We start from the raw sequence: 48,199 nt of genomic DNA, 5'->3' as shown, positions 1-48,199 counted from the left end.
CCACCGTGTGGACGGCGCGGATCTTGTCGGCGAGTTCAGCGTCGGCTGCGGCCCGGGCGGCTCGTTTCTCGGCGGCGTTGATCCATGCGTAGTACGACGAGCGGGCGATATCGATGACCTGGCACAACCGCTTCACCGGGTAGGTGTCGGAGTGGTCTGCGACGAACTGGAAGCGGTTCACCAGTTCGTCTCTCCGGCGAAATATTTGGCCGCCGACCGCAGGATGTCTCGTTCGGTTTCGAGCTTGGTTTTCTCCGCGCGTAGGTGTGCGACCTCGGCGCGGAGCCTGGCGGCTTCCTGTTCGGGTGTTTCGCCGGTGCCGGGCCCCGGAGCGGTGGCGGCGGGTCTGCGGATTGTGATACCCGCATTTCTCAGCCATGTGGTCAGGGAGCCGTGGGATACGCCGAGATCGGCGGCGATCCCGGCTACGGTCGCGCCGCCGGTGTCGCGGTACAGCTCGACTGCGTCGCGGCGGAACTCTTCGGAGTAATTTTTCTTTGCCATCGGGTTAGATCTTCTCGCTTTCCCTGGTCTGAGACCAGGATCAAGCGTGTCCAACCCGCGGGGTCAAGGCCCCGGAGGTGGACCCACCAGAAAGCCCACCCGAATACCGGGTGCGAGGACCTTGGACATGGTGCCTAGATATATTGTTCGTCCGCTGGAGTCGAGAGCTGCCATTGCTGGAGAAGGTTGCCCCCGATAGCGCAGCTCAGAATCGTAATCGTCTTCGACAATGATGAAGTTATGACGTGCGGCGTCGTTGATGAAATCCAGACGCCGTCTGGCCGTCAACGTGACATTGGTGGGGTGCTGATGACTGGGGGTCAGGTAGACCACCTTGGCTCCCGAGTAGGACTCCTGTGGGACGGCACCGTAGCTGTCTACGGGAAGATATTGCAGATTTGTGCCCGCGCGCGAGAAGACATGCCGGGCGTCGAGGTATCCAGGGCTTTCTACGACCGCTGTGTCGCCCTCCTGGAGCAGGCTTTCGGCCAGAAGTTGTAGGCCTTGTTGGCTCCCCAGGGTGATCAGTACATTGTCGGGCTCAGTGAAAATTCCGCGCGCCGGCAGGATCTGCTCGCAGATGGTGGCCACCAGCAGAGGGTCGTCTACGAGTACATCGTCGAGGCTGGCGTGGCGGTGCTCGTCCGTGCCCAGCGACGCTTTGAGTGCTCGCATCCATGCTGCAGCGGGGAAGTGTGCGGGGTCGTGCTGGCCGGTGACGAAGGGGTATTCGAAGGCCCACCATCGAGGCTCTCTGTCCAGCTCGGGTAGCACCGGGTCAGTTGAGGATGCCATCTGGGCCCAGTCGATGGCGGCTCGATCGGCGCGCACGCCCGAGCTGGTGAACTCGTCGACGGCTACGGCATTGATCTGGTGGTGGACGAAGTACCCGGACCGCGGCTTCGCGACGATGAACCCGTCCTCGAGCAAACCGTCGTACGCGACCTGGACGGTGGTCCTGGACACGCCGAGCTGCTCGGCGATCTGCCGGCTGGAGGGGATCCGCGCACCTGTGGGCCAGATACCGGACGCGATGAAGTCTTCGACGGTGCGACGAACTCGAAGGTGCAGTGGCGTGCCCAGCGGTGCCTGGACCAAGGCCAGGTCGTTCGGAGTGTGTTGTCGCGTCCTGGCCATATGACGAGCCTAACTAGTGGCAGGCATTTCTGGACTGGTCGAGTACCCGATTACTGGATCTTGTCGTGGCCACTGTTGCCCAGCATTCTTGTGACATAGACCACGAGAAGGACAACACGGAAGGTAACTCATGGTTCCTAAGATGGCGAGCGTCTTCATCGCGCTTATTACGCCCGTTTTGCTTGTGACGGTGGGAGTTCTGCTGCTCGGCGGATCGACGGCAACTGTTTTCGGTGTCCCGTTGATCCTGGCTTTCATGTTCATCATGTTCCCGGTCACGAGCCTGCTCATGTGGATCAGCTGGAGGTTGTTCGACAAAGATGCGGACTACCACCTCGACGACCTCGACGAGGTACGCGCAGAGGTTTCCCCATGACAATCCTCACGTTCGTGATCGTCCTGCTGATTGCCGTCGGCATAGGCCTCTACTCCCGCATCGGTGCCGGCAAGTCGACGGCCGATTTCCTTGTCGGCGGGCGCAGCTTCGGGTCGGTGGTCGTGTTCATCATGCTGGTGGGAGAGGTCTACTCCATCGGCACGATCATTGGCTTCCCCGGCCATGACGCTTCCGGACATTTTCCGTGGGTTCGGTCAGCCGCGAAGTGCCCGTCATCGTTTCCCACATATCAGGGCACTTCGTCGCCGCCAACTCGCGGGCACTGGAGCTAGCTGGGATTGATAAGGACAAACCCGACCCCTCCGACGGTCGGTTCGTGCGAGACGACGACGGCAATCTCACTGGCCTCATGTGGGAGATGGGTGCGGTGCACGCTCTTCTCGGTGCCGTGCCGCAGACCTCTGCCGCCGATGTACGAAGCGCGGCTCTCTACGCCATGGAGGTAGCCGCGGAGCGGGGAATCACCTCCATCCATGACCTGGGCGTAGGGATCATGGCCGGGGACCTGGAACTACAGGCGTGGAGAAAGCTGGCAGCGGAAGGCAATTTGCCGGTTCGGGTAACCGGATACGTCAGGTCAGATCTCGCTTTCCAATATTTGGACGAATCGCCGAACCTTTTCGCTCAGCCGGCTGCGGGCAACTACCGAGTAGCAGGCGCAAAGTTCTGGTCTGACGGCTCCATTCAGGGGCTTTCTGGTGCACTCAAGGAGCCCTACTCTTGCCTGGACACCGAGTGCGGAGAGCTTCTGTATTCCCCCGAGGAGCTGCTAGAGCTTTTGCAACGAGTCGACGACGCCGGCGGCCAGTGCGCAGTCCACGCCAACGGTGATCACGCCATCTCCACCGTGGCGGACGCGTTCACCGCTCTACGCCGACTCTCGCGCCAGCCCGATCCGCGGCACCGCGTGGAACACCTGCAGATGGCGTCGCCCGAAGACATCTCGTCACTGGTCGAATCCGGTTCCGCCGCATCGATATTTGCCAACCATGTCTACTACTGGGGCGACCGGCATCGCGACCGCTTCCTTGGCGCTGAACGTGCCGCGCGGATCGACCCCACCCGCGACGCGTACGACGGTGGGCTCCACTTCGGGATGCACTCCGATTGCCCCATCACGCCGATGGACGCTCTGGCCACCTTCCGTACCGCGGTAACAAGGCTGACCAGCGGCGGTTCAGTGCTGGGCGAGGCACAAAAACTCGACCCACGCACTGCACTGCATGCGCTGACCGCAGACAGCGCCTTTTTGACCCACGACGAGACCCATCTAGGAACACTGGCAACCGGCATGGATGCCGATCTCACGGTGCTGGACCACGACGTCGTGGGTCTGCCAATTGAGCAGACCGGTGATGTGTCAGCTGTGGCGACTGTGGTGGGTGGACAGTTCGTCCTCAACCGCGGGGGGTTTTAGCGTCTCAGCGCTGCCTGGTGCCAGCACCGTCGCCTGCTCGGTAACAGTCGCGGTGCCCCGGATGCGGTCGCGGCTTATCTCGCGCGTTCATCCGAGGCGGCGACGTCGGAGGATCGGACGACGGGCACTCGATTTGAACGATAAACGCTCGGAGAACCCAGATGCGTGAAGCGACGACACTGCCAGAAACGGACGACAATCCCGAGCACAATCTGCTCGCGCATAGTTTCGAGCTGATCGCGGCCGCGCGAAGATCGATTTCCAACTGGTCGCTCGCTGCCTCAGCTTTTAGTCGTCATTACGTCTGGACGGTGCGGCAACAGAACTCGCCAGTTTTCAGACCCGAGATGTCGATGGTGCCCCGAGTCGTGCCGACACACGCCAAGCGGATTCCGCGACGCCGAGCCCGAACGCTTCGAGCATGGACTCGGTTACCCGGAAACGCGGTGCAGACAACATCACGGCGGCGACCATGACCCCGCGATGATCGCGCACGGGTGCCGAGATGCCGACCTCTTCGATGGACGTCCGGCCATCGTTGATGGCGTATCCGCGCCTTCGTGTCGTGTTCAATTCGTCGAGATATTCGTCCCGTGATTCCTGCTTGTCTGGACCGACGAGCAGTCGCCGGTCGAAGAGCCGTTCGATCTCTGCCGGGGGCATCTCGGAGAGGAACACCTGGACGGATGAACTCGCGTAGGTGTCGTACCTGGTTCCCACAGCCGCGGTGTGCTTTACCTGTTTGGGGCTAGAAATTTGTTCGACGACCACGGCCTCGTGGCCATTCCACAGCATGAGTGCACTTGTCTCGCCAGTACGAGCGGACAGCTGCTCCAGCTCGGGAAGCGCAACCCGCCTCACATCCATAGTGGCCAGTAATGGTCCGGCTAGTGCAATGAGTCCGAGTCCGAGTCGGTAGCGGCCGGTGTCCTCGTGACGCTCGACGTAGCCAGCACCTTCCAGGGTGGACAGCATGCGAGAGACGGTGCTTTTGTGTAGGTCCACTTTGCGTGCAATATCGGTGACCCCGAGAACCGGTTCGGCGATCGAAAAGGACTCGAGTAGCCGTAGACCATTAAGCAAAACCGACGACGATGGCTTTGCCTCGGCGTCCCCGTCTTCGTAGCGGGCAGCGCCGTCTACGCTCATTATCGTTGTGCTCCTTCAGCTACCTGCGGGCCTTCGAGTCGACTGTTGCGCTTTAGATCCAACGGGAACAACGTGCTGTTCTCAACACCACGTTGACCGATTCCGTCCACACACACACCATGCCGTGGACCGTGGCGTTGACCATCATCGGTTCCTGTCCGGCCTCGCGACCGTTGCCATGCGAAAGCACTCTTAAACCCTGCCCGTCGACGAACGCCCGGCCGCGAAGTCTGCTACCGACCGCGTGAATTCCGTTGAGCTCGGCTGCGGTGTCCTTCGAGAGCTGCCTCGGTTTGACGGGGTCGAGTCTTCGCGGTAACTCGACTGTCGCTTTCCCACGATCAGAGGTTTTCGACCGATGACGGGCCGTAGAGGTGCGATCGGGGGCTGGTTGGGAGGGTTGAGTACGACTGGACTCACACCACGGCTCGCACAGTTCAAAGTGACGGACCGGGCAGCTTACGTAGTCCGAACGGGATTGATGAGGTCAGGCGTCGGGGAGGGGTTGGCGTGAAGTTTCTCGAGCCATCAGCATCGACCCCATCGCCACGAGCGCGGCGGCGACCAGATACCACGCCGGGGCGAGTTTGCTGCCAGTAACCTCGATCAGCAGTGTGGCGACGAAGGGGGCGGTCCCGCCGAACAGCGCGTTCGCCGTGTTGAAGCTGAAGGCAAAACCGCTGTAGCGCACCTGCGTCGGGAAGATCTCGGAGAGGAACGTCGGTAGGGTGCCATCGTTCATGGTCAGAAACGCGCACAGAACGATCTGAATGAGGACCATCCCCACGAGGCCGACTGCACCGAGAGCACTGAACAATGGGACCGTGAACACGGCAAAGAAAATAGAGGCGGCGATAAGAACCCGCTTTCGTCCATACCGATCCGACAGTGCACCCATCCCGAAGATGAACAATATGTAGCAAGTCAATGCAATCGACGAAGCGACGAACGAGGCAGTGCGGCCCACGTTCAATACTTCGGACAGATACGTGGGCATGTAGCTCAGGATCAAATAGAAGCCAACCGCGTTCAGGCATGTGACGCCGAATGCGATCAACATAGCGCGGCGATGATGGGAGAATAGGATCGACAGAGGAGCGTTGGTCTTCATTCCCCGCTCCATCTCTTGAAACTTTGGGGTGTCTTCGAGTTTCAGCCGAATGTAACGACCGATAAGACCCATTGGTGCCGCGAACAGGAATGGTAGACGCCAGCCCCAACTGTTGAGCTGCTCAGTCGACAGCAGGCCTGTCAGAGCCGCGGCAACCAAGGATCCGAACAGGAGTCCGGCGGCTGTCGATGCTGGTACCACGCTGGTGAACAGTCCGCGCTTGCGGTCTGGAGCATATTCAGCGAGGAATGCCGAGGCACCCGCGTACTCACCGGCGGCGGAGAAACCCTGCACTATCCGTACCAGCAGTAACAGAACCGGCGCGAAGTAACCGATCTGGTCGAATCCGGGAATCAGACCGATACAGAACGTCGACGCCGACATGATGAGGATGGATAGCGACAACGCCGCACGGCGTCCGATTTTGTCACCGAAGTGGCCCCATACGAGTCCGCCGATCGGCCGGATGATGAACGAGATTGCGAACACCGCGAATGTGGCCAGAAGAGCCGTCGCAGGCTCTGATTCTGGAAAGAAAACGGTCGCGATGACGGTCGCGAGATAGCCGTATACGGCGTAGTCGAACCATTCGACGAAGTTGCCGACGAAGCTTGCTGTTACGACCCGGCGGAGGACTCGGGGTGTGGGTTTGGCCGCTCCTTCCGGAACCGATGTTCTTGGAGGGTCGGACGGTGAATTGAGGTTTGTGGCCATGCTCACTCCTACTCGGTGCGTCGATGAGTTTCGACGTAGATGACAGGGCGCGCACGTTGCATCTGATGCAACTGCTGCCCACTTTGAAGCACTTAGGTTCGATGTGGAGTCGACTGGTTCGGTCAGAATCGATGGAGGCGTGCACGCGGGGCACAAATCGCCACGGCTGAGTCAATACGCTCCGCGCGTACGGCGCCACCCCCAGGCGGCGTTTGGGTTGTTATTTTCCCAAACGCAACATCGTTGCAACAGTTGAGACAGACTGCCCGGTGTTTCTACTCAGCCGTGGTGCTGAAAGACGACCGAGTTCAAGATGGCGGGTCAAGGGCAGTGCAAGCAGGACATGAAGGTGCTCGCCGCCCCCTTGCTTACGATGGAATCTATTTCGGGCCATGGCGCGGCTCACTTGGTCGTACTGCGCCCGGGTGCCGCCGGAGATGTAGCCGCTCACGCTCGGCCAGACCGCCCCAGATTCCATAATTTTCCCGCGTGCGTATCGCCTGCGTCCGGCAAAGAAGCAGCACAGGGCATTCTCGGCAAATCCGCTTGGCAAGAAGCTCACGTTGTGCGCGCTCGGTCGCGGCCTCGTTCTCGGGCGGGAAGAAGATATCTGTGTCGTAGGTGTTGCATCGTGCGAATCGCTGCCACGTGTTGGGGAAATTCTGATCGGCACGACCTGTTTGCGATCTTGTCAGTGCGAGAGATGTCGATGACATTCAAATCTCCTGCATGAGGCCCTACAGTCGGAAGATGGTCGATGCGGGGAGCGAGCGCATTGCCGGAGGACATGACTGCGCCTTCCAGACCCATGCGTTTTGGTCAGGTTGGTTGGGCCCCCGTTAGCAGTCCAGCACCTATGCGATAGCTAGTTGGTTTTCTTGAGTCCAGTTTTCCCAGTAGCGGTTTGGCGTCATGCCATCGAGGGATCCGTGGGGCCGTTCATGATTGTAGATAGCTTTCCATTCCTCGGCCAGATAGGTCGCTTCGGCCATCGTGTCCATGATTTCTCCCGAGAGTTGTTCCCTTCTGAACTGGGCGTTGAACGATTCGACGAAACCGTTCTGCCACGGTGAACCCGGGTCGATGAAGGCGGTGCCCACGCCGACGGTGTTGCACCAGTTGATCAGTGCGGCGGCGGTGAATTCGGGACCGTTGTCGCAGCGGACGTAGGTCGGGGCGGTGCCGGTTTCGGCGATGATGTTCTCCAATGCTGCGACCACGTCGGAGGCTGTGAACGACCGGCGCGCGATGATGGCCAGCGCGGTGCGGGTGTATTCGTCGATGACATTGAAGAAGCGGATGTGCCGCCCGCAGGAAGTCACGTCGGATTGGAAGTCGAAACTGACCACGTGCATCGGGTATTCGGCCGTCAGCCGGTTCTGCTCCCCGGCGCCGGGACCGGCCCGGCGTTTCTTCCGCGCCTTGGGTTTACAGACGAGGCCTTCCTCGCGCCAGAGCCGGCGTACGCGCTTGTTGTTGAGCGCCATTCCAGCCCACTCCTGGGCGAGCAGGCACCAGCGGGCTTTCCGCCATCCCCATGTCGGGTGCTTGATCGCGATGGCGCGTAGGGCGCCGCGAAGCCGTGTTTCCTCGAAGCTCGTATCGGGTTTCTTCTTCCGGAAGGCAGACCGGTTTTGGCCGAGGATCTTGCAGGCGAAACGCTCGGAGGCCCCGAACTTCTCCACCGCCATGCGCACGGCACGGCGGCGGGGTTCGGGGCTCAGAATTTTCCCTTGGCCACCTCGTTGAGGATGTCGATGGCCAGTTCCTTCTCCGCCAGCAGCCGTTTGAGTCGCGCGTTCTCCTTCTCCAGCTCCTTGGTCCGTTTGGACGCCTCGGCGTTCTTCTCGGACCCGTACTGGTTCAGCCACCGGTACCAGGTCGCTTCGGTGACCTGGAGTTCCTTGACGACCTCGATCATCGGGTGGCCGTCGTTGAGCATTTTCTGGCCCTGCCGGACCTTCGCGATGACCTGTTCAGGGGTGTGTCTGCGTGCCATGATTCGTGAATTTCCTCCTGTGTCCATTATCGGACACGAAAGTCACACAGACACTGGACTTCTACACAGGGACCCAACCAAGGTGGTTGCGGCAGAGAACTCGGCCGACCCAGGTCTCTACCGAGTTGTGAGGATTCTCTTCTGCGATACGAGTCGCTTGGACCTGACGGTCTACGCCGCGCCCCCGTGCGCCGAGTCCCTCGAAAGTGCGCCCCAGGCCTATTCGCCCTCGGCTATTCATTGTCGCCTCGTCGCAGGTCGCGGGAAGCGACCTGCGACGGGGCACGCGCGCCGGTTCAGGCAGTAATGATGTTGTGTTCAGGCCCGAATCCGAATTTGGTGATGTTTTCCGCACCGTCATCGTGCACGACGAGTATGTCGTGCTCGCGGTAGCCTCCAGCGCCTGGCTGACCGTCGAGAACTGTGATCATTGGCTCCATCGAGACGACCATGCCGGGCTCGAGAACGGTGTCGATGTCTTCACGCAGTTCGAGTCCTGCCTCGCGTCCGTAGTAGTGCGACAGGACGCCGAATGAGTGGCCGTAACCGAAGGTCCGGTTGGGCAGCAGGCCGTGGTCGATGTAGATCTCGTTGAGTTCAGAAGCGATGTCCTTGCACACGGCACCAGGTTTGATCAGCTCGAGTCCTCTGCGGTGGACGGCGACGTTGACGTTCCATAGTTCGAGCGAACGGGGGTCTGGCTCGCCCAGAAACATCGTTCGTTCGAGGGCGGTGTAGTACCCCGATGTCATTGGGAAGCAGTTGAGCGAGAGGATATCTCCGCGCTGCAGTTTGCGGGTGGTAGCCCAGTTGTGTGCGCCGTCGGTGTTGATTCCGGACTGGAACCAGACCCACGTGTCGCGAATTTCCGAGTCGGGAAAGGTGCGAGCAATCTCGCGGGTCATTGCCTCGGTACCGATCAAGGCGACCTCGTACTCGGCGATGCCTTCGCGGATTTCAGCCTTGATCGCCTCGCCGCCGAGATCGCCGATCCGTGCCCCGTGCTTAATGACCTCTATCTCTTCGTCGGATTTGATCATGCGCTGTTTCATTGCGTCGTGGGATACATCGACAAGGGTGGCCTCGTCGAAAGTGTCCTTGAGCCGGGTATGCGCGTCGAGGCTGAGGGTGTCGAACTCGACGCCGATACGGCGGGCGGTGATGCCGCGCTGCTTCAACGCCTCTTTGACGCCATGTTGGTAGTTGTCCCGACGCCAGTCGGTGTAGACGATGTTCTCGCCGTAGGACCGACGCCAGGGCATCCCGGCGTCGATGTTCGCGGTGATGGTGATCTGATCGTCTGGGGTCACCACCAGGGCATATGAGCGACCGAAGTAAGTGAACAAAAAGTCGGAGTAATACTTGATTCCTTGGTAGGAGGTCAGTACGACAGCGTCCAGTTCTTTAGTCGCCATAATTGTACGTAGACCGGACAGTCGTCGCTCGAATTCGCTGTCGGAGAACGTCAGCGGTACTTTTGAGCCGTTGTGCAAAACCTTCAGGCGCTCGAGCTCGGCGACAGACGTTACGTTGGTCATGGTCATGTTGTCTCCTCTTCATCGGATTGTGTTTAGTGCAGAACAGTTGGCGGTTTGTCCCGATCGTGACTGGGTGGAAAAAGTCATGTCCGTCGCCTTACTCATGGAGGGGCGAACTCTGCCGACACAGCCTTGGAGAGATTCTGTGCGGTCCGCTCGGAGAGGAGCTTCCCGGTAGCAGCAGTTGCCGCCATCGCCGATGACAGGCATCCGGAGTCGGGCGTGAGTTCGGGCCGGACGGGAAGGATGTCGTAGGGCGGAATCGTGGCTGGGGGAGAGTCCACGATTCGCTCGGAGTGGACGAGTTCCGGGTACAGGTGCAGCATGAGAGACGTTTCGAGGACACCTCCGTGTTCGACGTTCCAGCCGGGAAAGCCGTCGGTGTAGATCTCCTCGATGGTGGCTTCGTCGACGAAATCCCAATAAGACAGAAGCATCACTGATACGTCGCTACCGCGTGCAGATAGCTCGCCGGTGGCCAATTCGATTCCCTCGTAAAGGAACTGGTAGTTCTCGAAGTGACCGTTTAGGAACACGAGACGTTTCGCACCGTGTCGCGCGAATTCGAGTACGAGCGATCGTGCGATAGCAATTACCGTAGCCCCATCGAGGCTGGTTGTTCCGCCGAGGTGGTTTCCGCCACCCGAGCGTTGCTGGGACTTGTAGCCGTACACGATGGGTGCCGCGACGATGCCGCCTATGGCGGACGCGACGTGCGCGCTCATTGCTTTGGCGAGAAGGACGTCCGTATTGAGGGGTAGGTGTGGTCCGTGCTGCTCGATCGAGCCGACCGGGACGATGATCGGGGCTCCGCCGACGACAGCCTCGCGGTAGCTGAATGCATCGAGGTCCTCCATGAAATACGTTCGCGGCATTTCTACTCCTGGTGTGGCGAAACCCATAGGCGGGGCGCGCCGAGATCCTGGTTCGGGCGGTGGCGTGATCGGTTTCGAAAGACTGTCATCGATCGACGTTCGCCTGCGGTGACTCGTAGACCTGTTGCCCAGCAGCGACATCCGCGTCCGCCACAGAAGATAGTTCGGTGTATTCGTCGGCGATCAGTGCATCGCACTCGGTACGCAGATAGCCCTCCTCGGTGAGGTCTCCGCGGATTCCCAAAGGTACGCCGGCCTTGATACGGGAGCGAAAGCGTGGCCAGCCGAGCACGAAATAGATACTTGCCGAGGTCACGGTCCCGGCGAGCCACGAGAAGTCGATGCCTCCCAATGCTCTGGCAATTGGGCCTTGCAGAACAGGCAGTGATCCGTACATACACATCCAGGTCATCACCATGCCAATTGCAAAGGCGATCAGGGCTGAGGGGTTGACCGAACGCAGTTTGGTGTCTCCAGGGGACAGGAAGAGGTATCGGAAGCTGCGGTGCCGGCGTTCGAAGATGAAGTAATGGACAGCCATGATGCCGCCCCAGGTCGCTACCCATGCGGCAATAGCGACGATCCAGTTGTGGAGTAGGTGCGCGAAGTCCGACGCGAAGATCAGTCCGATGACGGCACCCATCGAGAGGAAGCCGACCATGACCGATAAGACTTTGCGTGGGATACGAATGTCGAGGGCTTGGGTCGCGACGCCGAACGTGTAGAGGTTGATGATGTTGGTAGCAATCGGGCCATGGATCACGAGAAGGATCACGGGGATCGCCAGGACGCCGAAGCTTTGGACCACGAGCTCGCCGGGATCTGCGGTGCCGTGCATCGTCGCCAAACTCGCACCCAGCACTCCGAGCCACACGACAGGTATGAATTGGCCTAGTACCGAGACCAGGTAGAGCTTCAGCTTGGGTATGCGCAACGAGACAAATCGCGAATAGTCCGGTGCGTAGGTATACCAGCCTATTCCCCATCCGATACCGATGGCAGTCATTATCGATGACATTGCCGAGATTCGCTCTCCGCCGGTGAGAACCGCACCGGGAGCCCCTTCGTATCCCCAATCGATGGGCAGTTGCGTCCAGGCGACGATGCTCATCACGACCAGAACGATGAGGGTGGGCGGCATCGTGATTCGTTCGAAGCGAGCGATCGCGTGGTAGCCGCGGTAGCAGATTGCTACCTGGGTAGCCATGATGAGGGCTGCGGTCAGGATCTTCGGGCCATAGTTTTGCTGACTCGGATCGATCCAGCCGACCTTGGCGAAGAGGGCCATGATGAGGTCCAAAATGACCCAGGTGTTGACCGCGGACCAGCCGATGGCGATAACGGCTTGGATGGCGGCGGGGAGGTAGGCGCCGCGGCGGCCGAACGCGCCGCGGGCCAGAAGCATTCCCGTCGCGCCGGTCCTCTGACCGAGGAGGACGAAGAATCCGAACCCGACCATACCGATCAGATTTCCTACGATCAGGACGGTCACGGTGTCGGCGAAGCTCAGTCCGAGTTGGATGCCGAGAGCGCCGAGTATCCAATTGATGGGGGCGACGTTGGCACCGGCCCAGATCCAGAATTGGCCCGATACTTTTGTGGTCCGTGCCGATTCTGGAACTGGTTGGAGCATGTCCTCGACGACGTGCGTGACGTCCTCTGTGTGTTTGTGACTCTGAAGGCTCATCTGTGTGTGCTTTCGGGAGGGGGGTCGCCGTGGCTACGACAAGCGAACTGATGCCAGCGTAGTTGTGCTCTACACCACACTCCATGTTCGATCTGTCACCTGAACGGAGGCGATCGGGTTCCATTGTGACGTGTAGCGGCCTGATTCTGCGCAGCTGCACTCCCCGCCCATTGCGACGATCCGGGATGGCGCGTCGGGTTACTCATCTACGCCCGCTTGTTCGAGGGCGTAGATGTTCCTGTGGTCGCGGACCATCGCCCCGGTGCCATCGGCCGCGAGTTGATGCCGGAGGTGGTGGCGATGTAGATGACATCAACGCTCAGAACGTGCGTGAGTGTCACTACGGCAGAATTGAGTTCGGTTGGCACCAAGCAGCGGTTGCCGCGTAGGAGATCAACGCTTGGCGGGAGACGACCCGCTCGGTGGTCCGTCCTTCGTGGGCCGCAGCCGGGTAACGCCGCGCAGACTGCAGAACCGATCCAGGCTCGCTTGGGCTTGATCGACGGTCAGATCGTCGGCGAGTGTGCGCCACTACCATTGTGCTGCGGTGTGATTGGACTTCTCCACCGCGCCTTTGCGGTTGCCGCGGCGGGGAGGGCAGATCGCGACGGAGACGCCGTAGTGTTTGGCGACGCCGGCGAAGCTGGCCGTGACCCGGCCGGACTCGGAGTGGCAGACCGTCGCCATCCGATCGAACAGCCATACTCGACTGGCGCGATCGAGCCACCTAGATACAGGCAGGTGGCCAGGTAAATTACTGCAAGGCTCGGCGATCCAGTGGTATCTCCACCGAGCTGCGCGAAGAAATGAACTGATATGTAGTCACCTTGGCGGGCCGTCACATTTGAAGTGCGAACCCCAACCGGTTTCAGTCCCGACGCCGACCAGCTTCCGGTCTTCATCGAGGTAGTCAAGACAGAGTCGGCCACATGCCCGTTGCCGGAGCAGTCAATGACAGCGGGTTACCGGTCTGATATCACCGCGGCATTGATGCATGTGTAGCACGCGCGTGCCGTGGCGTCGAAAAAACAGTAGGTCACACCGGCGATCACCAGTCCAGAGAGATGACCTGACTAGCGTGTCTGCCACTCGTTCTTCCGACCAGTTCATCGAGAGAAACTGCTGATCGCAGGATCAGTCCTGCTGGGGATCGTTCGTGGCCTCTGGTACGACTGCGCCTCCGTCGTCCTTCCACCGGTGGATCTGCTTGTCTGGGACAGCTCGATCGTTGTCGGAGTCTTCGGAGGTGGGGTTCTTGTCGCTTCCGTTCATCGAACTACTATACGGCGCGGCCCTCCACGAGCTCCGACCATCGCTCCCACGAGGCGTCGACTGCGGCCTGCGCCTCGTGCGCGTGCGGTGCCAATGCGCGGGCAAGAGCACCCGCGCCCGCTAAGAGTGTTTCGTGTTCGCCGCAGGCCTTCGCCGGTCGCGCGCCGACGAGCAGCACCGACGCCAACGTTCGATTGCGCCCTATGATCCCGGGCAGATCGCGGTGCGCCGTGTTGCGCAGATCGAGATCCTCGACCAGCAGGGGCATGGTGTTCGAATAGACCTGCATCGTCGCGCGCAGTGGCCCACCTCCGTCTTCGTAGGCTCGCCCCAGCACAATCGTCTCCGACAACAGTGCTCGTGCGCCGTCTGCCAGTTCGATTCGCGTGTGTCGTCGAATATCGGCTCCGGCGGTGATAACGAACGGTGCTGCGCGCCAAATTAATTGCGCGCCGACGCCGACCCGTACCGACGCCGACCAGCTCGCAGAGCCGCCCTGCGCGTCGTACGCCACGGTGCCCGACGGCTCTACGAGTTCCAGCCGTACACCGGAACCGACGTCGATCTCGACACGGAGATCATCCCCTGCCAGTAGGGTCGCGTATCTCCCGACGAGCGCTAAGCGTGCGAAGGGGCCTTCAACATTCAACGGCCGTGGGCTGAGAAACGTCCCGGCGCGCAGTTCGATGAAGCGTGCCCGACCCCGCACCATCTCGACCCGGACCGTGGTGGCGAGCGACTCGGTCACCGATGGCTGTGCGTCGTGCTGCCATCGTGAGTGTGCACCTTGCCGTCGCCATGACTGTGTGGGGCCATCGGACCGGGATCGCGAGGAACATGACGGCCGGCCCGGTGGTCGTCGAGAATCTGGCGCACCCATTGCGCCAACGCGTCGATCGAGGCGGGATCGTGACGGCTCATCGCCAATACAGGAAGACCGGCCCGGGCGTGCCTCGCATCCGCGACCATCAGATTCACGTCCACTTCCACGTGGGGAGCAAGGTCGATCTTGTTCACAAGCAACAGATCTGCCCGTTCGATACCAGGCCCCCCCTTGCGGGCCACGTCTCCACCACCCGCGACATCGAGACAGAAGATCTGCGCGTCTACCAGAGCGGGGCTGAACGTCGCGGTCAGATTGTCACCACCGCTCTCGACGATCACCAGGTCGAGCGGCGAGAAATCGGCCTCGAGATCCTCTACCGCAAGCAGATTGGGGGTGATGTCGTCGCGGATTGCCGTGTGCGGGCAGGCCCCGGTCTCCACTGCACGGATACGTTCGACAGGAAGTACTCCAGCCGAACGCAACAGGCGAGCGTCTTCATCGGTGTAGATGTCGTTGGTGATGACAGCTATTCGCAGTTCGTCGGCCAGAGCCCGACAGATCGTCGCGATCAGAGTGCTCTTACCGGTACCGACGGGGCCAGCGACGCCTAAGCGCAGGGAACGCCGCGCCGTTACGTCGCTGACATGTGCGGGATGCTCAGGCAACGAAAATTCTCCTTGTCTCACCTGCATGGTTCAACGACCATTGCTCGGCTTCTGGTGTGGCGAAAGCGGGCATATCCTCAACGGATTCGACGGCAAGCACGTTCTCGACGAGTGATTCGATGAGGGGTCCCATCGCGAGAACCCACTCGACAGTGTCAACCGGATCGATGGGCGCAAGTTTGAGCGTTGCCGAAGCGACCGTCTGGACGTCGTCGTAGAAGCAAGACCGTGCCACCGCAGCCTCGTCGACTCCTATGATCGAGGCCACTGTTCCCAAGGCGACGGGTCGCATAGGAGCGCGATCTATGGACATAAGAGCCGCCACTGCCGCGTTATCTGGCCACAGTCGGCGTGCCATTCGAAGCAGACCCCGTCCGAGCATTCCTGAGACAGCACGTAGCGGCTCGCTCGGCGTTCGGGCAAGCAACGCAACGTGAACGTCTTCGAGACAATTGAGATCGAATTGGACAACGCGATGAGCCAAGACGGCTGCGGACGCTTCCACCACTGCCACCGTCCTGACCCGTGCCTCAATGTAATCCGGGATCCGACCGGGCGGCATACCCGCCATCAGGCCCGCCTCCAGCCCACCGGAGTAGATGTGCCCGCCCGTGGGTAGGCGAGCGTCACCGAGCAGAAGTGCCCCGATATGTCCTACCATCAGACCGCCTTAAAACATCGTGTAGCGCTGCGCGAGCGGCACCACGTCCACTGGCACGGGTCGAACCAGTTCGTCATCGATGGTGATGGCGAATGTTTCAGGATCGACGTGAATCTTCGGCAGTGCGGTGTTGTTGGGCATATCGGACTTTCCGATATCTCGAGTCGGACGTACGGCCGCGAGCCTGCGAGTCAATCCGAGCCGTGCGGCTAGCCCATCCTCGAGCGCGGCAGGAGAAACGAATGTCGTAGCCAGGTGCGCGGCCGATGCCGGCTGCGCGGGCAGAGTCAGGCGGGTCAACACCGGCTGCGGGTTCGGTACCGCGCCGTTCGGGTCTCCCAGCGGCGCGGCGACGATAGCACCGGATTTGATGACCGCCCATGGCCGAATCCCAAAGAACGCCGGATCCCACAAGACGAGGTCGGCCATCTTCCCACTCTCAATCGATCCGACTTCGTGGTCGATTCCGTGCGCGACGGCCGGACATATCGTGTACTTGGCCACATAACGACGGGCCCGTTCGTTGTCAGCTGGCTCCGATGAACCGAGCGAACCGAGCCGATGCTTCATCACATGAGCCACCTGCCAAGTACGACAGATCAATTCGCCGATGCGACCCATCGCCTGAGCATCGGACGAGGTGATCGACATCGCACCCATATCCTGCAGGATGTCCTCCGCGGCCATCGTCGATGCCCGGATACGAGATTCTGCGAACGCCAGATCCTCCGGCACCCGCGGGTTGAGGTGGTGCACAACCAGCAACATGTCGAGGTGCTCGTCGACCGTATTGACGGTGTAGGGCAGCGTCGGGTTCGTCGATGCTGGAATCACGTTGGAATGGCTAGCCACGACAATCATGTCGGGTGCGTGACCACCGCCGGCACCTTCCGAGTGAAACGCGTGGATGCTGCGTCCACCGATAGCGTCGAGGGTGCGCTGCACGAAACCGGTCTCATTGAGACTGTCGGCATGCAACGCGACCTGCAGGCCGAATTCGTCTGCGGCGCGCAGAGCGGCGTCGATGGCGGCGGGTGTTGCGCCCCAATCCTCGTGGACCTTGTATCCGCCGGCACCTGCCAACGCGTCCTCGCGCAGTGCACCATCGGAAACAGTGCTGCCTTTACCGAAAAGTATGACGTTGAGAGGGATGTGATCGAGCGCGCGGTGCATCATCGTGAGCGCCCACGCGCCGCCCGTGACCGTGGTGGCCTTCGAGCCTTCAGTTGGCCCTGTACCCCCTCCGATCACGGTCGTGGTCCCAGTCGCCAGCGCTTCGCGCATCTCGATCTCACTGAGGAAATGAACGTGTGTGTCGATGGCACCCGCAGTGAGGATTTTGCCTTCACCCGAGATCACATCGGTGGCGGGACCGATCTGCATCGCCGGTCGGATGCCGTCCATTATATCGGAGTTGCCTGCCTTGCCGACTCCGACAATTCGACCGTCACGTATACCGACGTCAGCACGCACGATGCCCCAGTGATCGAGCACAACCACGTTGGTGATGACCACGTCGAGTGCGCCGTCAGCACGCAATGTCGTTCCCTGACCCATGGATTCACGGATGGTCTTTCCACCACCGAACGTGGCCTCATCGCCGCCGACGGTTCGGTCTTCCGTGACCTCGATCCACAGATCGGTATCAGCCAACCGTATCTGGTCCCCGGTCGTCGGCCCGTACAACTGAACGTATTCGCGGTGATCGATCCAGCTCATGACGTCCCTTCAGGTAGGTCGTCCTGGCCGGCTTGTTGGTCACTCAGACGCATATGTGAGGACCTTGCCCGGTGCGGATCCCGCACCACGATGTCGGGCGTACCGAAGGGGGCTTTACGCGGTGGGTCAGTTCCGGCGGTATCTTCCCGTATTGATAAATCACGTAGTTGAAGCCCAGGAACGTACTTTCGGCCGCCCAAAGCAACGAGATCGACAGTGCGGCTGACTCCAGGCTCGAGCCGCACAGACGTCCCCGCCGGTATATCGAGCCGGAAGCCCTGCGCTTCATCTCGGTCGAACCGCAAGCCGGGGTTGGCGTCGGGTAGATGCAGATGTGATCCGATCTGAATCGGGCGGTCGCCGGCATTGAGTACAACAAGCGAACATCGTTCACGACCGGCATTGAGCTCCAAAGGCTCAGGACGAGTGCGAATCTCACCAGGAATCATTGGATCGGGTCCGTAATCGTCACCAGTTTGCGGCCATCGGGAAACGTAGCCTCGACCTGTATCGCACCGATCATCTCCGGGACGCCCTCCATGACTTCTTCCCGATCGAGGACGTTCCCTCTCTGTCAGGATTTAGTGAGACACTCGGAGGCAACCGAGATCACTCACTGAGGGCATGAAACGAGCACCACCGATGAGCAGCCCGAACCCCGAAACACCGTCAGATTCGCCGGCGGATCCTGCCCCGAAACCGACCCGCAGAACCTTCACCACTGAATACCGCAACCGCATCCTCGACGAATACAACAACGCCCCACACGGAGAGAAATCTGCAGTCCTGCGCCGCGAAGGTTTGTACCAATCTCAACTCCGAGAATGGGCCCAAGCCAGAACCGCAGCGGCCGGGAAGTCTCGACCGAAAGCGGTCGCCCATCCCGACACCGACGCCGCGACACGTAAGGAAATGGCCCGACTGACACGCGAGAACGCTCGTCTGGCAAAGCAATTGACGCAGACGGAGGCCGCGCTCGAGATCATGGGAAAACTTCACGTGCTCTTGGAATCCATCTCCGAGAGCACGGACACACCGCCCTTACCGAAGACGCACTGAACAGCACATTCGCCGACCTGCGAGCCGCCGAAATCCCCACCAGGCGATCCTGCATCCTGATCGGGCGATCCCGCGCCACCCACTACCGTCACCAGCAACCACCCGTTCAAGGTCCCCGGAAACCAAGACCCATCCCGGACAACGGCCAAGCGCTCACCGCATCCGAGCGAGCGAAAGTTTTGACCGTCATCAACAGCGACAAGAACGCTGACCTGGCCATATGTCAGATCTGGGCGCGGGAACTCGACGAGGGAAACTACTGGTGTTCACTGTCGAGCATGTATCGGATCGCCGCCGCGGCCGGACAAAACCGTGAACGCCGACGAACAGCGACACATCCACCGAAGGCGATCCCCGAACTCCTCGCCGACGGACCTTCACAGGTCTGGACCTGGGACATCACCAAACTTCGCGGGCCCACCAAGGGCGTGTGGTTTCACCTGTACGTACTGATCGACATCTACTCTCGCTACAACCCGTCGTGGATCGTGGCTGCACACGAAAGTGCTGAATTGGCAGCTGAATTCATTGCGGAAGCAATCGAGCGCAACGGCATCGCCCCGCACACCGTCCACGCGGACCGCGGCACTTCGATGACCTCAGGATTGGTGTCGGAACTGCTCACCAACCTCGGCATCACCCGGTCGCATTCACGACCGCGAGTATCGAACGACAACCCGTACTCCGAGTCGCAATTCAAGACTCTGAAATACCTGCATGATTTCCCGACTTCGTTTGCATCACTGGATGATGCACGAGTGTTCTTGGAAGGATTCTTCAACGAGTACAACCATATTCACCGTCATTCGGGAATTGCCTGGCATACGCCGGCGTCGGTGCACTTCGGGACCGCTGACGCGGTCGACGAGGCCCGGCAGATCACTCTGAACGAGGCTTACGTCGCGAACCCTGCCCGGTTTTCGCGCCGGCCAAGTCCGCCCGAGATGCCGACCGTATTCTTCATCAACGAACCGGTCTCGGAATCGCAGATAAACTGAACGTCACTGTCTCACTTGACTTGACACATAGCGGTTACGGCCCCCCGTCATCAAGTCCGCCACCCGTGCGCCTTCACGTGCACGCTCAATCACCCAGCAGGACAGCAGGGCGGTCGCCTCAGGATAGTTGAGCAGGACGCCACGCTCACGCCTGTCACGAGCAAGCATCCCGGCAACACTGAGTAACAGCTTTTCAGTATCCGATGGAACCAGTTGCATTAGCCGCCTTCGCATTCTCCCCAGCAGACTCCTGACTGTAACCTACAAGGAGGAACCAGGGGACTTTCAGACATTAAACGTTAGCGAGGAACGCTTAGCAGTTTTCAGACCTAAACGGTCAGCGTGCATCCTGGTGAGCAACTGGCCGAGGTCGATACCGAGCTGGCCACTTCGGGCGTTGGTTATTCGCGCACGGCGCGCCGACGCCATTTCCACCACCGCCGTCCTTCCTGGCGCACCGCACGTACTGATACTGGCGACCTACGACACCGGCTCCGACGCCGACGTTCTCGCCGCCATCGAAGCCGGAGCAGTGGGCTACCTGCTCAACGACGCACCAACGAGGCTCAACGATATTCCCCAGGTGATCGGCGTACGGGCGCGGACTGAGGTCGCAGCAGATCAGGAAGACACTCGACTCGGGCCTGGCTCCCGCGGCGATCATCATCAAGGTCACCGGTGCGAGTGGGGTGTTCGGCAGGGTTCTCACCTAGTCGGGCATCGACGATGCTTTGGCCTGATCACTGTCCAACGCCGGGTTGCCGCTGATCGTCTCGCGCCCCGTCGTCGCGGCCGCGCTGCGGGCGTCGCAGGGTTCTTCGACGGTCGCCATCGTCACCACTCTGGGCCTGCTGGGTGCCGCGGTCACAGCGGGCGACTACACGGTGATTCAGGTGTCACTTTTGGCGCTCGCCAACGGATTCGGCGCACTCGGCTACTTACACGTCAACGACTCCGACTTCTGGGTGGTGACGCGATTCCTCGGCCTGCCGGTCGGCGACCGACTGCGCGCCTGGACCGCGCGGACGACGGCACTTGGTGTTGCCGGGTTTCTCACCAGCTACCTGCTGTGGGGAATCGTATCGACCGCAGGACTGTGACGTCCGGTCCGGTTGGGAGCATGTAGCCAAGTTGAACGGATGTTCCGCTCCACCTTTGCCTTTCACGCTGGTACAACTTGCGCACGCCGGTGATGTGACGCCTTATCAGCGACGGTGGCGCTAAACGATCGTAGAGCCGCTTGTCGTTGTCGATCAGCATTCGACGTGGTTGACTGCGACGTTGATCGCAAGTCCGCCAGTAGAGGTTTCCTTGTATTTGTCGCTCATGTCAGCGCCAGTTGTCTTCATGGTCTCGATGACCTCGTCCAGGCTGACGCGGTGTACTCCGTTGCCTCGCAACGCCATCCGTGCGGCGTTGATCGCTTTGCCGGCCGATATGGCGTTTCGCTCGATGCAGGGGATCTGCACGAGACCGGCAATGGGGTCGCAAGTGAGACCGAGGCTGTGTTCCATTGCAATCTCGGCTGCATTCTCCACCTGCTCTGGAGTGCCTCCGAGTATCTCGGCCAGACCGGCCGCAGCCATGGCGGCGGCCGAGCCGACCTCCCCTTGGCACCCGACTTCGGCCCCGGAGATAGATGCGCGCTCCTTGCACAGCGATCCGACTGCCGCAGCCGTCAACAGGAAGCGGAAGGCCGTCTCGTTCGGGTCGGTCGCACCGGCTTGGGTGTAGTGCACCGAATAGTGGAGTACTGCCGGAATGATGCCGGCTGCACCGTTGGTCGGCGCGGTCACGATCTTCCCGCCGCCTGCGTTCTCCTCGTTGACCGACAGGGCGACCAAGTTGACCCAATCCTCGGCAAAGATCGGGTTGCGGTCGGGGTCCTCCGCCGCGAGATGCTGATACCAATCATGTGCTCGTCGTCGAACGTTCAAAACTCCGGGCAGATTTCCCGTGCGAGTGATACCGCGTTTTTCGCACTCGACCATGACGTCACGGATATGGAGGAGCCTGTCACGAACTTCGTCGGCGGTCCGTGTGTTTTCCTCGAATGCCAGCATGATGTCGCTGATCGATGCCTTTCGCGCCTTGGTGAGTTCGAGAAGCTCCGCGGCGGAGCCGAAACTGAACGCCGCTGATTCCATGGCCGATCTTTCCCCCGCTGTGCGGCTCTCTTTCTCGGTGACGATGAATCCTCCACCGATGGAGAAATAAGTCTCGGTGTAAATAGCCTCTTTTGTTGCGGACAACGCAGTCAGCGTCATCGCATTCGGGTGGAACGGAAGCGTCGTCAGCGGACGCAGAATCATGTCGGCTTCGGTAAGGGGTATCTCGTGGCCACCGGCGAGCCTGATCGAACCGGAGCCCCGTATCTCGGCCAACCGCTTCTCCATGTCGTCGATGTCGACGGTCTCGGGCTCCATGCCTTCGAGTCCGAGCAGGATTGCGGACATAGTGCCGTGGCCGGAACCGGTCGCTGCGAGAGACGCATACAGGTCCACTCGGATATCGGCGGTGACATCGGCAATCTGTGCTCCGTGCAGGTCGGAGAGGAATCGGTTGGCCGCCCGCATCGGCCCCACCGTGTGTGAACTGGACGGTCCGATACCGACAGAAAACAGGTCGAACACACTGATGGTCATGTCGAGCTGACTCCTCGGTAAGAGATGGGGCGAAGTTTCGATGTGTCGGTGGAAGAATCTGCCATGACGGCGAAGAGCCACCCGGAGCCGACGGGGTCGGTCACCGCTAACTCGGGCCGATCGGAGAGTTCGGGATTGTGGACGGTGACGACACCTGAAATCGGTGCGTAAACAGCTACTCCCGGTGCTCCGACGAATCCGCAGATGGTGTCTGCGGTAACCGTCGAGCGAACGGCGGGCAGAACAAAAGTCGGCACCCCGGATATGGCCGACACCGAGGACACGATCAAACCGACACGAACGGGATGATCAGGAAGGTCCCCGCCTGCGGTGAGGGCCACCCAGCTGTTTTTTCGGCCAAGACTACGAATTGGTGAGATCTGTGTGATGGTCATGATTTTGCCTCGAATCATTCGGCATGAAACTCCGCGGTTAGTTCATGGGATGTCAAAACTTTCGGCGGCGGCGGTGCGATCCCATTTCCCTTTTCTTCGACCGATTGCGTAGAGCACGGCTAGCCCTTCCACCGTGGCACGCACATCGTGGACTCGGACTATCGAGGCTCCTTTCTGCACCGCAACGGCGGCTGCGACAACCGAGCCGAACTCCCGTTGGTGTACGCCGTTGCCGGTGGCGAAACCGATCATCGATTTACGGGACAGCCCAACCAGTACCGGCGATCCGAGGTCTGCGATCAATTCGAGCCGATCGAGCAACGCGAAATTCTGATCGACTGTCTTGCCGAAGCCGAAACCGGGATCGAGCAGGATGTGTTCCGAATCGATCCCTGCGTCGATGCATTCACGACGTCGGTGCTCGAGGGAGTCACGTACTGCAGCCACGACGTCCACAGCATCGACGCCGGCGTGCAACGCGGAGGCATCACCGCTCGTGTGCATGAGACACACCGGAACAGAGAGCTCTGCGGCAGCCTCGAGCGCGCCTGGCATCCGGAGGCCACGTACGTCGTTGATGATCGTCGCCCCCGCTTCGACCGCGGCACGCATGACCTCGGGCCGCGAGGTGTCCACCGACAACGGCACGTTCACTCGATTTGCCAACTCGGTGACGACGGGGAGGACGCGTTTCAGTTCTTCACCGACCGAGACGGCACGCGCACCGGGCCGAGTCGACTCGCCCCCGATGTCCAGGATGTCTGCTCCGTCACGGACGAGTTGGAGTGCATGCTCCACTGCATCGGGTACGCGACGAAAGTAGCCTCCATCGGAGAACGAATCGGGCGTGATGTTGACGATTCCACAGATCGAGGGACGTCCGGTTACAAAGCTCGGGAGTCGACTTCGGCCCACGGTCCGGGGGAAAAGCGATGACGCGGTTCTCATCACGTTCTCGACGAGATCAGAAACTCCGCGGATGCATCGAGCAGCCACTCAGCGACGTAGCGAGCGAACGAGGCACGTGCGAGCACCCGGTAGTCGGTCCCGTCGTCGTTCAGCGCGATGATGACCACTGCGGCGAGACCGAGCATTGTCTGCTGCGCCGCGCCCGAGCGGTACACGGACGGGTGCAAATCGAGGGAGCATCCTTTGGACAGAACCCGGCGAGCACGCTCGCCGGACAGTCGAATCGACGTGCGCTGTGCGGACACATCGGTCGCTGCACCGCCGTGTTCTCGCACTGCCCGCTGCAGGTCTGCCTCCAATTCCACACCGGACGCCGCGCGCGTGGTGATCAGCCATTCGCCCGGACCCAGCCAGATTGCTGTCGCAGCCGATGTGACGATGGCGGTTCCCGGCGCCGAGGGCAGGTCCGCCCCGACGATTGCTGCGACAGCGGTCGCGCCGTCCCCGGCCGGGTCGACCCATAGGTCGGCCATCGCGGTGAATGCCTCCTCGGCCATGTGAGCCGAATTCGGTTGCGATGCGAAGCGTTCTGCGAATCCATGCAGTGGGCTGATGGGAACGAGGGTGTCAGCCATCTCGGCGTGCTCCTTCGGGGTCGACAAGTACGGAAGCGGTGATCTGGGCTGCGATCAGGTCGCTGCCGATGGGGACATGCACGGTGTCGCCGATGCGGGCGCGCCCGCCTTTGATCAACGCCAGCGCGAACGGCCTGCCGAGTTCGGCGCTGAGGTAGCTCGAGGTCACATGACCGAGCATCGGGACAGGCGGGGGAGGGAGGATGCCGTCGTCGATCGTTTCGATGATCTGCGAGCCCTCAGGTAGAACCGTCGACTCGTCCAGCGGCAGCAATCCGACGAACTGCTTACGCAAGGGATTGGCGTTCTCCGATCGGGCAAACGAGCGTTTGCCGATGAAGTCCTTCTTCTTTTTCGACACCGCCCAACTCATACCCAGATCTTGCGGGGTGACCGTACCGTCTGTGTCCTGTCCGATGATGGGGTAGCCCTTTTCAGCGCGCAGGACGTGCATTGTCTCGGTGCCGTACGGGGTGATGCCGTGCTCTTCACCCGCCTCGATGAGCCGGGACCAGACAGCGGGTGCGTGCCAGCCGTCGACGTTGACCTCGTATGCCAGTTCGCCGGAGAAGCTGATTCTGGCGACGCGAACGTGCACGCCCCCGAGGTAGGCGTTGCGCCAGGCCATGAACGGGAACGAGTCCTGCGCGATGTCGATATCGGGAAATACTGCGCCGATGACGGCGCGGGATTTGGGACCGACGACGGGGAACGTCGCCCACTGTTCGGTCACCGAGGTGAGCCGCACGACGAGATCGGGCCATTCGGTCTGGAGCCACTCCTCCATCCAGTCGAGGATCTTGGCGGCACCGCCGGTAGTGGTGAAGACCTGGAAGCGTTCCTCGTCAAGGCGCATGACAGTGCCGTCGTCGATGACCATCCCGTCGACCCCGCACATGACGCCGTAGCGGACCATACCGACCTTGAGCGTGCTCATCATGTTCGTGTACAGCCGATCGAGCAGCAAGCCGGCATCGGGACCGGAGACGTCGATCTTGCCGAGGGTGGATCCGTCGAGGATGCCGACACTGCGTCTCACGGCAGCACACTCACGCAACACTGCAGCGTCCATGTCCTCGCCCGCGAGCGGGTAATACCGTGGTCTCTTCCACTGTCCGACGTCCTCGAAGACCGCGCCACGCGCGACGTGCCAGTCGTGCAGCGCCGTCTCACGTTTTGGATCGAACAACATGCCGCGCGAACGCCCAGCGAGCGCGGCGAACGCCACCGGGGTGTACGGCGGTCGAAATGTGGTGGTTCCCAATGTTTCGATCGATCGACCCAACAGCTCGGCAGTGATACCGGAGGCGATCACTCCGGAGGTCTTGCCCTGATCGTGCGCGGTTCCGATGGTGGTGTAGCGCTTGATGTGTTCCATCGCCGTCATACCCGCACCGACCGCCCGTGCAATGTCGGCGACGGTGGCGTCTCGTTGTACGTCGACGAACTGCGTGTGCTCGCCGCGGATGTCGGCGACGCGCCATAGTACGATCGGGTCCTCGTATGCACGGTCGGTGCTCGTTGCCTCAACGGCGGGCAGCGGATCTCCGCCGACGAAGCCCAGTGCGGCAAGCGCTTTGGCCGCCACGTCCTGGCCTGCGTCGATGCACGCGCCCAGGGAGAAGACGCCATCTGCCGATCCGGCAACACGAATTCCCTCGACGTCCTCACCCGGAACGAATGCACCGAGACGCTCGTCGTACCGGAGCTTTCCGCGCGCCTGGCTGAAGAGGTGGACCGCAGGATTCCAACCGCCACTGATCAGCAGCACGTCACACGCCAATGGAACTGACCCACCGAGATTTCCATCGGCTGTCGATGCGACGAGTGCATCGGTGACGCGATCGGTACCGCGAGTTCCGGTGACAACGGATTCGACGAGCACCTCGATACCGCGGCTGCGGCACTGAGAGACCCACTGTTCCGGTGCGCTCGACCGCGCGTCGACGACGGTGACGCCGACTCCCGCGTCGGCGAGATCCACCGCGGCTGCGTACGCGCTGTCGTTGGTGGTGAACACGACCGCCTGCTCGCCGACCTTGACCCCGTAACGGTGCAGGAAGGTGCGGGCGGCTCCAGCGAGCATGATGCCCGGCCGGTCGTTGTCGGTGAACACGATCGGACGTTCGTGTGCCCCGGTAGCGACGACGATTTGCTTCGCGCGAATTCGCCAGATCCGTTGACGTGCCACGTGCGCCGGCGCGTCGAATCCGAGATGGTCGGTTCGGCGCTCGAGGGCGAGCACGAAACCGTCGTCGTACGATCCGAAGGCTGTCGTCCGCTGAAGATGCAAGACATCGGGGTAGGTGTCGAGTTCTGCGACAACAGATGCCACCCAGTCCGTTGCAGGCGCGCCGTCGATTCGATCGGTGGTTCCGAGAAGTGTTCCGCCCGACTCGAATTGCTCGTCGATCAGTACCACCCGTGATCCCGCGCGCGCGGCGGTGAGTGCGGCAGCGAGACCGGCCGGCCCTGCGCCGACAACGAGGACGTCGGTGTGTTGGTGCACTGCGTCGTACAGGGCGGAATCGGCTACCTCTGCGAGGCGGCCCTGGCCGGGTATACCGCGCGCGACGAGGCCTTCGTACAGTTCGATGGTCGACGCGAGCAGCATCGGCTCGGGGAACGGTTCCTCTATCTGGACGAGGCCGCCGGTGTCTTCGGCCCAGGCTGCGGTGATCCCGCGCGGCCGGCCGATTTTGATACTCGTGGTCACCTGGTGAATCCCGTTCGCCAGTAACGCCGATGCGAGGGTGTCACCGTGGTACCCGGTCAACTCTTGCCCTGCAAACGTGAAAGACAGTGACTTGTCACGATCGATGCGCCCGCCCTGAGCGATCCGCTGTGATTCGCTGCGATCCGAATTCGTCATTTTATTGCCGGCCTCTGCTCGTCCAAGCGGTAGATGCTGTGAAATTTGTACGTGGCTGTGTCGCGAACGGCGTTGAACCACCGTCGGCAGCCTGCGTTGTGGCTCCATCGCTCGGCGAACAGGCCTTTGGTGTTACTGCGGAAGAAGACGTACTCGGCCCACTGCTCGTCGGTGAGCGCGTCCGGGTCGGCTGGATATTCGACGTGAGCTTCACCGCCGTAATGGAATTCGGTTTCTTCGCGTGGCCCGCACCAGGGGCATTCGATGAGTTGCATGTCGTATCTCCTTTTCAGTGCGCGACGGCTGCGGCGCCGTGTTCGTCGACGAGTGCACCGGTGACGAAGCGGTCGAGACTGAACGGTGCGATGTACGGGTGTGGTTCGTCGTGCGCGATGGTGTCCGCCAGGCACCAGCCCAGACCGGGGGTGGCCTTGAATCCTCCGGTGCCCCAACCGCAATTGAGATACACGTTGTCGTATGGAGTTCGGCCTACGATCGGCGAGGCGTCGGGGCAGACATCGACGATTCCGCCCCAGGTACGCAACAGGTGGGCACGGGCGAATACCGGGAACAGTTCGACTGCTGCTGCCATTTGGCGTTCGATGATGTGGAACGCGCCGCGTTGGCCGTACCCGTTGTAGGAGTCGACACCTGCGCCCATCACGAGTTCGCCCTTGTGAGCTTGCGAGACGTACACATGGATCGCATTCGACATCACCACGGTCGGGTGGACGGGCTCGAGCAACTCGGACACGAGCGCCTGGAGGGGATGCGACTGGACGGGGGTCTTGAATCCGAGCATATCGGTCAGCGTCGTCGTGTGCCCGGCCCCGCACAGTGCGACTTGCCCGGCACCGATGTTGCCGCGGGTGGTGTTGACGCCGGTGACCTTGTTTCCGTCGGTGATGAACCCGGTCACTTCGCAGTTCTGAATGATGTCGATGCCTGCTTCGCTTGCGCGGCGAGCGAAACCCCAAGCGACATAGTCATGTTTGGCGATTCCGGCGCGAGGCTGATAAGTCGCACCGAGGACCGGGTAGCGAATGTCGTCGGAGATGTTGACCAGCGGACAGAGTTTCTTGACCTCGTCGGGGTCGACCCACTGGGCATCTATACCGTTGAGCTTGTTGGCCTCGACGCGTCGCACGCTGTCGCGAACGTCCTGCAGGCTGTGCGCGAGATTGAGCACTCCGCGCTGGCTGAACAGGATCGGATAATCCAGGTCCTCTTCCAAGCCCTCCCACAACTTCAACGAGTGCTCGTAGATGTTCGCGCTCTCGTCCCACAGATAGTTCGACCGGATCAGGGTCGTGTTGCGCGCCATGTTTCCGCCGGCCAGCCACCCTTTTTCGAGTACCGCGACATTGGTGATGCCATGATTCTTGGCCAGATAATGAGCGGTGGCGAGGCCGTGCCCGCCGCCACCGACGATGACGACGTCGTAATTCTTCTTGGGCTCCGGGTTGCGCCAGAGAAAGTCCGGATGCTCGGGGAGGTGTGCGCCGGGAGGCTGCGTGACTGTGCTACTCATGAGAAGTCCTCGGAAAGAAGGGGGTAGAGCGGGAAGCGGTCGGCGAGTACGACGACCCGAGCGCGAAGTTCGTCGAGTGCGGCGTCGTCGGTGGACGGACGCAGTGCCCAGCTGATGATGTCCGCGACCTCGGTGAAGGCCTCGGTATCGAAGCCGCGTGTTGCCAGTGCTGGTGTGCCGATACGCACGCCGGAGCTCACCATCGGCGGTCTCGGATCGAACGGAACCGCATTGCGGTTGACGGTGATGCCGACCCGGTGCAGTCGGTCCTCGGCCTGCTGCCCGTCCAATGCGGACTCTCGCAGGTCGACCAGCACCAAATGGACGTCTGTTCCGCCGCTCACGACGTTGATTCCTGCGGCCCGGGAGTCGTCCTGCAGCAACCGGTCCGCCAGAATCTTCGCACCCGCCAACGTGCGCTCCTGGCGCTCACGGAACTGCGGTAGCGCAGCGAGCTTGAACGACACGGCCTTGCCCGCGATTACGTGCTCGAGTGGTCCGCCCTGCTGACCTGGAAAGACCGCCGAATTGAACTTCTTGGCAAGCGCGGCGTCGTTGGTGAGAATGACTCCGCCGCGCGGACCTCCGAGCGTCTTGTGGGTAGTGGAGGTGACGACGTGCGCATGCGGAACTGGGGAGGGGTGCAGTTTCGCAGCGACCAGTCCAGCGAAGTGAGCCATGTCGACCATGAGATAGGCACCGACTTCGTCGGCGATGCGCCGAAACTCCGCGAAGTCGAGCTGGCGCGGATAAGCAGACCAGCCGGCGACGATCAGCTTCGGCTGCGATTCTCGAGCGATGCGTGCAACCTCGGCCATATCGATTCGGTGGTCGTCCTCGCGCACGTGATACGCCGCGACCTTGTACAGCTTGCCGGAGAAGTTCAGCTTCATACCGTGAGTGAGGTGACCCCCGTGCGCAAGGTCGAGTCCCAGGATCGTGTCACCGGGCGTGAGCAAGGCTGCCATCGCCGCTGCATTCGCCTGCGCGCCGGAATGCGGCTGCACGTTTGCAAATGCTGCACCGAACAAGCTTTTGAGTCGGTCGATAGCCAATTGCTCGATGACGTCCACGTGCTCGCAACCGCCGTAGTACCGACGACCCGGATAGCCTTCGGCGTACTTGTTCGTCAGTACCGAGCCCTGGGCCTCCATGACGGCGGTGGGGGCAAAGTTCTCACTCGCGATCATCTCCAGCGTGCTCTGCTGGCGAAGGAGCTCTGCACCGATTGCGTGGTGCACCTCGGGGTCGAGCGCGGCGAGCGAATGGCTCAACATGTCATTCGCTGCTGCCACTTCGGTGCTGCCTGCAGTGTCGATGGTCATGGCTGCCTTTCTGTGGTTCAGCGTTACGTGGCTGATATAGACGTTGACGAACTATCCTGGGATCGAGATCTGACTTGTGAACTTCGGTCACACCGTGATGGGGCGCGCGACGTTCCGGGCTCACCGGCGGCGAGATTCGGCCTTGCACGTACCTGCCAGCGGGTCCTCGTTCAGACCGGTGGAACATCGGCTTTTTTGGTCAGGCACGAGCAGATACCCCAATCATGCGACTGAAGGTATGGGGCAGACCACTTACACTTTGTCGATAACCTCAGATATCGAACGAACGGAATGTCATGCCAATGTCGATTTCCGACGTTTTGACGCACCCAAGCCTCGCTGCTGGACAACCGCTTGTTCGCGTCGGCAACGACCTGTTGTCCAAACCTGTGCGCTGGGTGCATTCGAGTGAAGTGCTGGACATAGCCCACCTTCTCCGCGGCGGCGAGTTGCTACTGACCGGTGGGTTTGCGCTCGCCGCTGTCGATCCGAACGGGCTTCGGCGATACGTGCGAGAGCTCTCTGCTCGCCGTTTGGCTGGGGTCGCCATCGAGACCGGCCCGAATTTGCCGCAGATCCCTCCGGCACTCCTCGAGGAGGCGGAATCCGCTGGCCTGCCGGTAATCGAGCTCCGAGGGGTCGTGCCGTTCGTGGATGTCGCCGAAGCGGTCAACGGCCTGCTGATCAACGAATCGGTGCAGCGGCTACGTCGAGGTGACGCCATCGCTCACGCACTGTCCGAGGAGCTGGCCAAGGGCGGGGCAGCGCCCGAGTTGCTCGACGTTTTGGCGTTGTACTCGCCAGGTGACCTGGTGCTACTCGATGCAACCGGTGACGTGATCACAGCTCACGGAGACGAGATCGCCGTGCCGTACCTCGAGACGGGGGCGTGCAGCGTGCCGGTGAGTGTTCAAGGCGTCGGGGTGGCCACACTCGTCTTTCTACCTCGGGATCGCACCGATCACGTCACTGTCGACGCGGTCATAGAGCGAGCCCCTGCTGCACTCGCGATATCTCTGTTGCGGTCCTTCCCTCCTTCAGCAGCGGTCCGCGCGGCGCAGGCATTGATACGTATCATCTCTCAACCGAATCCAGCCCCGGAGCGACTGGCCGCAGCGGCACGTGCGGCGGGACTAACCAGTCCCGCGTCGTATGTCGGAGTCGTAGGACGTGTGGTCGCAGGTGCCGGCCCTCTCGCAGCTGTCGACGCCGCGTTGCACCGGTATTCCGCAGCAACGGTATCGGCCATCGTCGGCGACGAACTACAGTCGATTGTCGTCCTCCGAACACAAGATAGATCAGTGTCCCGTAGCGCGTTGATAGAGTCGTTGCGTGCCACTCCCGGTACCGAGTCGGTGCGATTGTCGGTGGGTCCGGTAGTGAGAATGTTCGTCGGATTACCGGAGACGCTGTCCGAGGCGTGGTTCGCGCTGGAACTTGCCCTCGATCTGGGTATCGCCGACACCGTTGTGGACGCTGCGGAACTTGCCATTGAGCGCCTCGGCCGACGGATCGGCGATCCCGCTCTCTTGGCCTCGTTCGTTCATGAGGTTCTCGATCCGCTCCTCGCAGACACACCGGACCGTGCTCACCGCATGATCGAGACGTTGGACGTCTATCTGCAGTGCGGTTGCAACAAGACGGAGTCTGCGGCACGACTGCACGTGCAGCGCCAGACATTGCACCAACGGCTAGTTCACATCTTCGAACAGCTCGGTGGGGATCCCACTGGATCGCCGCGCCTTGCAGTAATTCACCTGGCCACTCGCCTTTATTTAGGTGGCTCGATCGGCACACGCACGATCTGATCGACCTAGGGCATCGAGTCCGTTTCCTTGATTGGGCCAGTCTCGAGTTCATTCCTGCCTCGTTCGTCAACCCGAAATGACCTGGCCTCAGCGTGGACCGGGAGGTGTTGTTAACGTGTCGTTTCCTATGCAATTCAAGGAGTGATGGCGTGTCCACGCGTAGCCGAGTAGCAGCGATTTACGAACAAGTTCGAATGCGTAATGCTGGTGAACCCGAATTCCATCAGGCGGCTTCAGAGGTTTTCGAGTCCCTCCAAGTCGTTCTCGAGCGTCACCCCCACTACGCAGACGCTGGACTCATCGAGCGACTGTGCGAACCGGAACGGCAGATAATCTTCCGCGTTCCATGGACCGACGACTCAGGGGTCGTACACGTCAATCGCGGCTTTCGAGTGCAGTACAACAGCGCGCTGGGCCCATACAAAGGCGGTCTGCGTTTTCACCCCACCGTCAACCTGGGCATCGTCAAATTTCTTGGGTTCGAGCAGATCTTCAAGAACGCCTTGACTGGGCTACCGATCGGCGGGGGCAAGGGTGGTTCGGACTTCGACCCCAAGGGTCGCTCCGATGCGGAGGTGATGCGATTCTGTCAGTCGTTCATGACTGAATTACACCGTCATGTAGGCGAATACACCGATGTTCCCGCCGGTGACATCGGTGTGGGAGGCCGCGAGATCGGCTTCTTGTTCGGTCAGTACAAGCGCTTGACCAACTCGTACGAATCAGGAGTACTCACCGGCAAGGGCACAGCATGGGGAGGTTCCCAAGTTCGCCGCGAAGCTACCGGTTACGGTGTCGCATACTTCGTCGCCGAAATGCTCGAGGTGCTCGGGACATCCCTTCCGGGCAGGACGGTAGTGGTATCCGGATCCGGCAACGTCGCTATTTATGCGATCGAGAAAGTACATCAACTCGGCGGAACGGTGACCGCGTGTTCTGACTCCTCCGGCTACGTCGTGGACCCTGCTGGTATCGACGTGGCTGTGCTGAAGGAGATCAAGGAAGTACGCCGAGCACGCATCAGCGACTACGCCGATGCAGTCCGGGGCGCATCGTTCGTCGCTGCCGGATCGATCTGGGATGTCACGTGCGAAGTGGCGATCCCGTCAGCGACGCAGAACGAACTGGACTCCGACGCAGCAGCTGTACTCGTCGCCAATGGAGTGCAGGTTGTCGCCGAGGGCGCCAGCATGCCCACCACGCCGTCTGCCGTCAAGGTCCTTCGAGACGCGGGCGTAGCTTTTGCGCCGGGGAAGGCCGCCAACGCTGGCGGTGTGGCGACGTCCGCGCTCGAGATGCAGCAGAACGCCTCTCGGGACTCGTGGAGCTTCGATTACACCGACGAGCGCTTGGCTGCGATCATGCGCGGCATTCACCGTCGAACGGTGACCACAGCTGAGGAGTACGGCAGGCCAGGCGATTACGTCCACGGCGCGAACATCGCAGGATTTATTAAGGTCGCTGATGCTATGGCTGCACTGGGAGTGATCTGACGTCGGTCGGTGCACGGGCGATCGTTCTTACCGACACGAGCGGCAACAACCGATCGATCCGATCAGTGCACTTTCGGTCAACCGCCACTGCGTCGCGGATCGGCGCTGAACAACAGCCTCTGTACATTTCTCGATGCCAATCGCTGTGAGCGTCTTTCTCACTCTGGCATACGACACGCAAACGCTCGGGGTGGCAGGACCCCATTTGGTGAGCCACTCGCTATCAGAGAATCAATGCGTGTGAATACAGCTGGCAGCGTACTCATTTGGAGTTCGATACGCCAGCGATGAATGACGGTGCCGGTTGTTGTAGTCCTCCTTCCAGTCCTCGATGACCACCCGAGCTTCGAGGAGGCTGTGGAATTCGTTCATGTTCAGGCATTCGTCACGGACACGGTTGTTGAAGGACTCGATGTAGCCGTTTTTCCACGGCTGACCAGGTGGAACGTAGCCGATACCGACCTGATCCTCGCAGAACGTCCTCAGCGCCTCGGAGATGAACTCGGGCCCGTTGTCGCACCGCAGGACCTGCGGTGGGCCGCCCCAGAGCGCGAACGCCTTCTTCAACGCTGCGACGAGGTCCTCTGCCGGGATGGATCGCTCGACAATGTTCAGTACGGACTGGCGGGTGTGTTCGTCGACCATCGACGCGATCTTGAACTTCCGGCCCTCGGTGGTCGAGTCGAACTGAAAGTCGATCGCCCACACAACCTTCGGTGCATCTGCCTCGGTGATCGGAGTAGTCGAGGCGCCGGCCCGTTTACGTATCTTGCGGACGTTCACCCGCAGTCCTTCCTCGCGCCAGAGTCGCTGAACCTTCTTCTTGTTAATCACCCAGCCCGCGGCACGCAAGTCCGCCCATGCCCGCCGGAACCCTTTTCGCTGGTTGACTTTGGCCCAGTCCCGCAACCACTTCCGCAGATCGGCATCCGGATCATCCGAGGTGTTCCTTGCTACTTTCTTGCGTTGGGTCGATCGTGGTTGCCCGACGATTCTGCAGGCGAAACGCTGCGAGAGCCCCATTGTTTCCTGGAGCATCGTCACGGCGTTTCGTTTGGCGGTCGGGCTCAGAATTTTCCCTTCGCGATCTCCTTGAGGGCAGCCTTTTCGAGCTCGGCTTCGGCGAGGAGCTTCTTGAGCAGGGCGTTTTCGTTCTTGAGTTCCTTGAACTCTTTGGCGTCGTCGGCTTTCATACCGCCGTACTGCTTGCGCCAGTTGTAGAGCGTCGGCACCGAGACGTCGAGTTGTCGGGCGATTTCCTCGACGTCGGCGCCTGTGGCGGCGAGTTCGTCGCCGTGGCGCAGTTTGCGGATGATCTGTTCGGGTGTGTGCCGTTTGCGTCCAGCCATGAGATGAAGCCTTTCATGCCCTTGATCAGGGCGGAAGGATTCTCATAACTTGCGGGTCACTTCACGGGGGTCATGCCACACATCCGAGCTCGACTTCATCAAGAACTGCTGCTGAAAGGCCAGCTGGGGTGTGAGGAGTCCGCTGCCTTCATTTCGGGTCGAGTACACGAATGACTGGATCTCGCTCCACTTCGGGTGACGGTAAAACACTCGCGTGAAAGTGCTGCCGTTGACCATTATGTTCATCTTCGTTGCCGGGGAGCGGTGAGTCATCGCGTTACGTGTGTCCCGCAGCCATGGAAGCCACCCATGCATCAGGCCACTCCCTCTGGTGCCACGAACGAGTAGTCGCCTTGAGCTGCAACAGTTTTGATGATCTTCGAGACATGCTCGGCGAAGCGGGTGGCCGATTCGTGGGCAATGGGGGTGTCGGGGTGAGACACGGCGATCCAGGTTCCGGTGTGCATCCGGTTGATCCACATCGACGCGATTTGAGTCTCTTTGCCGCCGACGATTCCCGTTGCCTTCGTCTCGGCGTAACTGTATGGATCCGGCATGCGTCGGCCGTCGATGTACGAGACGATCGGCGGCGGGGTGAGCGTCTTCGACAGTCCGCCGGGTGCGGAATCCGACTCGGCCAAGCTCGACAGAACCAGATCGATGACCTGCTGCACAGAGACATCGAGGAGTGCCTTGCCGTCGTGGTACCCCTGCTGCCCGAGCTTTGCCAACTCGGTGAAGCGTCGCTTGTCGTCGACGTCGATGCCGACCGGGATCAGGTTGATGTACCAGCCCTGCGCAAACGAGTCGGCCTCGGTTCGTGTGCTGACCGGCGAGAGGGCGATGTACTTGTCGCGTCCGGCGAGTTCGAATTCCGCAATCGCGAGCGCGGTGAACATTCCGCCGATGAAGTTGGCGCCGTTGGCTTTACAAACCGCACCGAACTTCTCGCACTCGATGTCGTCGGCCAGGTCGAAGCGTGAACCGATAGCCGGTTTGGGCGCGTCTTCGGCCCCGAGCGGGAGCGGAAATCCGGGGAACGAGCCGCCGCTGCGCATGAGGTAACCGAGCCACTGGTGCACTTCGGGTGACTGCATCGTCAGTTCGGTTGTTCGCTCGCGTTCGACGCGACCGAACTGTGCGTAACTTCCGGCCGGCCCGAGCTCGGGATGCGATCCGGTCGTTTCCGCGGCGTAGAGCTGACGCAATTCTGCGTACATCAGCACCATCGAGTTCATGTCCGAATGGGCGTGGTCGACTGCATGGAACAGGGTGAAGCTCGGATCGGCTTCGAGGTCGGCATGGTGGTGCTCGACGGCACCGAACACGAAGGCCGGCCACTGCAGCGCGCTGGTTTCGGTGGCGAACTTGGTCGCGACGAGCGCGCGGATCGCCTCGGATTCGGAGACGTCGTCGCCGACGCGGTACTCGAGTTCGATGCTTTCGACCGGCACCACGTGTCGACGGACCTCGAACGAGGTGTCCGCAGCGTCGGTGGTTGCTTCGTCGAACGAGAACCAGCTGTGCAGCGTGTCGTGGCGACGGATGTAGCGCTGAAGTGCTCGCGTCATGGCGTCGCGGTCCAGTGTTCCTGCGAAATCGAAGGCGATACCGATCCACGGAGACTGCGGATCGCCCTTCTCTGCGGTGACGCGGGCGCGTCGCAGGTGGCGATCCTGCATCGTGGTCGGGGGTAGTTCTCGGTCGATCTCGGCTTCGGCGGCTCGTTGAGCGGAAGCATGCGTGACGCCCCATTCGATTACCCGCCCAGGAAGCGGGTGCCAATGGGTGATCAAGTTCAGATCCATCGAGTAGAACTCCTGCGTGTGTCGTCGAGAAGCCTGCTCTGAAAATGGGCAGACGACGAACTATCCCATCTGGGGGACTGAATTGTCCGAAATACTACAATCTAAACAAGAACAGGTTCTAGAAGCGTTGTGTTCGATTAGGATCATTCGGTGCTTCCGGACCCTTTAGGTGACGCTGTCGGCGCCGACCACAAGGGCGGGCGGCGAGCTGGTTCTCTGACGCCCTGGCTCGGGTTGGCGACGAGTCTGGCGGCGGCATTCATGCAATTGCTCGACGCGACCATCGTCAACGTCGCGCTTCCGAGTATCGCCGTCGATCTTCAAGCAGGCGTATCGGCGCAGTTGCTCATGGTCAGCGTGTACATCCTGGCTTTCGCGTGTTCGTTGATCACTGCAGCGCGGCTGGGGGACCTGTTCGGCCGTAGAGTTGTTTTTCTGACCGCCCTGTCCGTATTCGTGGTTGCCTCGTTGCTGTGCGGGCTCGCGCAGAGCGCGACGATGTTGATCGTCTTCCGGGGTCTGCAAGGATTGGCGGCCGGTTCGATGTCCGCCCAGACGTTCGCCATCATCTCGGGTCTGTTTCCGAAGGCCAGGCATCCGCGAGTCTTCGGGATCTACGGTGCGACCATCGGGCTCGCAACGGTCAGTGGGCCTCTGATCGGCGGGCTGCTGATCGAGTGGAATCTGTTCGACTGGGGCTGGCGCCTGATCTTCTTCGTCAACATCCCGATCGGCATCGCCGCCTTGATTCTCGGATATTTCCATCTCGTCGATGCTCGCGCTGAGCATGTGCGCTCACTGGACCTCATCGGCGCCGCACTGTCATCACTGGCGCTGTTCCTGCTGATCCTTCCCCTGGCCGAGGGAAGGGCGCGCGGATGGCCCACAGGTCTTGTCGTAATGCTCGCGATGTCGGTGCCGGTGGCATTGGCGTTTGTGCTCTACGAATCGCGTTTGGCGAAACGAGGCGGCGATCCGGTCCTTCGTCTCGAGCTTTTCCGCGACCGAGCCTTCACAATCGGCGCGGTTCTTGCGTTCGTTTTCTTCGGCACCCTGACTTCCTTGATCTTCACCATCAGTCTCACCCTTCAGTTCGGCTTCGGGTTCTCCGCATTGCGAGCGGGCGTCATGACGCTGCCGTGGGCCGTCGGAATGGGCGTGGCGGCGGTTCTCTCATCGGCGGTGTACCGGATGCTCGGAAACCGTGTTCTGATCCTGGGGATGGTCGTCTTTGCCGGCTCGCTGATCGCGCTGTCGATCATCCTCGAACGCGAAGGAACCGATCCACGCTGGCTCGCGCTCGCCGGTCCGCTGCTTCTCGGTGGCGCAGGTCTCGGACTGTTCGTGGCACCACTGCAAACCGCGATCCTTGCGACGGTCGAACCCGCGCACGCGGGTTCGGTGTCGGGACTGCTTCCTACCGTTCAGCAGGTTGGCAGCTCCATCGGACTGGCCTTGGATGCTCTCCTGAGAGTCAAGCTGCTTTTCGATGGTGTCGGGTGTTCGGGGTGATGGTCTGCGGTCCAGGGTTGAGGAGGTAGTAGACCTCGCGAGCCAGGTAGCGTTTCAGGCACCGAATGGTTTCCAGTTTCGAGTGGCCTTCGCTGGTTTTCTTCTCTACGTAGGCCTGGGTTTTCGGGTCGAGTCGAATGCGGCCGATGACGGCCAGATGCAAGGCTCGGTTGGCTTGGCGGTCACCGCCGCGATTGAGGCGGTGGCGTTGGGTCATGCCAGAAGATGCGGGTAGCGGCGCGACACCGCATAGCATCGCGAACGCGGCTTCGGATTTCATTCGATCGGAATTGTCGCCGGCGGTGACAAGCATTTGTCCGGCGACTTCGATACCGATTCCGACGCGCTCGAGTAGTTGAGGTGCGAGGGCTTTCACGATCGGGTTGATCAGTTCGTCGAGATCGGCGATCTCGTCGGTCAATTCGAGATAGCGGCGAGCCAGGGATTTCAGCGAAACCCGGTAGGCGGTCACAGGATCGGTAGCGTTCGAGACATCCGGCCGCCACGCGGCGAGGAGGCGTATCAGCTGCATCCGCGTCAGATCGCGGACCTGCTCGCGCAGCTCGTCGGGAGCGGAGATGATCGTCATCCGCCATAGTTGCAGCGCACTGCGCCGCTCTCGTACCGAATGGGCTCGGGTCACCCTCAACACACGAAGTGACTCGACGGCACCGTCTTTCGATTTCGGGGTGGTGGTGCGCCGGTTGGTTTTGGCTGCACGCGCTGCGTTAATGGCATCGAGGTCGTCGTTTTTGCCCTTACGGCGGCGGTCCGAGCGATCGGGGCGGTCCACCTCGAGTACCGTCACGCCGGCTTTCGCGAGGTGGCGGGTCAGCCCAGCTCCGTAGGAGCCAGTGCCCTCAATACCGATCCGGATCAGATTGCCGTACTCGCCGATCCAGGTCAGCATGGTTCGATACCCGTTTCGGGTGGTCGGAAAACTGCGAGTTCCGAGGACGTTGTCGTCGGTATCGATCACCGCGGCGACGTGCAGTTCTTTGTGGGTATCGACTCCGGCGAACACTTCCCGGTCTTGATCGAGATCGGCTTTGTCAGGCATCCTTGTCATGTCGCTTTCCTCTCCGTTGACCGATGAGCAAGGCGGCGCCGCGCATCGACCGAACCGGCGGACAAGACAGTGATGAGCACCTGGTGGTGCAGGCTCTCCTCAGGTCACCCCGACGGTGAGGCGTAGCGCCTCACCCGGGGGTCCCAGGGACCGACAAATCCAAGGAAAGACATACGATCGTCGATCGGAGTGCGGGTCAGGAACACTGGGAACTCCCGGCACCAGCATTCTCTCGTCTCCATGCGTTAACGGTCAGGAAATCCGAAAACACCGGCACAAACAGTCTCACTGTCCGAATGGTGTGGGATCAGTCGCGGCAAGTAAACGTCGCTGTACCTGACCGCCGGGAGTGTCTGCTTCGATGATCAAGGGATAGTCGAACAGGTTCTTTGGTTTCTGTGGCGACTTTCTCGCAGCGGTACGCAAATCTTCGATCGATTTCCAGTCGGACTGGACCACATTCTTGTTGCCGTATCCGCCCACAATGATGATTGCTGCAGCGAGGCGGTCAAGTACCTGCCCGAGATGAAAGAAGCATTGCTCAGCCGATGCAGTTAGTCGCTGCGCCCGACGCTCCACAGCTTCGCCACGTGGCATGGCTGCGAGATACTGCTCTGTCGAAGGGGTCTGCTGCACGGATAGGTGACATCTGATCTGTGGTGCCGAGAGGTGCCGCTGGAAGGATGTGCACCATGCCGAAGCCCTATCCCCGAGAGTTCCGTGAGGACGTTGTTCGGGTTGCCCGCAGTCGCGAGCCCGGAATGCTGTTGAAGCAGATCGCCGCCGACTTCGGGATCAGTGAATCCTGCCTGACGGGTTGGCTGAAAGTGGCCGATATCGAGGACGGAATCAAATCAGGAACTACCGGTGAGGACGTGGTCGAGAACCGGGAACTGCGCAAGCGAATCCGGTTGCTCGAGCAGGAGAACGAAGTCTTGCGCCGTGCTGCCGCCTATCTTTCCCAGGCGAACCTGCCGGGAAAATGATGTACCCGCTCGTTCGTGAGCTGGCCGAGGACGGCATTCCCGTCACGGTGACGTGCCGGGTACTCGAGATCGCTCGCCAGCCCTACTACCGGTGGCTGGCTGACCCGGTGACCGATGCCGACCTCGCGGAGGCCTACCGGGCGAACGCTCTGTTCAGGGCCCATAAGGACGACCCGGAGTTCGGCTACCGGTTCCTGTTCTACGAGGCTCGCGACGTCGGCCAGGTGATGGCCGAGCGCACAGCGTGGCGGATCTGCTCGAACAACGGCTGGGGGAGGGGGTTCGGCAAGAAACGCGGAAAAGCCAAGCGCCCGGGGCCTGCGGTCCACGACGACCACGTCCAACGCAACTTCACCGCCGATGCTGCGAATCAGCTGTGGTTGGGCGACATCACAGAGCATTGGACGAGCGAAGGCAAGCTCTACATGTGCGCGTTCAAAGACGTATTCTCCAACCGGATCGTTGGCTACTCCATCAGCGATCGGATGAAGTCCCGGCTCGCGGTCGATGCGCTCGACAACGCCGTCGCCCGCCGAGATTTCGTCGCAGGCTGCGTGGTCCACACCGACAGAGGATCGCAATTTCAATCAAAAAAATTCGTCCGCGCTCTGAGCCGCCATCACATGGTCGGCTCGATGGGCCGCGTCGCTGCGGCCGGCGACAATGCCGCCATGGAGAGCTTCTTCTCTCTACTGCAAAAGAACGTCCTGGACCGCCGCCCCTGGCGCACCCGTGACGATCTCAGGATCGCGATCGTCACCTGGATCGAAAAGACCTACCACCGCCGACGCCGCCAAGTCGGACTCGGCCGATTGACCCCCATAGAATACGAGACCATCATGACCACACCAGCCACTCAGGCTGCGTGACTCAACCTGTCACCTGATCGTGCAGCAGACCCAAGGCCGCTGCGTAGAACTCTGGTTCAGAGCCCGCCAGGCGTGCTTCACTGCATGGTTCTCGGCGTGGGCTTGTTCCTTGTGATCGACGGCTGCGAGCGAAGCCGAGGTCAGCGCCTCTGCGGCACCGCCCACTGTCTGGATTAAGTAGTCGGCCAGTAGTACGCGTGTCTTCCAGTCCAGGTATCCCGACCAATACTCGAATCCACCGCTGTCGATATCGAGGCTGGCAGTCAGGCTTGCTCGGAAGGCATTCAATGCGCTGATCGCTGGGCGCACTCGTCTCATGTACTCGTCAGCTGGCATAGGTGTAATCCTATGGACGCTTGAGAAGCCCATCTCCACACATATCCGGTTGACCCGGCCACCTGCGGTGTCCCCCGAAATGAACTCCGCTGCGCTCCGCTCTGAAAAACCGTTGATTTGTTTCCTTACCGTTTTTGCGGGCGGCATTGGCCGAACATTTGTAGGTTCGGAGCTGCCTGGGAACGCCGGGTATGGCTTCTTTGTTTCTGCCGTGCACATGGCTGAAGGAGAATGGCCGCCCGGTGTTCTCGACGACTCGACCGCTCATCGAGAGACGCGAACCATATCGCTGTGTAAGGACACGACGGAGGGGTCGTCCACCAGGTTTTCACCCGACTCGAGAACCGACCGAAGGGGAGCGCGTGAAGCAACTCTGGGCAGGTATAGACGCAGGTAAAGCCCACCACCACTGCGTGGTGATTGACAGTGACGGAACGCAATTGCTCTCTCGCCGGGTCGCCAACGACGAGCAGATCTGACGACGCTCGTCGACAACGTCGTCGATCTCGCCGGTGGTGGTGTGGTGATGTGGGCGGTGGATCTCAAACAGCGGCGGTGCTGGACTGCTGATCGCGCTGCTCGCAGACCGAGATCAGACGTTGTTGTATCTGCCCGGCCGGATCGTTTATCACGCCGCTGCAGCTATCGCGGTGACAGCAAGACCGATGCGAAAGATGCGGCGATCATTGCTGATCAGGCGCGGATGCGCCGTGATCTGCATCCGATGCGGGTGGACGGTGAGATCAGTGTGGAGTTGAAGATCTTGACCTCTCGACGCACGGATTTGATGCGTGATCGGACCCGGGCGATCAATCGACTGCGGGCATTGCTCACCGGGTATTTCCCGACGCTCGAAAGATCACTCGATGTAAGTAACTCCGTAGGGGTTGATCTTGTTGTCCCGCTATCAAACGCCCGGCGGACTTCAGAAACTTGGTCGGACGAAGTTGGAAGCGTGGCTGCGGAAGAAGAAGGTATACAACGCCTCTCGGCTTGCTGATACTGCGATCGAGGCTGCACGCGGGCAGTTGGTGCGGGTGGCTGGTCAAGATGTCGCCGCATCGACGGTAGGCAGGCTGGCGCACCAGGTTCTTAGCCTGAACGTTGAACTGCGGGAGTTGGATTCCGCGATTGAGGAGCGGTTTCGTCGCCACCGCCACGCGGAGGTGATCGAATCTATGCCATGTTTCGGACCGCTACTTGGTGCCGAACTCCTTGCCGCGACTGGAGGTGATGTGTCTGCGTTCGGATCTGCCGACAGATTGGCGGGCATCTCCGGTCTGGCGCCGGCGCCGCGTGATTCTGGGCGGGTCAGTGGAAATCTCCGCCGGCCGCGCCGATATGACCGCAGGTTGTTACGTGTTTTCTACCTGTCGGCGCAGCTCAGTATTCGGCACAACGATCAATCGCAGCTCTTCTACAATCGTAAACGTGTGGAAGGGAAACACCATACGCAAGCAGTGCTCGCCCTTGCGAGACGGCGACTAAACGTGTTGTGGGCGATGTTGCGGGACGGCTGTCCCTATCGAATGCCGGACTTCGAGCGCGACGGCGCAGTGGCCTTTCACGGGTAACATCGGAACCCGATATCGGTATTCGGTCCTCGACGCTCAGTGAGGTGATTGGTGAAGGAATTCCAGCGGGCCGCTGTGCGACTGCATATTCTTCATCACGCTGCGCAGGAACCGATTTACGGGGCGTGGATGTCGGAGGAGCTTGCCCACCATGGTTACAAGGTCAGCCCAGGCACCCTTTATCCGACGTTGCACCGTCTCGAAGTCGACGGGCTCCTCGAATCGGAATCTGTTGTCTCCGAAGGACGTAATCGTCGGGTGTATCGCGCAACGGAAGCCGGAGAGGTAGCTTTGGCCGAGGATCGGGCATCCTTGGCGGAATTGGCCCGTGAGGTGCTCGGCCCGTCGTGGTCGGAGAACTGATCTCACCGAACAGGTTTCGTGGTCCTCTGGCGCGCCGCGTAGATGAGTGCGCCGATTGCGAGTACACCGACGCCAGCGGCGACTGATGCAGCCGGCAAGAATGCTGCCAGCAATACACATCCGAGAGCACCGAGAGTCGGCACCACCCGAGTGCGAGTGCGCGGCGACAACGTCCACGCGGACGCATTCGCAATCAAGTAGTACGCCAGCACCGCGAACGAGGAGAACCCGATCACCTCACGCACATCGGCGGTAACCGCCGCGACCGCAACGACGAGGCCGACGACCAACTCGGCGCGATGGGGCACTCCGAACCGCGGATGAACCTGGGCCAGAGCACGTGGAAGATACCCGTCTCGTGCCATGGCGAACGATGTCCGTGACACCCCCAGCACCAGTGAGAGCAGTGAGCCGAGTGCTGCGACGACAGCGCCGATCCGCACGATCACCTCGAACTGGCCGAATCCCGCCGCCCGCACTGCCTGCGCCAGCGGATCGGTCGCCGCGGCGAGTCCTTCGGTGCCTAGTGCGCTCAGAACCGCGATCGCCACCACCGCATACACGACCAGCGTGATGGCCAAGGCGATCGGAATGGCACGTGGGATAGTGCGTTTCGGATCGTGAACTTCCTCGCCGAGTGTGGCGATACGTGCGTAGCCGGCGAACGCGAAGAACAGTAGACCGGCGGCCTGCACCACCCCGGTGAAGGACATCGCCCCATCTGTGGCGAACGGCGACTGGGCGACGGAGGTTCCGGTCAGGCACAACACCACCACGAGAGCGAGGATCGCCAGAACTACCGTCACGATGATCCGAGCGAGCATCGCCGACTTCTGCACACCGACGTAGTTCACACCGGTGATCACCATGACCGCGAAGACAGCGACGAGATGTTCGTGCCCCGGCCACGCATATGTACCTACCGTTAACGCCATGGCGGCACACGACGCGGTCTTACCGACGACGAATCCCCACGCCGCGAGATATCCCCAGAACGGCCCCAGCCGTTCACGCCCGTACACGTACGTGCCACCGGATTCCGGATACAGCGCGGCCAGACGAGCCGAGGACGTCGCGTTGCAGTACGCGATCACCGCGGCCACCGCCAACGCGATCAACAAACCACCATGTGCTGCCGCAGCTGCCGGTCCGAGGGCTGCGAAGATTCCGGCGCCGACCATGGCGCCCAACCCGATCACCACCGAATCAGTGACACCGAGCCTGCGTTGCAAGTGTGGTGAATCCGGTGCACCTGCAGGCGATGGTGATTCTGTGCCGGGCGATGACGTCACGACAGACTCCCTCTCGAATCTCGATATCGTGATCCGATATCGGACTCTGATAGTAGAGGCGATAAGGGTGAATCGCAGAGGGGAACGAGATGTCGGTCAGGTGAACAATCGATCCATCGAGGATGCCGCACCGTCAGATCCCCGCCGCACTGATCGGTTCTATCGCTGGTGGTTGGTTCGGCCGCTGGTTCTTCGGGCTAGTTGTTGTGGGTATGGACGTTGTTGACGCGGGACTGAAGTAGACGGGCTGGTCCTCGGCGTAAGAATGGGAGTTGCGACACAACCGTTCTCGACCAAAAAGGACCAGCCCTGTGACACACCGTAATGCCCCACTCACTGTCGAAGGAAGACGACGACTCGTCGAGCGGTGCCAGAGCCGTCCGATCGCCCACGTCGCCGCAGAAATGGGTATCTCACGCCAATGCGCATCCAAGTGGGTCAACCGGCACCGCAAGTACGGTGACCTGGGACTGCAGGACCGATCCAGCACACCAATACACCAACCGGCCGCCACCGCGGCAGGGATCGTGACCGAGATCGAATCCATGCGACGAACCCGAAAATGGTCGGCCTCACGCATCACCTTCGAACTGGGAACCGACGGCATCGTCATTGCTCGTCGAACAGTCACGAAAATTCTGCGGAACCTAGGATTGCACCGTCGCCGGTTCATCGACCCGAACGGCGAAACCAACCGAAAACCCCAGGTCATCATTGCGAAACGACCTGGTCAGATGGTCCACGTCGATGTGAAGAAAGTCGGGAAGATCCCCGACGGCGGCGGCTGGCGTGCCCACGGCCGCGGCTCCGAGCAGGCCAAACGATCCGAGCGCCGGAAAAAGAAGAACAAACAGGCCCGCCTCGGCTACACCTATCTGCATTCCGCGATCGACGGCAACACCCGCCTGGCGTACACCGAAGCCCGCGACAACGAAACCGCTGCAACAGCCATCGATTTCATGAACAACGCCCGCGTCTTCTTCGCCGCACACGGAATCGCTCGCATCGAGCGCGTGATCACCGACAACGGATCATGCTATCGCGCAGCAGATTTCACATCTTCACTGCGAGAGGCACGGCACTACCGGATCAAGCCGTACACCCCGAAACACAACGGGAAGGTCGAGCGCTACAACCGCATCCTCGCCGAAGAACTGCTGTACTCCCGCGAGTACACCAGCGAAGCCCAGCGTCGCACCGCCGTCGAAATCTGGAATGTTCACTATAATTATCACCGACCGCATTCAACACGCGGAGGACGACCGCCTGCCGCTTACCGCCGGCACCGCGTAACTAACGTCCGTGCCTCATACAGCTAGTGGGAGTTCCTCGACGTTTTCATCGCTAGAACGTGGACCAGTTCGATTCGATCGGGTTCCATGTTCCGGTGTCGAGGTGGCGGCCGAGTAGTGGGTTGAGGCATTGGCCGACGATGCGTAGTGCGCCGTCGATTTCGCGTGCGTGTTCGGGGAGTCCGGGTACGGTTTTGGCGATTTTGGCGTAGCCGGCAGTCCAGGATGGTGCAGGCTCAGCGAGGGTGGTTGGCAGTGTCAGTGTGCGCCGTGCGGATTCACGTTGCAGGGCGGTGCGGGTGAGGGCGGCGTCGAGGGCCCACGCGGTCACGATCAACGCGAGGTCGACCAGGTCGTGGTAGCGCGTCGAGGGTTGTTGCAGGTCTCCGTACCGTTCGTACATTGCGCACACCTTGTCGGAAACCTGTTGCGGCAGTGGGTATAAAGCGAATTTCGGCATGGGCGCCAGCTCGTCCATCTCGACCACCGGGCGAGGAAGCTGGTAGTCCACGTCGCCGACCGGGACCAGTTCGGTGGACAGGTCGATCGGGAAGTCTGCGAGTTGAACGGCGCCGAGGTAGACCTTCACTTTCACGCTGGCTCCGGATACGCCGCCGGTCATTAGTCGCGGTGGGTCGAACACGAACCGGAACGGGTCGAGATCGCTGTCCGTTTCGGCGATCGCGACGAGTTCGTGCAGCGCGTCAGCGACGGCGGCGGAGGTGTGCAGCAGGTCGATGTCCTGGCTGTAGCGGGCATCGGGTCGGCGCACCAGCAGTGAGGCGCCCCCTTTGAGTAGCCAGCGCTCGCCGGGTTCGGAGAACACGCGGGCGAGGAAGCGTTGGAGGAAGAACTCGCGTCGCAACTGTTCGGTGCTGCGGCCTCGGGAAGTGGTTTCGTTGCGGATCCGGTCCTTGAGAGAGCGGTTGAATGCCGCCGGGTTGTTGCTGCGGGGCGGTCTGTCGGTGCTCATGTGGTCCTTCTGATCAGCTGGACATGGTGGCTGCGGCAGTGGTGTTCCCACCGGGGATGAGGCGGCGACTCAATGCCAGCGTCGACTCCGGTATGCCGGCCTCGGTCAGTAGCCGGTCGAGTAGACCTGCGCCGTCACCGGGTGTGGTCCCGTACTTGTGCGCGTGCTGCCCCAACACGGCGATCAGGTCCTCGGTGTCGACGAGGTTGGTGGTGACGGCGTCGCGTACGACGGAGGCGAGGTGTCCGCCGTCGAGGTGGTCGGCGGCGAGGTCGTCGATGGTGGCGAGGGCGGTGCTGACGGGGAGGCCGTCGAGGAGAGTCCACCGGCTCCGGCCTGGCCGGGCGGTGCGGTATCGGACATCGGCGAGGCGGGATTGTTTGCGGCCGGTGGTGGCGAACTCCATGACGTCGGCGTCGAGGTCGCCGAGGTCGTGGAGTCTGGCGGCGGAGCGATGGGAGACGACGCCGGGGTGTTCGGCGTCGAGCCGTTCGCCTGCGGTGACTGCTGGTTCGATCATCAGCCATGCCGCGCGGAGCTGTTCGTGGGGGACACTCGGTGCGCCGCTGATTCGGTAGACCCCGTGGCGGAGTCGTTCGATGGTGCCGTGGTCGGCGAGGCGGGCGATGCGTTGGGTGGAGAATCCGAGGGTCCGGGTTTGTGCGGTGGTGAACAGGCCCCATTGGCTGGCGGCGAGGTCTGCCAGGTCGAGGGTCTTGTTGTCACTGCGCATACTGCAATAGTAACCCACAGGAGGTGATTATTGCAGTATGCGCAGGAGTTTACTGCGATGAGGCTCAGTGGCTGATTGAGCGGGTTCGTTCGGTCGGGGTGTCTTTCAGTCAGTTCACGTCGATGTCCGAGTCGGCAAATGAGTGGTGTATGCGACGAGCTCGGGTGCCGCCTCCCGGCGGCGGAGGTGGCATTCGGTTGCAGTGGGAGGGTGAGGGAAATCGTTGGGGGTGATTGTTGTCGGGTTGGTACGGGTTCTCGAATTGCTCTGAGAGCTGGATGCGATGGGTCGGGCGTCTGCGCCGGCTCGGGTTGCGCGCTCGTAGATCAGGGGTGCGGCGGGCGTGTGGAAGCCGATTTTGGGGTGTTTTTGAATATTGTTGTGTTTCAGTAACTTTGGGTGATTACTTGGTGGGTAATCGGTTTCGATGATTACGCATGAAGTTGTGTTAGTAAAGCTTCAATTATGTTGTGGTGGATACGATTTGAATGTTTCGTGATTCTACTTTGTTTTGCGGTTTGGGGTGTGGTCCTGTAGGATGGGAAGCATGATGACGATGAGCTGGCAGACGCGAGACGAGGTAGTTTCGAGCGACCTGCGCGCCTCCCCAGCCTCGTTTGATACTTGGGTACCGACCTCTCAGTTCCGATCAAATACTTTGGCGACAAAGAAAATTCAGGAATTTAGAGGAGCGAAGCGAGT

42 protein-coding genes and 9 pseudogenes are annotated in these 48,199 nt (G+C 61.1%); 15 read left to right on the top strand and 36 right to left on the bottom strand.

The genetic code is table 11. The annotated features are described in order from the left end of the window. Together YH3_RS37070 and YH3_RS34330 are read right to left on the bottom strand one after the other, a co-directional pair. Nucleotides 1–504, bottom strand: a pseudogene (locus YH3_RS37070) (transposase); the annotation flags it as partial. A gap of 63 nt (nt 505–567) precedes the next feature. Next, nucleotides 568–1,641, bottom strand: a complete 1,074-nt coding sequence (locus tag YH3_RS34330) for a PLP-dependent aminotransferase family protein (protein ID WP_064445138.1) — start codon at nt 1,639–1,641, stop codon at nt 568–570. Nucleotides 1,642–1,771: 130 nt separating this feature from the next. Between YH3_RS34330 and YH3_RS34325 the strand changes: the two genes are divergently transcribed. Genes YH3_RS34325 through YH3_RS34315 form a run of 3 tightly spaced genes read left to right on the top strand, consistent with a single transcriptional unit; the run spans nt 1,772 to nt 3,455 of the window. Further along, complete coding sequence (locus tag YH3_RS34325; protein WP_064445137.1) at nt 1,772–2,017, top strand: DUF3311 domain-containing protein; 246 nt, start codon at nt 1,772–1,774, stop codon at nt 2,015–2,017. Then, nucleotides 2,014–2,310, top strand: coding sequence for a hypothetical protein (locus tag YH3_RS36370; protein WP_064445136.1), 297 nt, complete (start codon nt 2,014–2,016; stop codon nt 2,308–2,310). Before YH3_RS34325 ends, YH3_RS36370 begins: the two co-directional genes overlap by 4 nt. Further along, a complete protein-coding gene (locus tag YH3_RS34315; protein ID WP_082920806.1) occupies nt 2,223–3,455 on the top strand; it encodes an amidohydrolase in 1,233 nt (410 codons plus the stop codon). The genes YH3_RS36370 and YH3_RS34315 overlap by 88 nt, the downstream gene beginning before the upstream one ends. Nucleotides 3,456–3,791: 336 nt before the next feature. Here YH3_RS34315 and YH3_RS34310 read toward each other — a convergent pair whose 3' ends face one another. From YH3_RS34310 to YH3_RS36435, 16 genes and pseudogenes are all read right to left on the bottom strand, one after another. After that, complete coding sequence (locus tag YH3_RS34310) at nt 3,792–4,604, bottom strand: IclR family transcriptional regulator (RefSeq protein WP_064445134.1); 813 nt, start codon at nt 4,602–4,604, stop codon at nt 3,792–3,794. Nucleotides 4,605–5,091: 487 nt separating this feature from the next. Further along, the gene (locus tag YH3_RS34305) at nt 5,092–6,429 is read right to left on the bottom strand and encodes an MFS transporter (RefSeq protein WP_064445133.1); all 1,338 of its coding nucleotides are present in this window, start codon (nt 6,427–6,429) and stop codon (nt 5,092–5,094) included. A gap of 380 nt (nt 6,430–6,809) precedes the next feature. Next, nucleotides 6,810–7,145, bottom strand: coding sequence for a WhiB family transcriptional regulator (locus YH3_RS35395; RefSeq protein ID WP_082920805.1), 336 nt, complete (start codon nt 7,143–7,145; stop codon nt 6,810–6,812). Between the two features lie 138 nt (nt 7,146–7,283). Beyond that, nucleotides 7,284–8,428, bottom strand: a protein-coding gene (locus YH3_RS34300) for an IS3 family transposase (RefSeq protein WP_141695880.1) whose coding sequence is annotated in 2 segments (ribosomal slippage) — nt 7,284–8,155 and nt 8,155–8,428 — 1,146 coding nt in all. Because the reading frame shifts where the segments join, the coding sequence is not laid out codon by codon here. A 296-nt stretch (nt 8,429–8,724) separates the two neighbouring features. Next, entirely contained in the window at nt 8,725–9,972 is a 1,248-nt protein-coding gene (locus tag YH3_RS34290; RefSeq protein WP_064445132.1) for a M24 family metallopeptidase, read from the bottom strand. Between the two features lie 95 nt (nt 9,973–10,067). Continuing rightward, entirely contained in the window at nt 10,068–10,841 is a 774-nt protein-coding gene (locus YH3_RS34285; RefSeq protein ID WP_064445131.1) for a creatininase, read from the bottom strand. Between the two features lie 85 nt (nt 10,842–10,926). Beyond that, nucleotides 10,927–12,528: a cytosine permease gene (locus YH3_RS34280; RefSeq protein WP_064445130.1), complete on the bottom strand. Its 1,602-nt coding sequence runs from the start codon at nt 12,526–12,528 to the stop codon at nt 10,927–10,929. A gap of 206 nt (nt 12,529–12,734) precedes the next feature. After that, a complete protein-coding gene (locus YH3_RS37480; protein ID WP_371595654.1) occupies nt 12,735–12,869 on the bottom strand; it encodes a hypothetical protein in 135 nt (44 codons plus the stop codon). A gap of 190 nt (nt 12,870–13,059) precedes the next feature. Further along, on the bottom strand, nt 13,060–13,215 hold the full coding sequence (locus tag YH3_RS37475) for a hypothetical protein (protein WP_371595653.1): 156 nt from the start codon (nt 13,213–13,215) through the stop codon (nt 13,060–13,062). A 447-nt stretch (nt 13,216–13,662) separates the two neighbouring features. Next, on the bottom strand, nt 13,663–13,800 hold the full coding sequence (locus YH3_RS36365) for a hypothetical protein (RefSeq protein ID WP_193777234.1): 138 nt from the start codon (nt 13,798–13,800) through the stop codon (nt 13,663–13,665). A 7-nt stretch (nt 13,801–13,807) separates the two neighbouring features. Next, nucleotides 13,808–14,548 carry an urease accessory protein UreD gene (locus tag YH3_RS34275; protein ID WP_064445129.1) on the bottom strand — a complete coding sequence of 247 codons (741 nt, stop codon included), beginning with the start codon at nt 14,546–14,548 and terminating at the stop codon, nt 13,808–13,810. Then, a complete protein-coding gene (gene ureG / locus YH3_RS34270; protein WP_238592791.1) occupies nt 14,545–15,291 on the bottom strand; it encodes an urease accessory protein UreG in 747 nt (248 codons plus the stop codon). The genes YH3_RS34275 and ureG overlap by 4 nt, the downstream gene beginning before the upstream one ends. Next, nucleotides 15,284–15,952 carry an urease accessory protein UreF gene (locus YH3_RS34265; RefSeq protein WP_064445127.1) on the bottom strand — a complete coding sequence of 223 codons (669 nt, stop codon included), beginning with the start codon at nt 15,950–15,952 and terminating at the stop codon, nt 15,284–15,286. The genes ureG and YH3_RS34265 overlap by 8 nt, the downstream gene beginning before the upstream one ends. Before the next feature lie 9 nt (nt 15,953–15,961). Beyond that, complete coding sequence (locus YH3_RS34260; protein ID WP_064445126.1) at nt 15,962–17,671, bottom strand: urease subunit alpha; 1,710 nt, start codon at nt 17,669–17,671, stop codon at nt 15,962–15,964. Between the two features lie 161 nt (nt 17,672–17,832). Then, nucleotides 17,833–18,120: pseudogene (locus YH3_RS37065) on the bottom strand (urease subunit beta); the annotation flags it as partial. After that, nucleotides 18,117–18,233 (bottom strand): annotated as a pseudogene (locus tag YH3_RS36435) (urease subunit gamma); the annotation flags it as partial. The pseudogenes YH3_RS37065 and YH3_RS36435, both read right to left, overlap by 4 nt. 80 nt (nt 18,234–18,313) lie before the next feature. Here YH3_RS36435 and YH3_RS34250 point away from each other — a divergent pair. Together YH3_RS34250 and YH3_RS34245 are read left to right on the top strand one after the other, a co-directional pair. Continuing rightward, nucleotides 18,314–18,730: a transposase gene (locus YH3_RS34250; RefSeq protein WP_030537394.1), complete on the top strand. Its 417-nt coding sequence runs from the start codon at nt 18,314–18,316 to the stop codon at nt 18,728–18,730. Nucleotides 18,731–18,909: 179 nt separating this feature from the next. Then, nucleotides 18,910–19,728, top strand: a complete 819-nt coding sequence (locus tag YH3_RS34245) for a DDE-type integrase/transposase/recombinase (protein ID WP_081377669.1) — start codon at nt 18,910–18,912, stop codon at nt 19,726–19,728. A gap of 12 nt (nt 19,729–19,740) precedes the next feature. Here the strand turns inward: YH3_RS34245 and YH3_RS35375 are convergent. Continuing rightward, nucleotides 19,741–19,947 (bottom strand): annotated as a pseudogene (locus YH3_RS35375) (urease subunit gamma); the annotation flags it as partial. Nucleotides 19,948–20,173: 226 nt separating this feature from the next. On the opposite strand from YH3_RS35375, the pseudogene YH3_RS37060 reads away from it, so the two are divergent. Beyond that, nucleotides 20,174–20,287: pseudogene (locus YH3_RS37060) on the top strand (DNA-binding response regulator); the annotation flags it as partial. Nucleotides 20,288–20,333: 46 nt separating this feature from the next. Continuing rightward, nucleotides 20,334–20,828: pseudogene (locus YH3_RS34240) on the top strand (hypothetical protein). Nucleotides 20,829–20,981: 153 nt separating this feature from the next. On the opposite strand, the gene YH3_RS34235 reads toward YH3_RS34240, so the two are convergent. Genes YH3_RS34235 through glyA form a run of 8 tightly spaced genes read right to left on the bottom strand, consistent with a single transcriptional unit; the run spans nt 20,982 to nt 30,040 of the window. Continuing rightward, nucleotides 20,982–22,373 (bottom strand): L-serine ammonia-lyase, encoded by a 1,392-nt coding sequence (locus YH3_RS34235; RefSeq protein ID WP_064445124.1) that lies wholly within the window; start codon nt 22,371–22,373, stop codon nt 20,982–20,984. Next, nucleotides 22,370–22,768: a hypothetical protein gene (locus tag YH3_RS34230; protein ID WP_064445141.1), complete on the bottom strand. Its 399-nt coding sequence runs from the start codon at nt 22,766–22,768 to the stop codon at nt 22,370–22,372. The genes YH3_RS34235 and YH3_RS34230 overlap by 4 nt, the downstream gene beginning before the upstream one ends. Before the next feature lie 42 nt (nt 22,769–22,810). Beyond that, on the bottom strand, nt 22,811–23,683 hold the full coding sequence (gene folP / locus YH3_RS34225) for a dihydropteroate synthase (RefSeq protein WP_238592794.1): 873 nt from the start codon (nt 23,681–23,683) through the stop codon (nt 22,811–22,813). A 32-nt stretch (nt 23,684–23,715) separates the two neighbouring features. Next, nucleotides 23,716–24,312 carry a sarcosine oxidase subunit gamma gene (locus YH3_RS34220; protein ID WP_064445123.1) on the bottom strand — a complete coding sequence of 199 codons (597 nt, stop codon included), beginning with the start codon at nt 24,310–24,312 and terminating at the stop codon, nt 23,716–23,718. After that, on the bottom strand, nt 24,305–27,184 hold the full coding sequence (locus YH3_RS34215; protein ID WP_064445122.1) for a 2Fe-2S iron-sulfur cluster-binding protein: 2,880 nt from the start codon (nt 27,182–27,184) through the stop codon (nt 24,305–24,307). The genes YH3_RS34220 and YH3_RS34215 overlap by 8 nt, the downstream gene beginning before the upstream one ends. Then, nucleotides 27,181–27,459, bottom strand: coding sequence for a sarcosine oxidase subunit delta (locus tag YH3_RS34210; RefSeq protein ID WP_064445121.1), 279 nt, complete (start codon nt 27,457–27,459; stop codon nt 27,181–27,183). The genes YH3_RS34215 and YH3_RS34210 overlap by 4 nt, the downstream gene beginning before the upstream one ends. A 14-nt stretch (nt 27,460–27,473) precedes the next feature. Beyond that, the gene (locus YH3_RS34205; RefSeq protein WP_064445120.1) at nt 27,474–28,715 is read right to left on the bottom strand and encodes a sarcosine oxidase subunit beta family protein; all 1,242 of its coding nucleotides are present in this window, start codon (nt 28,713–28,715) and stop codon (nt 27,474–27,476) included. Then, nucleotides 28,712–30,040 (bottom strand): serine hydroxymethyltransferase, encoded by a 1,329-nt coding sequence (gene glyA / locus YH3_RS34200; RefSeq protein WP_064445119.1) that lies wholly within the window; start codon nt 30,038–30,040, stop codon nt 28,712–28,714. Before glyA ends, YH3_RS34205 begins: the two co-directional genes overlap by 4 nt. Nucleotides 30,041–30,342: 302 nt before the next feature. Here glyA and YH3_RS34195 point away from each other — a divergent pair, with 302 nt between their 5' ends. Both YH3_RS34195 and gdhA read left to right on the top strand, forming a co-directional pair. Next, nucleotides 30,343–31,848 (top strand): PucR family transcriptional regulator ligand-binding domain-containing protein, encoded by a 1,506-nt coding sequence (locus YH3_RS34195; RefSeq protein ID WP_238592790.1) that lies wholly within the window; start codon nt 30,343–30,345, stop codon nt 31,846–31,848. A gap of 149 nt (nt 31,849–31,997) precedes the next feature. Then, the gene (gdhA, locus tag YH3_RS34190) at nt 31,998–33,341 is read left to right on the top strand and encodes an NADP-specific glutamate dehydrogenase (protein ID WP_064445117.1); all 1,344 of its coding nucleotides are present in this window, start codon (nt 31,998–32,000) and stop codon (nt 33,339–33,341) included. Between the two features lie 231 nt (nt 33,342–33,572). Here the strand turns inward: gdhA and YH3_RS34185 are convergent, their stop codons facing one another. The 3 genes and pseudogenes from YH3_RS34185 to YH3_RS34170 form a co-directional block, all read right to left on the bottom strand. Beyond that, nucleotides 33,573–34,556, bottom strand: a complete 984-nt coding sequence (locus YH3_RS34185; RefSeq protein WP_238592793.1) for an IS3 family transposase — start codon at nt 34,554–34,556, stop codon at nt 33,573–33,575. Next, nucleotides 34,523–34,690 (bottom strand): annotated as a pseudogene (locus YH3_RS37055) (transposase); the annotation flags it as partial. The pseudogene YH3_RS37055 and the gene YH3_RS34185, both read right to left, overlap by 34 nt. 314 nt (nt 34,691–35,004) lie before the next feature. After that, nucleotides 35,005–36,498 carry a condensation domain-containing protein gene (locus YH3_RS34170; protein ID WP_042449584.1) on the bottom strand — a complete coding sequence of 498 codons (1,494 nt, stop codon included), beginning with the start codon at nt 36,496–36,498 and terminating at the stop codon, nt 35,005–35,007. Between the two features lie 150 nt (nt 36,499–36,648). Here YH3_RS34170 and YH3_RS34165 point away from each other — a divergent pair. Next, nucleotides 36,649–37,956, top strand: a pseudogene (locus YH3_RS34165) (MFS transporter); the annotation flags it as partial. 16 nt (nt 37,957–37,972) lie between these two features. On the opposite strand, the gene YH3_RS34160 reads toward YH3_RS34165, so the two are convergent. Further along, nucleotides 37,973–39,079 carry an IS110 family transposase gene (locus YH3_RS34160; RefSeq protein ID WP_082920800.1) on the bottom strand — a complete coding sequence of 369 codons (1,107 nt, stop codon included), beginning with the start codon at nt 39,077–39,079 and terminating at the stop codon, nt 37,973–37,975. A gap of 285 nt (nt 39,080–39,364) precedes the next feature. Continuing rightward, nucleotides 39,365–39,658 (bottom strand): hypothetical protein, encoded by a 294-nt coding sequence (locus YH3_RS34155; RefSeq protein ID WP_154100415.1) that lies wholly within the window; start codon nt 39,656–39,658, stop codon nt 39,365–39,367. Nucleotides 39,659–39,771: 113 nt separating this feature from the next. Here YH3_RS34155 and YH3_RS34145 point away from each other — a divergent pair. Further along, a protein-coding gene (locus YH3_RS34145; protein WP_154100271.1) for an IS3 family transposase occupies nt 39,772–40,934 on the top strand; the annotation gives its coding sequence in 2 pieces (ribosomal slippage) (nt 39,772–40,056 and nt 40,059–40,934; 1,161 coding nt in all). A gap of 9 nt (nt 40,935–40,943) precedes the next feature. On the opposite strand, the gene YH3_RS34140 is transcribed toward YH3_RS34145, so the two are convergent. After that, nucleotides 40,944–41,270, bottom strand: a complete 327-nt coding sequence (locus YH3_RS34140) for a hypothetical protein (protein ID WP_154100414.1) — start codon at nt 41,268–41,270, stop codon at nt 40,944–40,946. Nucleotides 41,271–41,461: 191 nt separating this feature from the next. Here YH3_RS34140 and YH3_RS37470 point away from each other — a divergent pair. From YH3_RS37470 to YH3_RS34130, 3 genes and pseudogenes are all read left to right on the top strand, one after another. After that, a pseudogene (locus YH3_RS37470) lies at nt 41,462–42,270 on the top strand (IS110 family transposase). Then, nucleotides 42,218–42,844: a transposase gene (locus tag YH3_RS37465; RefSeq protein ID WP_371595652.1), complete on the top strand. Its 627-nt coding sequence runs from the start codon at nt 42,218–42,220 to the stop codon at nt 42,842–42,844. The pseudogene YH3_RS37470 and the gene YH3_RS37465 overlap by 53 nt, the downstream one beginning before the upstream one ends. A gap of 51 nt (nt 42,845–42,895) precedes the next feature. Beyond that, nucleotides 42,896–43,207: a PadR family transcriptional regulator gene (locus tag YH3_RS34130; protein ID WP_054782151.1), complete on the top strand. Its 312-nt coding sequence runs from the start codon at nt 42,896–42,898 to the stop codon at nt 43,205–43,207. A gap of 2 nt (nt 43,208–43,209) precedes the next feature. Here the strand turns inward: YH3_RS34130 and YH3_RS34125 are convergent, their stop codons facing one another. Next, entirely contained in the window at nt 43,210–44,388 is a 1,179-nt protein-coding gene (locus YH3_RS34125; protein WP_154100417.1) for an amino acid permease, read from the bottom strand. Between the two features lie 422 nt (nt 44,389–44,810). Between YH3_RS34125 and YH3_RS34120 the strand changes: the two genes are divergently transcribed. Next, the gene (locus YH3_RS34120; protein WP_154100361.1) at nt 44,811–45,818 is read left to right on the top strand and encodes an IS481 family transposase; all 1,008 of its coding nucleotides are present in this window, start codon (nt 44,811–44,813) and stop codon (nt 45,816–45,818) included. A gap of 25 nt (nt 45,819–45,843) precedes the next feature. Here YH3_RS34120 and YH3_RS34115 read toward each other — a convergent pair whose 3' ends face one another. Then, nucleotides 45,844–46,764 (bottom strand): nucleotidyl transferase AbiEii/AbiGii toxin family protein, encoded by a 921-nt coding sequence (locus YH3_RS34115; protein ID WP_064445110.1) that lies wholly within the window; start codon nt 46,762–46,764, stop codon nt 45,844–45,846. 13 nt (nt 46,765–46,777) lie between these two features. Next, complete coding sequence (locus YH3_RS34110) at nt 46,778–47,497, bottom strand: type IV toxin-antitoxin system AbiEi family antitoxin domain-containing protein (protein WP_064445109.1); 720 nt, start codon at nt 47,495–47,497, stop codon at nt 46,778–46,780. Between the last annotated feature and the right edge of the window lie 702 nt (nt 47,498–48,199).

The sequence above is a fragment of the Rhodococcus sp. YH3-3 genome, assembly GCF_001653035.1.
Taxonomy (GTDB): domain Bacteria; phylum Actinomycetota; class Actinomycetes; order Mycobacteriales; family Mycobacteriaceae; genus Rhodococcus_F; species Rhodococcus_F qingshengii.
The sequence above is the reverse complement of the archived record's forward strand: the minus strand, read 5'-3'. Positions and strand labels throughout refer to the sequence as shown.

Coding starts and splice junctions, on each gene's coding strand:
- YH3_RS34330 (WP_064445138.1), bottom strand. CDS start 1,641: ATGGCCAGGACGCGACAACACACTCCGAACGACCTGGCCTTGGTCCAG.
- YH3_RS34325 (WP_064445137.1), top strand. CDS start 1,772: ATGGTTCCTAAGATGGCGAGCGTCTTCATCGCGCTTATTACGCCCGTT.
- YH3_RS36370 (WP_064445136.1), top strand. CDS start 2,014: ATGACAATCCTCACGTTCGTGATCGTCCTGCTGATTGCCGTCGGCATA.
- YH3_RS34310 (WP_064445134.1), bottom strand. CDS start 4,604: ATGAGCGTAGACGGCGCTGCCCGCTACGAAGACGGGGACGCCGAGGCA.
- YH3_RS34305 (WP_064445133.1), bottom strand. CDS start 6,429: ATGGCCACAAACCTCAATTCACCGTCCGACCCTCCAAGAACATCGGTT.
- YH3_RS35395 (WP_082920805.1), bottom strand. CDS start 7,145: ATGTCATCGACATCTCTCGCACTGACAAGATCGCAAACAGGTCGTGCC.
- YH3_RS34290 (WP_064445132.1), bottom strand. CDS start 9,972: ATGACCATGACCAACGTAACGTCTGTCGCCGAGCTCGAGCGCCTGAAG.
- YH3_RS34285 (WP_064445131.1), bottom strand. CDS start 10,841: ATGCCGCGAACGTATTTCATGGAGGACCTCGATGCATTCAGCTACCGC.
- YH3_RS34280 (WP_064445130.1), bottom strand. CDS start 12,528: ATGAGCCTTCAGAGTCACAAACACACAGAGGACGTCACGCACGTCGTC.
- YH3_RS37475 (WP_371595653.1), bottom strand. CDS start 13,215: ATGGCGACGGTCTGCCACTCCGAGTCCGGCCGGGTCACGGCCAGCTTC.
- YH3_RS36365 (WP_193777234.1), bottom strand. CDS start 13,800: ATGAACGGAAGCGACAAGAACCCCACCTCCGAAGACTCCGACAACGAT.
- YH3_RS34265 (WP_064445127.1), bottom strand. CDS start 15,952: ATGGTAGGACATATCGGGGCACTTCTGCTCGGTGACGCTCGCCTACCC.
- YH3_RS34260 (WP_064445126.1), bottom strand. CDS start 17,671: ATGAGCTGGATCGATCACCGCGAATACGTTCAGTTGTACGGGCCGACG.
- YH3_RS34250 (WP_030537394.1), top strand. CDS start 18,314: ATGAGCAGCCCGAACCCCGAAACACCGTCAGATTCGCCGGCGGATCCT.
- YH3_RS34235 (WP_064445124.1), bottom strand. CDS start 22,373: ATGACCATCAGTGTGTTCGACCTGTTTTCTGTCGGTATCGGACCGTCC.
- YH3_RS34230 (WP_064445141.1), bottom strand. CDS start 22,768: ATGACCATCACACAGATCTCACCAATTCGTAGTCTTGGCCGAAAAAAC.
- YH3_RS34220 (WP_064445123.1), bottom strand. CDS start 24,312: ATGGCTGACACCCTCGTTCCCATCAGCCCACTGCATGGATTCGCAGAA.
- YH3_RS34215 (WP_064445122.1), bottom strand. CDS start 27,184: ATGACGAATTCGGATCGCAGCGAATCACAGCGGATCGCTCAGGGCGGG.
- YH3_RS34210 (WP_064445121.1), bottom strand. CDS start 27,459: ATGCAACTCATCGAATGCCCCTGGTGCGGGCCACGCGAAGAAACCGAA.
- YH3_RS34205 (WP_064445120.1), bottom strand. CDS start 28,715: ATGAGTAGCACAGTCACGCAGCCTCCCGGCGCACACCTCCCCGAGCAT.
- glyA (WP_064445119.1), bottom strand. CDS start 30,040: ATGACCATCGACACTGCAGGCAGCACCGAAGTGGCAGCAGCGAATGAC.
- YH3_RS34195 (WP_238592790.1), top strand. CDS start 30,343: ATGTCGATTTCCGACGTTTTGACGCACCCAAGCCTCGCTGCTGGACAA.
- YH3_RS34170 (WP_042449584.1), bottom strand. CDS start 36,498: ATGGATCTGAACTTGATCACCCATTGGCACCCGCTTCCTGGGCGGGTA.
- YH3_RS34160 (WP_082920800.1), bottom strand. CDS start 39,079: ATGACAAGGATGCCTGACAAAGCCGATCTCGATCAAGACCGGGAAGTG.
- YH3_RS34140 (WP_154100414.1), bottom strand. CDS start 41,270: ATGCCAGCTGACGAGTACATGAGACGAGTGCGCCCAGCGATCAGCGCA.
- YH3_RS34125 (WP_154100417.1), bottom strand. CDS start 44,388: ATGGTCGGCGCCGGAATCTTCGCAGCCCTCGGACCGGCAGCTGCGGCA.
- YH3_RS34115 (WP_064445110.1), bottom strand. CDS start 46,764: ATGAGCACCGACAGACCGCCCCGCAGCAACAACCCGGCGGCATTCAAC.
- YH3_RS34110 (WP_064445109.1), bottom strand. CDS start 47,497: ATGCGCAGTGACAACAAGACCCTCGACCTGGCAGACCTCGCCGCCAGC.